Here is a 44861-nt window from a genome sequence, read left to right as displayed (position 1 = left end):
GTCCTCGAAGGCGGGCTGCTGCTCGGGCTCGGCGCCGCCGGTGGCGCCTTCGGCCTGCGGGCGGAAGCGGCCCCGGCCCCGACGGCCCAGCAGCAGCCCGCCTTCGAGGACGATGGGACGCAGCAGGTGCAGCCCTTCTTCGGGCCTCACCAGCCCGGGATCCTGACGCCGCAGCCGGCCGCCGCGCTATTCGTCGCCTTCGACGTGCTGGCCGACACCAAGGACGACCTCACCCGCCTGATGACGCTGCTGACCGAGCGCATCGCCTTTCTGATGAAAGGCGGCCCGGTGGAGCGGCTCGACCGCAAGCTGCCGCCCGCCGATTCCGGCCTGATGGGCCCTGCGGTGTTCCCGGACAATCTGACGATCACGGTCAGCCTCGGCGCCTCGCTGTTCGACGAGCGCTTCGGGCTCGCGGGCGAGAAGCCGGCCCATCTCGTGCCGATGGCCCAGTTTCCCAACGACGCCCTCGACGAAGCGGCCTGCCACGGCGACCTGCTGGTGCAGATCTGCTCGAACACCGCCGAAACCAACATCCATGCGCTGCGGGACATCGTGAAGCACACGCCCGACCTGCTCGGCCTGCGCTGGCAGATGCCGGGCTTCCTGCCGCCCCACACCTTGCGCAAGCTCGGCCGCGACACGGTGCGCAACCTGCTCGGCTTCAAGGACGGCACGGCCAACCTCGATGCGCGCGACGAAAGCCTGATGGAGCGGGTCGTCTGGACGGGCGGCCGCGGGACGGAGCCGGGCTGGACCGCCGGTGGGACCTATCAGGTCGTCCGCATCATCCGCATGTTGGTCGAGCGCTGGGACCGGACGCCGCTCGGCGAGCAGGAATCCATCATCGGCCGCGACAAGATGGAGGGCGCTCCGCTCGGACAAGCGCGGGAACGCGACACCCCCGATTATGCCGCCGACCCGCACGGGCTCAATGTGCGGCTCGACGCCCATATCCGGCTCGCCAACCCGCGTCGCCCCGACACCGATGCGTCCTTGATCCTGCGCCGGCCCTTCAACTTCTCGAACGGCCTCACCAAGGCCGGGCAGCTCGACATGGGCCTGTTGTTCGTGTCGTTCCAGGCCGATCTCACGGCCGGCTTCATCGCGGTGCAGAACCGGCTGAACGGCGAGCCGCTCGAGGAATATATCAAGCCGGTCGGTGGCGGCTATTTCTTCACGCTGCCGGGCGTTCCGGCCCCGGGCCGCTACCTCGCCCAGCCGCTGCTCGAGCGCACCACCTGAGCGGTCGGCCTCACGCGTCGTCGCGCCGCGAGGAGGCCCAGGCCAAGGCTGCGTAGCCGGCCAGCAGGACGGAATCGACGCCGAGCAGCAGCACGGGATCGGCGAAGAAGCCCGGCGCCAACACGAGCGCAAGGCCGTGCCCGAGCAGTGTCGCCCCCCACACGGCGAGGCCCCAGCGGGTCACGAGCCACAGCCCGATGGCGGCGACGAAATCCAGGATGCAGAAGAAGAACAGGCCGGCGATATGCAGCGGCGAGGCGGCCGGAAGATAGGAGATGGCCGCGCCGGTCAACACGCCGAGCCAGTGCTGGGCGCCCTCGAACAGCCACACCACGGCAATGCCGCGCGCCAGGACGACCCGAAGCGTGTCGAGCCGGCTGCGCGTTCCGGCGACCTGGCTGCCGAGCCGGATCGGCGGCGCCGGCCCGCGGATCTGCAACGGCCGGTCGGAGCTTCGCTTCGCCATCATGGCCGGCGGCATGCGTCCGCCAGGCCCTGGACGCCGAGCCCGGAGCTTCTCGCACGGCAGCCCCGCCGCTCGCCCGTTGCGCCAAGCCGCCCCATCCCGCCTCCCTGATCCAGGCGGCGCGCCGATCGGCGCCGCACGGGTCGACAGGCTCTAGAACAGCTGGCCCTCGCTTGATAGCCCACCGGAACGCACGGCCGCGCGCGTTCGCTCTCGCAAAGCCGGCATCCCATGCTAGGGAACAAGCGGCGCGGACAAGCCTTTCGCGACCTGGGGGCGCACGCAGCAGCTGGCTATCGGCGGCGTCCCGTGACTCGAACCGGAGCCCCGCGATGAGTGTCCGAACCCCGTTCCCGTCGGCCCCATCCCGCGACCATGCGGCTTCCGGCCTCGACCTGATCCATCGCCCGCGACGCAACCGCAAGTCCGACTGGGCGCGACGCCTCGTCCGCGAAGCCACGCTGACGGCCGACGATCTGATCTGGCCGCTGTTCGTCATCCCCGGCACGCGCAAGCGCGAGCCCGTGTCCTCGATGCCGGGCGTCGAGCGATTGTCGGTCGACGAGGTGGTGCGGGAAGCCGAACGTGCCTTTAACCTCGGCATCCCGGCCCTGGCGCTGTTTCCCTTCACAGATCCCGACCTGCGCGATCCGACCGGATCGGAAGCCTTGAACGACCAGAACCTCGTTTGCCAGGCCTGCCGCGCCATTCGCGAAGCCGTGCCGGGCATCGGGCTCGTCACCGACGTGGCGCTCGACCCCTATACAAGCCATGGCCACGACGGCCTGCTGCGCGACGACGTGATCCTCAACGACGAAACGGTGGCGGTGCTGGTCCAGCAGGCCCTGACCCAGGCCCGGGCCGGGGCCGACATCATCGCGCCGTCCGACATGATGGACGGGCGCGTCGGCGCGATCCGCCGCGGGCTCGACCAGGACGGGTTCCAGCACGTGCAGATCATGAGCTACGCGGCCAAATACGCGTCTGCCTTTTATGGCCCGTTCCGCGACGCGATCGGCACCAAAGCGGCCCTGAAGGGCGACAAGCGGACCTATCAGATGGACCCCGGCAACGGCGCCGAAGCCCTGCACGAGGTGGCGCTCGACCTCGCCGAGGGCGCCGACATGATCATGGTGAAGCCCGGCATGCCCTATCTCGACATCATCCACCGGGTGGCCCACACCTTCGAGGTGCCGACCTTCGCCTATCAGGTGTCTGGCGAATACGCGATGCTGGCCGGGGCCGCCCGAAACGGCTGGATCGACGGCGAGCGCGCCATGATGGAAAGCTTGACGGCCTTCAAGCGCGCCGGGGCCCGTGGCGTGCTGACCTATTTCGCCCCGGCCCTCGCCACCTTGCTGCGGGCTGGCTGAACCCCGCAACGCCCCGGCCTTGCGGGCTCCCAAGGCTGCATCCACATAGGGGAGATCGCCGCCAACCGGGACCTCCCGATGACCGACACCTTCTCGCGCTGGGCCCAGTCCACCCCGACCTACAGCATGACCGATCGTGCCGGGCTGCCAGCCGGGGCGCTAACCGGCGTGCGCCGGCGCCGGCTGCTGGCCCTTGCCCTCGACCTCACGGCGGTGTCGATCCTGTCGTTCGGCCTGTGGCTCGTGTTGTTGATCGTCACCTTCGGCCTGTCGCTGGTGCTGTTGCCGCCACTGTTCCCTTTCGTGGCCTTCTTCTACAACGGCCTCAACGTTTCGGGCCGCAATATGGCGACGCCCGGCATGCGGCTGATGGATCTCGAGATGCGGACCAGCCGCGCCGGCCAGCCGGTGACGTTTCTGGCGGCGGCGCTGCATGCGGTGTTGTTTTACTTCAGCTGGATGTTTCCGCCGGTGTTCCTGTGGACGCTGTTTTCCGAAGACAAGCGCTGCCTCCACGACGTGATGGCGGACGTCATCGTGGTGCGTCGAATTTGACGAAGGCGACCACTGACGCGCCTCGGCAGAGGTGCTAGCCTCCGTATGACCCGCAACAGGAACCTCCCGCGTGACGCGTGAACCCCGCGATGCGCCGCAATTCTACCTTACGGCGCCCTCGCCCTGCCCCTACCTGCCGGGGCGGGAGGAGCGGAAGGTCTTCACCCATCTGATCGGCCGACGTGCCACGGGGCTGAACGACACGCTGACCCAATCCGGGTTCCGCCGTTCGCAGACGATCGCCTACCGGCCCGCCTGCGAGGGCTGCCGGGCCTGCGTCTCGGTCCGTGTCTGTGTAGACGATTTCACACCGGGCAAAAGCTTCCGCCGGGTGCTCGATCGCAACGCCGACCTGATCGGCCATCCCGTCGAACCGCGTCCCACCTCGGAGCAATACAGCCTGTTCCGCGATTATCTCGGGACCCGCCATGCCGAGGGCGGCATGGCCGACATGAGCATCCTCGACTACGCCATGATGATCGAGGACAGCCACGTCGAGACGCGGCTGATCGAATACCGCCGCCGCGGTCCGGATTCGGGCTTTACCGGACGCGGCATCGGCGCTCTGGTGGCGCTCTGCGTGACCGACGTCCTGGCCGATGGCCTGTCGATGGTCTACTCGTTCTACGATCCGGAGCAGGCCGACCGCTCGCTCGGGACCTTCATGATCCTGGATCACATTGCCCGTGCGCGCGCCCGGCGGCTTCCGCACCTTTACCTCGGTTATTGGGTCGAGGGCTCGCGCAAGATGGGCTACAAGGCGCGCTTCCTGCCTCAGGAGCGGCTTGGATCGAACGGCTGGAATCGCGCCGGCTGACGCGGTCGGACCTGGGCACCGATACCCTCCCACGGTAATCGCAAATACAAGCGCCCAGGCTCTTGGCCCTAACCCTCGATTTTGCGAATTGTTAGGAACCGACCGTCACGATCCTCCACAACGAGAACGAACATACGTTCTCGTCCAAGTTGTTGGGGCGCGGTTTCAATGCTGGCATTTGGCTCATCTCGTGGGATCGATGCAGCTTCGGTGCTCCAGGCGCTCGACCGGTCGCTGGCCACGATCGAGTTCGACGCCACCGGGATCGTGCTCCGGGCCAATGCCAACTTCTGCGCCGCCCTCGGCTATCGGCTCGATGACATCAAGGGGCGCCACCACCGCATCTTCATGGACGAGGCCGAGGCACAGGGCGCGGCCTATGCCGTCTTCTGGCAGCAGCTCGGCGCCGGCAATTATGCGGCGGGCGAATACAAGCGCATGGCCAAATCCGGCGCGCCGGTCTGGATCCAGGCGAGTTACAACCCGGTGCTCGACCGCCACGGCAAGGTGCGCCGGATCGTCAAGGTCGCGAGCGTCATCACGGACGCGAAGCTGAAGGCCGTCGAGGCCGAGGCCAAACTCGAAGCCCTGTCGCGCGTCCAGGCCGTCATCGAGTTCAAGCCGAACGGCGAGATCATCACGGCCAACCCGATCCTGCTCGACCTTCTGGGGTACCGGCTCGAGGAGGTGGTCGGCCAGCACCATAGCCTGTTCATCGAGCCCGCCCTCCGCAATACCCCCGATTATCACGCGTTCTGGGACACGTTGCGGCGGGGCACCGCGGTCGCGACCTCGTTCCGACGGCTGCGATGCGACGGCAAGCCGGTGTGGATCAGCGCCTCCTATAATCCGGTTCTGGACCTCGACGGTCGCGTCATGAAGGTGGTTAAGTTCGCCACCGACATTACCGACCTCACCAAGATCGGCGCTGGCCTGGCAAACCTCGCCGGCAAGAAGCTCGACGCGCCCATCGAGGAACCGTTCGGCGCCGCCTTCGAGACGCTCCGCAGCGACTTCAACGTCGCCCGCGGCACGCTGCACGCCACCCTGACCGATATCGACGGCGGCATGCGCAGCATGCACGCCAGTGCCAGCGAGATCGCGACCGCATCGAACGACCTCGCCCGACGCACGGAGCGACAGGCCGCGACTCTCGAGGAAACCGTCGCGGCGCTGGACGAGATCACCGGCACCATCAAGCGCACGGCCGAGACCGCCGCCGGCACCCGGCGCATCGCGGCCAGCGCCGATGCCGAAGCCAAGCAGGGTGCCGCCGTGGTGCACGCCACGGTCGAAGCCATGAGCCACATCGAGGGTTCGGCTCGGCAGATCGGCACCATCATCGGCGTCATCGACGAGATCGCTTTCCAGACCAACCTGCTGGCGCTGAATGCCGGCGTCGAAGCGGCCCGGGCCGGGGAAGCCGGTCGCGGCTTCGCCGTGGTGGCGTCGGAGGTGAGGGCCCTGGCGCAGCGCTCCGCCCAGGCCGCCAAGGAGATCAAGGACCTGATCTCGCAATCGAGTGCCCACGTGGCCAAGGGCGTTGCTCTGGTGGCCCAGACCGGCGACTCGCTCGGCGTGATCCTGCACCGGGTGGGAGAGATCAACGGGGCCGTCGCCACCATCGCGAGCGAATCCGAAGAACAAGCGCGGGCCTTGCACGACATCAACGACGCCATGGGCCAGATGGACAAGCTGACCCAGCAGAATGCCGCCATGGTGGAGGAAACCAGCGCCGCGGCGCAATCGCTCGTCACCGTGACCGAACAAGTGTCCGGGCAGGTGATGCAGTTCCACCTCGGCCCGACCAAAGCGGCGCCTACCGGGGCTGCAACAGGTGGCCGGCGCAGCCATGCCCCTGTTCTGCGCCGCGTCGCCAACGGGGCCCCGCGAGCACCCGAGCCTGACGCCTGGGAAGAGTTCTGACCAGACGGCGCCCGGTTAGCCGCTGAACATGTTGTTCCGCGGAAACCCCTTCGGCGGCAACCGGCCGGCTTCGCCGCGATTGCCGATCCAGGGCAACAAATCATCGCCCTTGACGGTCCAGATGCGCCCGGATGTGTCCTTCCAGGTCAACCCGTCCCCGAGCGCGAAAACCTTGGCGTCCGACAGGCCCCCGTCCTTGAAGCGCTGCAGCCGCATGCCCTTGCCGCGCGTCATCTGGGCCACCTGGGACAAGGGCAGCACCAGCAGCTTGCGGTTGTCGCCGATCGTGGCGACATGGTCGGCGCCCCCCGGCACCGCAGTGACGAGTTTCAAGCGCCCCGGTTTGTCGACGCCCATGACGCCCCTGCCCTTGCGGGTGCCCGACATCAGATCGTCCTGCGACACCACGAAGCCACGACCGTCGCTTGCGGCGATCAGCAGGGAGGTGCCGGGCCCGTAGGGTAGCACCGCCACCACGTCCTCGGCCTCATCGAGGTCGGCCATCAGGCGGATCGGTTCACCGGCGCCGCGGCCACCCGGCAGCTTCGCGGCCTCGATCGTAAAAGCCTTGCCGTCGGTGGCCAACACGATCAGCCGCGCCGTCGACTCGGTGAAGAACGAGGTACGCAGCGTGTCGTCGCCCTTGAAGCTGACGCCCGCCAGATCGGCCACATGGCCCTTCATGGCGCGAATCCAGCCCTTGGCCGACACCAGCACCGTGATGGGCTCGCGTTCGGTCAGCGCCTCGCTCAACGCCACCGCGTGGATCTCGGGCGCATCCTCGAACGAGGTGCGACGCCGGCCGATCGCCGTATCGGGCCCATAGGCCTTGCGGATGTCCCTGATTTGCTTGGTGATGCTCTTCCATTGCGCGGCCTCGCTGTCGAGCAGCGCGTCGATGGCGTCGCGCTCTCGCACGAGCTTGTCGTGTTCGGCCCGCAACTGCATTTCCTCGAGCCGACGCAGGCTACGCAGCCGCGTGTCGAGGATGTAGTCGGCCTGCAGATCCGTCAGCCCGAAGCGCGCGATCAGGGCCGGCTTCGGTTGATCCTCCTCGCGGATGATGCGGATCACCTCATCGAGGTTGAGGAACACCACGATCATGCCGGCCAGCACCTCGAGCCGGTGCTCGATCTGCTGACGGCGGTGGCGCGAGCGGCGCAACAGCACCGTACGGCGGTGGTCGATCCATTGCTTCAGCGCCTCGGGCAGCCCGACGACGCGCGGCACGATGCCGTCGACCAGCACGTTCATGTTGAGCGGCACCCGGGTTTCGAGCTCGCTCAGCCGGAACAGGCTTTCCATCATCATGGCGGGCGACACGCTGCGGGTGCGCGGCTCGATGACGACCCGCACGTCCTCGGTCGATTCGTCCCGCAAGTCGGCCACCAGCGGCAGCTTCTTGTCGTTCAGCAGTTCGGCCAGCTTCTCGATCAGCCGCGATTTCTGCACCCCATAGGGGATCTCGGTGATGACCACGACCCAGGCCCCCTTGGGCCCATCCTCCTGGGTCCAGCGCGCCCGCACCCGGAAGCCGCCGCGGCCGGTGCGGTAGCTGTCGAGGATCGACGCCTTGGAATCGACCACGATGCCGCCGGTCGGGAAGTCCGGTCCCTGGACATGCTCGAGCAGGTCGGCCGCCGTGGCGTCCGGCTTGTCGATCAACAACAACGCGGCGCTGCACAGTTCCGCCAGATTGTGGGGCGGGATCGAGGTCGCCATGCCGACCGCGATGCCCTGCGAGCCGTTGGCCAGCAGGTTCGGGAAGGCGGCCGGCAGCACGATGGGCTCCTGCTTGTCGCCGGAATAATTCTCGCGAAAATCGATCGCATCGTCGTCGATGCCTTCGAGCAGCAGCTTGGCCGTGGTGGTGAGGCGGGCCTCGGTGTAGCGGTAGGCGGCGGCCGGGTCGCCGTCGATATTGCCGAAATTGCCCTGGCCATCGACCAGCGGATAGCGCGACGAGAAATCCTGCGCGAGACGCACCAGCGCATCGTAGATGGCCTGGTCGCCATGCGGGTGGAAGTCACCCATCACGTCGCCGACGATCTTGGCGCATTTCTTGAACGCCGTGGCGGGATCGAGCCGCAACACCTGCATGCCATACAGGATGCGGCGGTGCACCGGCTTCAGCCCGTCGCGGGCATCCGGCAGAGCGCGCCCCATGATGGTCGACAGCGCATAAGCGAGGTAGCGCTCCTCCAACGCGTCCCGCAGCCCGACCTCGATCGGTTCGGGCGGTGTCAGCGGTGTGGAGGGCGGCGCGGGCGTCTTGGCCATGCGGTGGCCTTAGAGGATCGGGCCCGCGGCGGCAAGTTCCCTGTTTGTTCCGTCCCGTCGAAGCATTTCAGCAATAGATCACGGCGCCGTGAGCGTCGCGGCCCATCCTGTGTTGCAGCCGGGCACTAGCCCGATGCCGGGCAAAATTCCTAAGTGGCGGCACAATCCGCGGCCGTGTGCATCCGGTCGCCTCCGTAACCGAGTGCGTCCCTATCCATGGCGAAATCCGCAATCTACGGCTTGGCGTCCGGCTTGGCCGTCGTGGTCCTGACCATGATCGTCGTGGCGGTGGTGAACCTGCCGCAAGCCTCCGATGCCGCAACCTCCGGGACGACCTGCACGGAGATGGCGCAGGACCAGGGCTACGGCCTCGTGCGTCCCGCCCGCCACGAAGGCTGCCAGGCTACCGCCGACCGCGGCTGACCTCAGGCCGGCGGCAGCTGCAGGGCCCGCAGGTAGGCCCGGCGACAATCCGGCACCACAAGGCCGCGCGGCGCGAAAACGTTGCGGGTCAGGAAATGCCCTGTCAGCCGAAATCCGGCCGCGAGATCGGCAGGCGTCGCGGGGATCAGCGCCTCGGCCAGCATGAACCCCGGCAGCGGCAGGATGCGGTCGCGATAAGGCATGCCGGCGACCCGGCTCACGGCGCGGCCGGTCTTCGGCGACACGAAGGCGAGATCCTCCGCCGTCCCGGTGAGGGCGCAGCGCGCAAGGTCGAGGCCGAAGCCGAGCTCCCCCAACAGCGCCAGCTCGAAGCGCGCCAGGGCGGCCGGCGTGCTGTCGCGTTCCCCGCTGGCGTCGCGTTCTGCGAAACTGTCCAGCAGCGCCGTCACGACGGCATGCAGCACGGGCTGGGGCTCGCGCTCGGGCAGCAGCCGTGCCAGGGCGCAGATCAGGTTGGTGCCGTGCAGCGCCAGCGCGCTTTCCATGATGCGGGCCGCCCGCAACTCCAGCCCTTCCACCACCAGGGTGCCGAGCTGATCCTCCTGCCGCGCTTTCCAGCTGGCCCGCACGTCGTTGCCGGGCTGCAGCACCGGGCGTTGCCGGCGCGATCGGCCGCCATGCACGAAGCCACTATGACGGCCATGCCGGCGGGTCAGCAATTCAACCACGACGCCGGTCTCGCCATGCAGGCGCAGGCCGATCACGACACCGTCATCAACCCATTCCACCGCAGCCCACCCCCCGTTGCAACCTGCGGCCCGACCACCGCATTAGCCGTGAGAACACCGTGAGCTTGGCCGTGGGGCACGTCCGGGCACAATACCGAAGCGAGGTCCCATGCTGATCGACAGGCGTTGCCTTCTGGGCGGAGTGGCTTCCATGGCGGCCGCCAGCGCCCTGCCCGGAGGAGCCCGGGCGGCGCAATCCGACGACGAGGCCTGGGCGGCCGCGGACGCGCGCTACTTTACCGGCAGTGTCGCCGACCATGGCTTCAAGTTCCGCCGCACCAACCTCGACGCGATCGACGACACATGGCGGCGTCAGTTGGTGCAGTACAGCCACCAGCAGCGGCCGGGCACCATCATCGTCGATTCCAAGAACCATTTCCTTTACGTGGCCTATGAGAACAACGTGGCGCTGCGCTATGGGGTGGGTGTCGGGGTCGAAGGCTTCAAGTGGTACGGCACCGCCCAGGTGGCCCGCAAGCAGATCTGGCCGGGCTGGACGCCGCCGCCCGAAATGCTGAAGCGCCGTCCCGACCTGCCGCACCACATGGCCGGCGGCCCCGACAATCCTCTGGGTCCGAGGGCCATGTACCTTTACCGTAACGGGCAGGACCTCGGCTATCGCCTGCATGGCACGCTGGAGCCCTGGACGATCGGACAGGATGCGTCGAGCGGCTGCGTGCGGCTGTTGCCCGAGGACGTGGTCGACCTTTACCAGCGCACCCCGATCGGCACCAAGGTGGTGGTTCTCGAACGTCTCGCCTGAGACGGACGTTCGCGCAGGCCAGCTGCGGGAGGCCGGCCCGCGCCGTTGTCAGGACAGGCCGGCGCGGCGCCCGAAGCCGCCGCTCTGCACGGCATTGAAGGGGCGCGACCGGAAGGCGCCGAGCTCCTGCTTGATGTTCAGCGTAGTGCGGAAGCGCAGGCCGATCTCCGCCCCGCGCCGCCACACGATGCGGCTCGGCACCGCCTCGGCGAACAGCGCCGTGGTGAGCACGCACTGGCTGGCCAGGAAGGCCCCCGAGGCAAGGCGGATGCGAGCGCCCGTGGCCGAAACGTCCAGCACCACGCCACCGACGGCAGTCTGGCCGCTCTCGATCGTGGCCGGCACCGAAACGGGATGGCGGGTTGTTTGACGGTTGTTCTGCATGGTGGGATCAGGCCTCTCGTCGGTGACGATATCCTGGTGGGATGAAGCAAAGCTTCGCCCTTCCCCTCACATCTGATGCAAATGCCTGATGTGGACCGGTTGCCCACACGTCTTCGATCGTGCCGTCTCGTGCTTCGGACCGAACCGGCACGCGCCACATCGCCCGCCGGCCATGGGGCCGAGCGACGTGGAGCTCATCGTGCTCAGGTCGTTTCAGCGGTCGCGTGGAAACTCGAGGCCAATCTCCCGATAGCGCTCCGGGTCATCGACCCAGTTCTCTCGCACCTTGACGAACAGAAACAGGTGAACGGTGGTTTCGGCCGCCTCCGCAATGTCGCGCCGGGCTGCCGAGCCGATCGCCTTGACGGTCTTGCCGCCCTCTCCCAGCACGATCTTCTTGTGGCCGTCGCGGGTCACGTAGATGGTCTGTTCGATCCGCACCGTGCCGTCGGGCAGGTCCTTCCATTGCTCCGTCTCGACGGTGGTCTGGTAGGGCAGCTCATCGTGCAGCCGCTCGAACATCTTTTCGCGGGTGATCTCGGCCGCAAAGGCCCGGAGCGGCGCATCAGTGACCTGATCCTCGGGGTAGAGCCAGGGCCCGGGCGGCATCAAGGCCGCAAAAGCCTCGCGCAGCCGATCGAGGCCATGCTTCCGCAGCGCCGAGATCATAAAGGTCTGGTCGAAGCCCAGCGCCTCGTTGAGGCGTTGCGACAAGCCCAGCAGCACCTCGACCTCGACGGTGTCGATCTTGTTGAGGATCAGCAGCTTCGGGCCCCTCAGCCCCTTCAGCCGCTCCAGGATGGCCTCGACCTCCTCGTTGATGCCCTTGCGGGCATCCACCAGCAGCGCCACGGCATCCGCATCCCCGGCCCCGCTCCAGGCCGCCGTCACCATGGCACGGTCGAGCCGGCGCTTCGGCGCGAAGATGCCGGGCGTATCGACGAAGATGATCTGCGCCGCGCCTTCCATGGTGATGCCGCGCACCAGGGCGCGGGTCGTCTGCACCTTGCGGGACACGATCGTCACCTTCGAGCCGACGAGCGCGTTCAGCAGCGTCGACTTCCCTGCGTTGGGGGCGCCGATCAGCGCCACGATACCGCAATGGGAAATGGGGTCGTCGGTCATCGCTCGGCCTTGGCGGCGACGGGCGCAAGCAGGCCCTCGCGTTGGAGGAAGGTTTGCGCCGCCACCTGCTCGGCAACGCGCTTCGAGGTGCCGGACCCGGACGCCGGCGCGCAGCCGTCAACCGTGACGCTCAAGGTGAACACGGGAGCATGGGCCGGCCCGGTGCGGCCGGTTTCGCGATACAGCGGCGTCGGCCGGCCACGCCCCTGCGCCCATTCCTGCAGGGCGGTCTTCGGGTCCTGCAGGGGACGGCTCGGCTGACGCATGCGCTCGGTCCAGGCGGCCCGCACGATGGCAGCGGCCCGCTCGAAGCCGGCCTCGATGAACACGGCGCCGATCAACGCCTCGCAGATGTCCGACAAGATCGCGGGCTTCTCGCGCCCACCGGCCCCGGCCTCGTTGTCGCCGAGGAACACGGCCTGGCCGACCTGCCATTCGCGCGCGATCTCGGCGCATGTCTCGCGCCGCACCAGAGCCGCGAGACGCCGCGACATCTCGCCTTCCTCGGCATTGGGGAAGGCCTCGTACAGCATGGCCGATACCACCAGCCCGAGGACCCGGTCGCCGAGGAATTCGAGCCGCTGGTAACTGCCGATCCGGGCGCGGTCGGCCGGCAGGGCGCTGATGTGGGTCAGCGCATGCGCCAACAGCCCGCGATCCGCGAAGGTGTGGCCGAGATGCGCCTCGACGACCGCCAGCGCCGCGGTGCGGCTCATCGGACCGGCTTGAAGATGCGATCCCAGCGGATTTCGGAGGGCCACTTCCAGAACTGCCAGACAGGCGTGTCTTCATCGATCGAGAAGAATATGATCTCGGCGCGCCCGATGAAGTTCTCGAGCGGCACATAGCCGACGCCGCCCTGCTCGGGCGACACGCGCGAGTCGGTCGAATTATCGCGGTTGTCGCCCATCATGAAATATTCGCCGGGCGGCACCTCGTAGACGGGGGTGTTGGAATAAAAGCCGTTGTCGCCGTCGCGCTGGATGATGAGGTGGCTCACGCCGCCCGGCAGCGTTTCGGTGTAGGTCGGCACCTTCACGTCATGGTCGAACTGGTCCTTCGTCTCGACCGGCGTGGTCGCCTCGCGCTGCACCTCGACGCCGTTTATGTAGAGCCGCGCATCCTTCAGCTGGATCTTGTCGCCCGGCAGGCCGATGACGCGCTTGATGTAATCGGTCTGTCCGTCGCGCGGCAGCTTGAACACCGCCACGTCGCCCCGCTTGGGCGAAGACGACAACAGACGACCGGAGAACAGATCCGGGCTCAACGGAAAGGAGAAGTGCGAATAACCATAGGAATATTTCGAAACAAACAGGTAATCGCCGATCAACAGCGTCGGAATGAGCGATCCCGACGGAATGTTGAAGGGCTGGAACAGGAAGGTGCGGACCACAAGCGCGATCACAAGCGCCTGCACCACCACCTTGACCGTCTCCCAAACACCGCCCTCGTCCTTCCTGACGCGTCGGTCGATGCTTTGGCCTTTCAGCCGTACCGGGTCTGCCATCCGTTCAACTTTCGTCTCAAGCCGGCGCGTGGCGCCGTTCGCGCGGGGCTGGGCCCGGCTTTGGCCGGATATAGCTGGACCTTGCAGCCACGCCAAGTTGCAGGCCGCTCACCCGTGCCGACGGATCGGCCCGCGCGGTCGCGACCTCGCGGATGCGGCGGCACTGTTAAACGCGGCGCGGTCGTGCCTCGATCATCACATAGGCCGAAGCCAGCGGATGCTCATCCGTGATGGTGACGTGAATATGGGCCTCATGGCCAGCCGGCAGCAGCGCCGCCAGCCGCAGGGCTGCCCCATTGGTCAGCGCCATGGTGGGCTGGCCGCTCGGCAGGTTCACGACACCCATGTCACGCCAGAAGACACCCTGGCTCAGCCCGGTGCCGAGCGCCTTGGCGCAGGCCTCCTTGGCGGCAAAGCGCTTGGCATAGGAGGCGGCCCGCTGCTGCCGCCGGTCCGACTTTTCGCGCTCGACCGGCGTGAAGCAGCGCTCCACGAAGCGGTCGCCATAGCGTTCCAGTGTTTCGGCGACGCGGCGGATGTCGCAAAGATCGTGGCCGAGGCCGATGATCATGCCGGAGCACCGCCGAGACTGCGGCTGCCGGGCTTGACGGCCGGGATCGCGGCGAGCTCCGGCGGCAGGGCATCGGCCGGATAGTTCGGAATATCGAGCGTCGCGAGCGCCACGCGGTCCACGCCGATGTCGGCCCGGCCACCCGACCGATCGATCAGGCAGGCGGCCCCGACCAGGCGGCCGCCCTCGTGGCGGATGGCCTCAAGGCATTCGCGCGACGACAGCCCCGTGGTGATGACGTCCTCGACCATCACCACCCGGGCGTCGGCTGGGATCTTGAACATGCGGCGCAGCGCGAAGACGCCGTTCTCGCGCTCCACGAACATGCTGCGCGCCCCGAGTTGCCGCGCCGTCTCATAGCCCGGCACGATGGCGCCGACCGCCGGCGACACCACAACATCGACAGGGCCGAAGCGAGCCACGATCTTGGCCGCCAGGGCGGCGCACAGGCGTTCGGTGCGCACCGGGTCCTGGAACACCGCCATCTTCTGCAGGAACACGGAGCTGCGCAGCCCGGACGACAGGATGAAATGACCTTCGAGCAGCGCTCCCGCTGCCCGGAACTCGTCCAAAACCTCGTCTTGCGTCATCTCATCCTCGTTTTGGCCGGCGTCAATCTGGCTGGGCGACCTGGTTTCACGCCGCCCGGGCGCCGCTCAGCCGTTGACGCGCTCGACCCCCGACACGGTCGAGAGCGCGCGCAACTGGCTCAAGATGGCGTTCAGCTGCTTCAGATCCCACACCCCGAGATCGATGACCAGATCGCGGAAATCGCGGGACCGCGAGGTCATGCGGATATCCTCGATGTTGCCGCCGAGATCGCCGATCGCGGTCGCGACCGCCGCAAGCGAGCCGGGCTCGTTGACGGCCTGCACGGCGATCTGGGCCGGAAACAATTCCTTGCGGTCGGCATCGATGTCCCAGCGCACGTCGAGCCAGCGCTCCGGCTGTTCGTCAAAGGCCGTCAGGGCCGGCGACTGGATCGGATAGATGGTGATGCCCTCACCGGGCGCCAGGATGCCGATGATCCGATCGCCCGGCACGGCGCCACCGTTCGGCGCGAAGCGCACCGGCAGGCTGCCGCCGAGGCCGCGGATCGGAATGGTGGAGGTCGGGCCCGTGCCTTCCGGCACCTTGAATTGCAGGTTCTCGGCCTGACGAAGGCCGAACCAGCCGCCATCCGCCTTGTCGGGTGAGGCGCCGGCGCGGCGCTCGTCGGTGAAGTCCGGATAAACGGCCTTGACGACGTCGCCCGAAAACATTTCACCGCGGCCGACGGCCGCCATCACGTCGTCCACCGCCAAACGGGCGAGGCGCGGCAGAGCGGCCTTCAGCTTGTCGTCGCCAAACGGCTTGCCGGCCCGCTCAAAGGCCCGCACCACGATCTGCCGCCCGAGGCCGGCATATTGGGACCGCACGGCGTTGCGCGTGGCACGGCGAATGGAGGCCCGCGCCTTGCCGGTCATCACCAGGTTCTCCCAGGCGGCGGGCGGCACCTGGCCCTCGGCGCGGGCGATCTCCACCTCGTCGCCGTTCTTCAGCCGCGACACCAGCGGCACCGCGAGGCCGTTCACCTTGGCGCCCACCGCCGTGTTGCCGAGATTGGTGTGCACCGCATAAGCGAAGTCGATCGGCGTGGCGCCCTGCGGCAGGGCAATCAGCCGGCCCTTGGGGGTGAAGCAGAACACCTGGTCATGGAACAGCTCGAGCTTGGTGTGCTCGAGGAACTCTTCCGGGCTCTCGTTTTCGGCCAGCATGGCGACGGTCCGGCGCAGCCAGCGATAGGCGTGGCTTTCGGACGCCACCTCGTCCATGTCGAGCGTCCGGCCATCCTTGTAGAGCGCATGGGCCGCAATGCCGTTCTCGGCGACGCTATGCATGGTGCGGGTGCGGATCTGCAATTCCACCCGCTGCTTACCCGGCCCCACCACGGTGGTGTGGATCGATCGGTAATCGTTGGGCTTCGGGGTGGAAACGTAATCCTTGAAGCGGCCCGGCACGGTCGGCCATTCGGTGTGGATCATGCCGAGCACGCGATAACAATCGGCCGTGGTCTCGACAATCACCCGGAACGCGAAGATGTCGGACAATTGCTCGAAGGCGAGCGACTTCTGCTCCATCTTGCGCCAGATCGAATAAGCCTGCTTTTCGCGGCCTTTCACATCGGCCGTGAGGCCGGCCTCGCCGAGGCGCGCCTGCAGTTCCGCCTCGATGGTGCTGATCAGCGGGCCGAGCCGCTCCCGCATGGCATGCAGGCGGTTGAGGATGGCGGTGCGGGCGTCCGGCATCAGATAGCCGAAGGCGAGGTCTTCGAGCTCCTCGCGCATGCCATGCATGCCCATGCGACCGGCCAACGGCGCATAAATATCGAGCGTTTCCTCGGCGATGCGCTCGCCCTTGTTGAAGGGCATGAACTTCAGCGTGCGCATGTTGTGCAGGCGGTCGGCCAACTTGACCAGCAACACCCTGACGTCGTCCGCAATGGCCAACAGCAGCTTGCGGAAATTCTCGGCCTGCTTGGCCCGCTTCGACACGAGGTCGAGCTTCTTGATCTTGGTCAGCCCGTCGACCAGAGCTCCGATATCGGCGCCGAACAGGCGATCGATATCCTCGCGAGTGGAGGCCGTGTCCTCGATCGTGTCATGCAGCACGGCCGCCACGATGGTGGCATCGTCGAGCTTGAGGTCGGTCAGGATGGCCGCGACCGCCAGCGGATGGGTGAAGAACGGGTCGCCGGATGCCCGTTTCTGCTGCCCATGCGCCTGCATGGCATACACATAGGCACGGTTGAGAAGGTCTTCGTCGGCCTGCGGATTGTAGCTCCGCACCCGGTCAACCAATTCGTATTGCCGCATGATCTTCAACGGCGGCGCCACGGGCCGTGATGGTGCCTCAGCCAAGGTCATGCGGGCATCATCGGGAGCGGTGGGTTCGGCGGCAAGCTGCGCCGAACCCACGCTCGGCGTTTTCGTGCTTGTGTGGCCTCACTCGCCTTCTTCGTCGGTCGCGGCCGGCGGCACCAGCCCTTCCAGGCCGCGCAACAGGTCTTCCTCCGTCATGCGGTCGAACTGCACGTCGCCGGCAGCATCGCTCGGGGCACCGAAGCCAGCGGCATGCAGCGGCGGCGTCGGATCGGCCTCGGGCTCGTCCACCTCGACATGCTTCTGCAGCGAGTGGATCAGGTCCTCGCGCATGTCGTCCGGGGTCAGCTTGCTGTCAGCGATCTCCCGCAGGGCGACGACCGGGTTCTTGTCGTTGTCCCGGTCGACCGTCATCGGGGCGCCGGACGACAGCATGCGCGCCCTGTGGCTTGCCAGCAGGATTAACTCGAAGCGGCTTTCGACCTTATCGACGCAATCTTCAACGGTGACGCGGGCCATGGCAACAGGCTCCCCAAAACGCGTGGTTCTATGGATTTCAAGCACGGGTAGCACTTGTGAGTCGCTTTCCGCAACCGCTGCGGCAATACGAATCACGCAGGCTTTCACGGAATGTGGGAAGTTTTCCCAAATTTAGGTTGTCGCATGCGAGGCATGCCTTAAGGTGGGTTTCGGTTCATCCGGTGGGACCCATCTCTTGACATCAGGTCAAGGACACGCTTCAGCCTTTCGAAAGTACTCACCCCTAGTATGCATTTTGTGCATTGCGGGATTGCCTTTCGCTTGTTGTATCCGGAGCGGCGCATGGCCTGTGCGACCCCTGACGCAACGGTGGGTCGGCATCATCAATCGGTTTGGCTGACATCCCTGGCGCTGCCCCGGCCAGGCGACTTGTAGATTTAGGCATAAACGAAATGTCCGACAAAGAACGCATTGCATTGTTTATCGATGGTGCAAACCTCTACGCGACGGCAAAGTCGGTCGGCTTTGATATCGACTATCGCAAGCTCCTCAAGGAATACCAGAGCAGAGGCCGCCTTATCCGCGCCTTCTACTATACCGCCCTGGTGGAGGATCAGGAATACTCCTCCATCCGCCCCTTGATCGACTGGCTCGACTACAACGGCTTCGCGGTCGTCACCAAGCCGGCCAAGGAATTCATCGACGCCCTCGGTCGCCGCAAGATCAAGGGCAACATGGACATCGAACTGGCCATCGACGCCATGGAAATGGCCGACAAGATCGACCACATGATCCTGTTCTCCGGCGACGGCGACTTCCGCTCGCTGGTCGAGGCGGTGCAGCGCAAGGGCGTTCGGGTGTCCGTGGTCTCGACCATCACGACCCAGCCCCCGATGGTGGCCGACGAACTGCGCCGCCAGGCGGATGAGTTCGTCGACCTGGCCCACCTGATCGCCAAAATCGGCCGTGACGGCGAGCGGCCGGAGCCGCGTCCCCGCACGATCGAGCGCCGCAGCCTTCACACGACCCAAGCCGCGACACCGGCCGCGGGGACCGACGACTACACGAACTGATCCCGATGACGGCCACCGCCGCCGAGCCGGATCGCGATTGCCCGCTTTGCCCGCGGTTGTCGGCGTTCCGCGCCGGGCAGCGGGAGGCCCATCCCACCTGGCATAATGCACCCGTGCCGAGTTTCGGCGCGGACGCGCGCCTGCTGATCGTGGGATTGGCCCCGGGGCTGCAGGGCGCCAACCGGACCGGCCGCTGCTTCACGGGAGACTGGGCCGGGGACCTGCTCTACGAAACACTCGACGCCTTCGGGTTCTCGCAAGGCCATTATGCCGAAGACCCCGACGACGGGCTCACCCTGGTGGACACCGTCATCACCAATGCGGTGCGGTGCGTGCCACCCGCCAACAAGCCGACCGGCCCCGAAATCGCCACCTGCCGCCCCTTCCTGATCGGCACGATGGGGCAACAGCCGCGCTTGACCGTGCTGGTGGCGCTCGGCCGCATCGCGCATGAATCGGTGCTGCGGGCGCTCGGTCAGCGGCTCGCGGCCTACCCGTTCGGGCATGGGCGTGAACATGCCGTCAGCCGGATCGACGGCCACGCCCTGACGATGATCGACAGCTATCATTGCTCCCGATACAACACCAACACCGGCGTGCTGACGCCGCCGATGTTCAGGGCCGTCTTCGCGCGCGCCCGCGCGATCCTGGATGGTTCAGCCCCGGTCGCGCAGCAGGCGTGACTTTTCGCGGTTCCAGTCGCGCAATTTCTCGGTTTCGCGCTTGTCGTGCAGCTTCTTGCCCCGCGCCATCGCGACCTCGATCTTGGCGAAGCCGCGATCATTGAAATAAATCCGCAGCGGCACGATCGTCATGCCTTCGCGCTCGATCCCCTGCGCCATCTTGGCGATCTCGCGCGCCTTCAGCAGCAGCTTGCGGGGGCGCTTCGGCTCGTGGTTGAAGCGGTTGCCCTGCGCAAATTCCGGAATCGTGGCGTTGATCAGGAAGATCTCGCCCTTCTCGGCCGAGGCATAACTTTCCGCGATGGTGGCCTTGCCGGTGCGAAGCGACTTCACCTCCGTGCCGGTCAGCATCAGGCCGGCCTCGAAGACCTCGCCGATCTCGTAATGGTAGCGGGCGCGGCGGTTGTCCGCCACGACCTTGCGCTTCTGCTCGACTGCTGCCACCTCGGCCTCACCTCATCAGCGGTCGAGGAGCCCGGCATGGCGCAGCGCCACGCGGATCGCCTCCTGCGTCGGACCGCTTACCGGCACCATGGGCAGACGCACCTCCGCCGTCATGCGACCGAGAACCGAGAGCGCATATTTGGGGCCGGTCGGGTTGGGTTCAAGGAACAACGTGCCGTGCAGCGGCACCAGCCGGTCCTGCAGCTCCAGCGCCGTGGCGTAGTCGCCCTTCAGGCAAGCCTCCTGCAGGGCGGCGCAGAGCTTCGGCGCCACGTTGGAGGTTACCGAGATGCAGCCGTGCGATCCGGCCGCCATGGCGGCGAGAGCCGTCATGTCCTCGCCCGACAGCTGGATGAAGTCCGGGCCGAGCGTCGCACGCTGGGTCGACACGCGGGCCACATTGCCGGTCGCGTCCTTCACGCCGACGATGTTCTTCAGCGCATAAAGCCGCGCCATCGTGTCGATCGTCATATCCACCACCGAGCGCGGCGGGATGTTGTAGATGATGATCGGAATGCCGACCGCGTCGTTGACGGCCTTGAAGTGCTGGAACAGCCCCTCCTGGCTCGGCTTGTTGTAATAGGGCGTCACCACCAGCACCGCGTCGGCGCCGCTTTTTTCGGCATGGCGGGCGAGGTCGACCGCCTCGTGGGTGTTGTTGGAGCCGGCGCCCGCGATCACCGGCACGCGACCGGCCGCCTCGGCGATGCAGATCTCGACCACCCGCTTGTGCTCGGTGTGTGACAAGGTCGGGCTTTCGCCCGTGGTGCCGGTCGGCACCAGGCCATGCGTGCCCTGCTCGATCTGCCAGGCCACATGGCCCCGGAAGGCATCCTCGTCCACGACGCCGTTCTTGAACGGCGTCACGAGGGCTGTGATCGAACCCCGGAAGGTGGCAGTCGACATCAGTGATCCAGCTCCGATCGCTTCGGAGCCCGCCCGGCAAGGGCGCCGTATCGCCGCCGCATTGCCGTGGCTTCTCGCCCGAAGTGCGTGGTCTAGCCTCTGCCGGACGACCTGAAAAGGGCCAAAGGTCGCATCGAGAGGTGGTTAAGTCTTCGTATACGGGGATGGGGCACTCTCGGGTGACGATCGAGCGACGAGGTTTGTCTTGAAGCTTTCCCCACGCAACATGACGCTGGCCATGACCCTCGGCGTCGCGGGGCTGGCGGGGCTGTCGCTGCCGGCGCGGCACTGGCTCAACGGCAAGCTTCCGCATAGCCGGGTCGCCCACGACCTGAACACGCCCGCGGGCCACGGCGCCACGATCGCGGTGGCGCCGCAGCCGATCGCCCCGGCGCCCACCGCTGGGCCTGACGGGCGCTTCGCCCTTGCCCCCGCGGCCCAGGTGGCGGCGCCATGGGCCAGTGTGGCGCTCGACGGGTTCGTCGCACTGGCGCCGCAGGCAGCCGAGCACGCCGAGGGCTTCGAGCGCGCCAGCCTGGCGGTGCCGCCCCGCGGCGGCGCAAGCGCGGCGCCGGCGGATTTCGCCAGCGCCCACCAGGCGATCGCGCTGTATCGCAAGGGCAATGTCGCGGCCGGCGACGAATTCGCCAAGCCGATCGCCGACCCGCAGTTGCGCACGGCCGTCGAGTGGGTGGCGCTGAAGTTCGATCCCCGCGAGGCCGGCCTCACGCGCCTCAAAGCCTTTGCGGCCAGTCACGCCGATTGGGCCACCCTGCCCTGGATCCGGCGGCGCATCGAGGAAATGTCGGTTTCGACCCTGCACGACCCGAATGCCGTGGTGGATTGGTTCGGCACCGCGAAGCCGACGACGCTGTTCGGCCGCCTGGCGCTGGCGCGCGCCGAGATCGCGCAAGGCGATTTCCTCACGGGCGTGGCGGCTGTGCGGGCCATCTGGCGGGTCGAGGACATCTCGACCAGCGAGGAAGCCGATATTCTGCGCGAGTTCGGCCCCGTGCTGGGATCGGCCGACCACAAGCGCCGGGCCGACCGCCTCCTCTACAAGGAGCAGGTGCAGCCGGCCCTGCGGGCGGCCGCACTGGCCGGACCCGACGTCAAGCTTCTGGCCATGGCCCGCGCGGCCGTCATCGCCCAAGGGGCGCCCGGCCCCATGCAGGCCGCCATCGCGGCCGTTCCCAAAACCCTGGCCGACGACCCCGGCCTCCTGTTCAACCGCATCCAGAAGGCCCGCCGTGCCGGCGACGTCGCGGCCGCCGCGAGCCTGATGGCCAAGGCTCCCACCGATCCGTCCGTGCTGGTCAATGGCGACGAATGGTGGGTGGAGCGTCGCCTCGTGGCCCGCAAGCTGCTCGACAACGGCGACCCCCGTGCCGCCTTCCAGCTTTGCGCCGACCACGCCGCCTCCTCCGACACCTCGACCATCGAGGCCGAATTCCATGCCGGCTGGATCGCGCTGCGGTTCCTCGACGATCCCGCGACCGCAGCCACGCATTTCGCCAAGGCGGCCAATGTCGCCGAAACGCCGATCTCGGCGGCGCGCGCAGCCTATTGGCAGGGCCGCGCCGCCGAACAGGCGGGCGACGCCACGGCAGCCAACCGGTTCTATGCGGCAGCCGCCAACCAATCGATCTCGTTCTACGGGCAGCTGGCCTCGAGCCGCCTCGGCCGCGACACGCTGGCGTTACGCCAGCCCGCCGACGTGGCCGTGGCCGACGACCGCCGCGAAGCGATCCGCGCCGTCGAACACCTGTATGCCCTCGGCGAGCGCGACATCGCGCTGTCGCTCGCGTTCGATGTAGCCCGCAGCGAGCCGCTCGACTCCCAGGTGGCGGCGCTGGCGGCCATCCTGGTCAAGGCCGGCGACGCACGGGGCACGCTTCTGGTCGGCAAATACGCCACCCAGCGCGGCTTGGCGCTCGACGAGAGCGCTTTTCCGACCTTCGGCATCCCGGGCTACCAGCCTTTGACCAACTCGGCCGACCGGGCCGTGGTCTATGCGATTGCGCGCCAGGAAAGCGAATTCGACCAGCGCTCGGCCTCGGCGGCCGGCGCCAAGGGCCTGATGCAGTTGATCGGCTCGACGGCCCGGATGACCGCAACCAAGCTCGGCGTCAGCTACGACGACGCGCGTCTCGTCAACGACGCCGCCTTCAATGCGCAGATCGGCGCCGCCCATCTGGGACAGCTGCTGGCCGAGCAGCGCGGCTCCTATATCCTGACCTTTGCGGCCTATAACGCCGGCTCCGGCCGGGTGAAGGAATGGATCGACGCTTATGGCGACCCGCGCCGGCCGGGCGTCGACCCCGTCGACTGGATCGAGCGCATCCCCTTCACGGAAACCCGCAACTACGTGCAGCGGGTGTTCGAGAACATGCAGGTCTATCGCCGCCTGTTCGGCGAAACCGACAAGCTGACGGCGGAAGCCGACCTGGCGCAGCGCAAGAGCTGATGGGCACCGACCCGGTCAGTCATTTCATTCAGGTCCGCGACGGACTGCGGCTGCACGCCCGCCTGCACGGCGAGCCCGACGATCGGCGGCTGCCCGTCGTGTGCCTGCCGGGATTGTCACGCACCGCGGAGGATTTCGACCGCCTGGCCCGGCACCTCGCGGCGGAAGGGCGGCGCGTGCTGGCGCTCGATTATCGCGGGCGCGGACTGTCGGCCTGGGACCCCGAGCCGCGGAACTACGACCTGCAGGTCGAGTCGAACGACATCGCCGACGTGCTGACGGCGCTCGGGATCACCCGCGCGACCTTTGTCGGCACCTCGCGCGGTGGCCTGCACATCATGCTGCTCGGCGCGCTACGGCCGGCCTTCCTGGCCGCGGCCGTGCTGAACGACATCGGCCCGGTAATCGATCCGGCAGGGCTGACGCGCATCAAGGGCTATATCGGCAAGGCGCCGCCCCTCCCCGACTGGGATGCCACCCTGGCGGCGCTCAAACGCATCGGCGCCGGTCATTTCACCGACCTCGACGAGGCCGAATGGCGGGCCTATGCGGAGCTGACCTTCCAGGAAAAGGACGGCCGCATCGTCGGGCGCTACGACCCCGGGCTGATGGTCAATCTCGCCGCGATGGACCTCGACAAAGTGCCCGAGCTTTGGCCGCAGTTCGACGGCCTCGCGGCCTTGCCGCTGCTCGTGGTCCGCGGCGCCAACTCCGACCTGTTATCGCCCGCTACCGCCGCCATCATGCTGGCACGCCATCCCGGCGCCGCGCTCGTCACCGTGGCGGGCCAGGGCCACGCGCCGCTGCTGCGCGATGCCCCGACGATCGACCGCATCGCCGCCTTCGTGGCCCGCCAGGACGGCCAAGCCGGCCAAGTGGGTTAGGCTTCACCCCAAATCGTCATGACGCGCCGCACTGCCGGCCTCGCCTTCATGCGGGCCAGATGACCCGCCAGGGCCGGAGGCAGCGCGATATCGACCTGCGGCGCCCAACGCTCGACATAAAACAGCGCCGCATCTGCAATGCCCATTGGGTCGCCCTCGGCCCCGGATGCCACCTGCCGGTCGAGGATCTTGAACCCCGCCTCGACCATCTCGCGGCCCTTGGCCTTGGTGCCGGACTGTCCGAGCCCCAACGACTGATGCACCACATCCGGCGGCTCGAAATCGGCCGGCTTGAAGATGCGGCCGAACCCTTGGCCATGCACGGTGCCGACCGCGTATTCCAGGATCTCGAGCGCGCGTGCCTCCCCATCAGGGTCGGACGGCAGCAGCCCTTTGTTCGGGTTGGTACGGGCAAGCCAGAGCGCGATGGCGCTGAATTCCGTCAGCACGGATCCGTCGTCGCGTACGATGATCGGCACCTTGCCCTTGGGGTTGATGGTCGTGAAGGGCGGCTTATGAGTGTCGCCGCCCTCCACGTCGAGCTTCTCGCTCTCGTAGGGCGTGCCGATCTCCTCGAGCAGGACGTGGATGCCGATCGCGCAAGTGTGCGGACCCCAGTAGAACTTCATGGCACGATAAACCCTGCTGTATGGCCTCAGGCCACATGTCCACGGTGAACGCCCATTGGGGACCGTTGGTGCCGGCCCATGGACGTCACCGCGCAAAATCCATTGCGGCCCGCCCCGAACCTCCCTATACAGCCCCCACGTCGGAGTGTAGCGCAGCCCGGTTAGCGCACTAGTCTGGGGGACTAGGGGTCGTAGGTTCGAATCCTATCACTCCGACCATCATCGTCGGTGCCGGCCGACACGATCCATAACCTGTCGTTCATCATGGGGTCCGTTTTGCGGGAGCTCCGCCATGGCTTTACGCGTTGCGGATTGACCCGAACGACGGTGAGGTCATGCGGATTTTTCTGGTGTCAGCTTTGGCGGTCTTGGCCGCCTCGGGGGCTTCGGCCCAGTCCGTGATCGAGCTCGATGGGTCCCATCGGGCGGGATCGTCGGTCGCGCCGCCTTCGGTCGACGACGGCCGTGCCAACGGCATCCGCAAGGCGGCTGGCGCCCCCTCGGTGGGTGACGGGCGTGCCAATGGTGTGGTCAAGCCGGCGGGCGCGCCCTCGGTCGGCGACGGGGTGGCGAACGGCGTCGTGAAATCCACCACCGCCAACCAGTAGGCCCGGAGGCCACCTGATCGAACGGCCGGACGCGCGCCTATTTGGCCTCGAGGCTCGGCTTGTTTTCGCGCACGTCCATGGCGTTGCCACGCCACACGAACTCGTCGGCTCCCCAGCCCACCACGTGCAGCACCGGCAGCGACAGGTCGCGCAGCAACCAGATCAGCGGCGACGTCCAGGTGACGCGCCAGCCCGCCGCCACCGCGAGCTGCACTTCGGCCGCCATCCAGATGGCCGCCACCAACAGGCCGGCCAGCACCCCGCTGTAATCATAGGCCCAGGCCGCATAAGCGGTCGCCAGCACCGGCAGGGCGCAGCCGGTGAGGATCTCGAGCGCGAAGAAGGGTGGAAACGTCTTGCGGCGCAGCCGCGCCCAACGCATCTGCCGGGCCCACACCTCGTTGGCCGTGCGGCGCCCGAGCGGCTGTTCGAACGGCGAATCGACGAGGTGCACGTGCAGCCCATGCTGGCGCACCAGCTTGGTCGACGCCGCATCCTCGGCGATCTCGGCGCCGAGCGCCGCGATGCCGCCATGGGCGTTGAGGAAGTCGCGCCGCCACAACATCGTCTTGCCCTGGGCAAAGCCGAGCCCGAGCGCCTCGCCCACATATTGCCAGCGTGCCTGCAGAGTGTTGAGGAAGCCGCATTCCATCTCGGCCCAGAAATTGCCGGGTTGCGAGCCGATCGGCGTCGAGCACACGAGCCCCGTATCGGGCTTCCAGGCCGCAAGGCAGCGCTGGAGGTAGTCGCGCGGCATCAGCACGTTGGAATCGGCCATCACCACCCAGTCGTGCCGGGCGGCGTTCCACCCCTTGACGCAATTGTTGAGCTTGGGATTGGCGCTGATGCGGTCGTCGCCGAACAGGATCTGGCTCGGAACCGTCGGATAAGCCGCCATCAGGCGATGAACCAGCGGCACCACGGGATCATCCGCATCCGACACGCAGAAGATCACCTCATAGGCCGGGTAATCGAGCTCATAGGCCGAGCGCAGCGTATCTTCGGCGAAATTGTCGACCCCGCAGACCGGTCGGATCAGGCTGATGGCCGGCGCTGCGGCCGGGGGCGGCAGCGGCACGCGGCGTGCCGGACACCGGAACCGGGCAATGAGGGTGCTGCCGAGCTGCACGCCCGTCATCACGAAAGCGAAGATCGCGGCCGCGAGCCCGAAAGTCATTCCATCCCAGTCCTGTGCCATCCGCCAAGCGGTTGCGCCCCGCCGGCGGAGCCGGCCGTTCCTTCGCAGCCTTGGCGGCAACATGCAATCGCCGCCCAACCACGGCCTCGGGGCGGACGTCCGTGAACCTCTCCACACCACGCGCAACCGTCATTGCGAGCGCAGCGAAGCAATCCAGGGACCTCAGCGTAGGGCTGGATTGCTTCGCTGCGCTCGCAATGACGGGAGAGGACCCGCGTCATCGTCATTCTGCTTCGGCGATGCGAGGCTTGCCGCGACCAGCCGCAACGCCCAAGGGCACAGAGCTCGGTCCACACCATGTTCACCGAACATTAACCCTGGCGCACCCGAACCATCCACAGCCCAGCCGAGAACAAAACAAGAATTGCGGGGACAATCGGGATCCTGCTAGAACAAACGCAGAACGTTGATCTGCGGGAGTTCACCCATGCGCTTGCTGCTAAGCCTCGTCGAGGACACCCTGGAACTGGCCATGCTGGGCGCGCTTCTGTGCGCCATCGCCTGCGTGGCGCACGGCTGGCCGGGCCTGTGAAACATGGGGACGGCGTCGCGTCCCGCGGCACCAAGACCTCACCGAAGCCCGACGAAGGGCGTATCGTGCGGCCATGACGCTCGCGCTCAACGATCCCGGCTTCGTGCACCTGCACACCCACACGTCCTTCTCGTTGCGGGAAGGCGCGCTGACGATCGCCAAGCTGACCAAGCTGGCGGCGGCCGACCGCATGCCGGCGCTGGCCATCACGGACACCAACAACCTGTTCGGCGCGCTCGAATTTTCCGAAAAGCTCGCCAAGGAAGGCATTCAGCCCATCGTCGGCCTGCATGTGTCGGTCGATTTCGCCGATGCGGCGGCGCTGGGCGCCCGCAACGATTTCGGCCGCGCGGGCCGGGCGTCGGTGGTGCTGCTGTCGCAGAGCGAGGCCGGCTACACCAACCTGATGCGCCTCGCGAGCCAGGCCTTTCTGGACCCGGAGCCCGGCGAACCGGCCGGCTTGTCGCTCGCGCGGCTGGCGCATGACTCGGCCGGGCTGATCGCGCTGACGGGCGGCCCCACCGGGCCGCTCGACGGTGCGCTCCGGCTCGACCGGGCCGAGGCCGCGGCCGCGCGGCTGGAACGCCTGCTTGCCATTTTCGGCCCGGATCACCTTTACATCGAGCTGCAACGCCATGGCCTCGAGTCCGAGCGCCAGGTCGAGCCGCAACTGATCGACCTCGCCTACCGTCGCGACATCCGCCTCGTGGCCACCAACGAGCCCTTCTTCGCCGGCCTCGGCGACCATGAGGCCCATGACGCGCTGATCTGCATCGCCGAGGGCGCCGCCGTCGGCACGCCCGACCGCCGCCGCCTGACGCCCGAACACCGGTTCAAGCCGCGCGCCGAGATGGTGACCCTGTTCAAGGACCTGCCCGAGGCCACCGCCAACACGGTGGAGATCGCGCGGCGCTGCCATCACCGGCCCCGCACCCGCAAACCGATCCTGCCGCCCTTCACGACGCTCGACGGCACCCCGCTCGACGCCGATCTTTCGTTGCGCCAGCAGGCCGAAGCCGGGCTCGCGGTCCGCATCGAGGCGCACGGCATGGCGCCGGGCTTTACGACCGACGACTATCAGCGGCGGCTCGCCTTCGAGCTCGACGTCATCGTCAAGATGCAGTTCCCCGGTTACTTCCTGATCGTGTCGGACTTCATCAAATGGGCCAAGGGTCAGGACATCCCGGTCGGGCCTGGGCGCGGTTCCGGCGCCGGATCGCTGGTGGCCTATGCGCTGACCATCACCGACCTCGACCCGATGCGCTTTGCGCTGTTGTTCGAGCGCTTCCTCAACCCCGAGCGCGTGTCGATGCCGGATTTCGACATCGACTTCTGCCAGGACCGGCGCGAGGAGGTGATCGCCTATGTGCGGGAGCGCTACGGGCGTGACCGCGTGGCCCAGATCATCACCTTCGGGTCGTTTCTGGCGCGCGGCGTGCTGCGCAACGTCGGCCGCGTGCTGGAGATGAGCTTCGGCCAGGTCGACAAACTCGCCAAGCTGGTGCCGCAGAACCCGGCCAATCCGGTGACGCTGGCACAGGCGATCGAGGGCGAGCCGAAGCTGCGCGAGGCCGCCGACGAGGACCCCAAGGTCCGCAATCTGCTGCAGATCGCCGGCTCGCTCGAGGGGCTGTATTCCAACGCCTCGACCCATGCGGCCGGCATCGTGATCGGCGACCGGCCGCTGCACGAGATCGTGCCGCTCTACCGCGACCCGAAATCCGACATGCCGGCCACCCAGTTCAACATGAAATGGGTCGAGCCGGCAGGCCTGGTGAAGTTCGACTTTCTCGGCCTGAAGACGCTGACGGTGCTGAACGTCTGCATCAAGCTGATCGCCCTCAGGGGCATCGCGCTCGACCTGTCGGCGCTGCCGCTCGACGATGCCAAGACCTATGCGATGCTGGGCCGGGGCGAAACGGTCGGCGTGTTCCAGGTGGAATCCGCCGGCATGCGCAAGGCTCTGGTCGAGATGAAGGCCGACCGGTTCGAGGACATCATCGCACTGGTGGCGCTCTACCGGCCCGGCCCGATGGCCAACATTCCGGTTTATTGCGCCCGCAAGCTTGGCGAGGAGGAGCCGGTCTACATCCACGAGAAGCTCGAGCCGGTGCTCAAGGAGACCTTCGGGGTCATCATCTACCAGGAACAGGTGATGCAGGCCGCCCAGGTGCTGTCGGGCTATTCGCTCGGCGAAGCCGACATGCTGCGTCGCGCCATGGGGAAGAAGATCAAGGCCGAGATGGACGCCCAGCGGGAGCGCTTCGTCGATGGCTGCATCCGGAACGAGATTCCCAAGGCCAAGGCCGACGAAATCTTCGACATGCTGGCCAAATTCGCGGATTACGGCTTCAACAAGAGCCACGCCGCTGCCTATGCGCTGATCTCCTACCAGACGGCCTATCTGAAGGCGAACTTCCCGGTCGAGTTCCTGGCCGCCTCGATGACGCTCGACAAGAACAACACCGACAAGCTGTCGGAATTCCGCAACGAGGCGCAGCGGCTCGGCATCAAGGTGGAGGCGCCGTCGGTCAACCAGTCGGGTGTCGATTTCGAGGTGCCGCTCGGCGGTGCGCCTGCCATCCGTTACGCGCTGTCGGCCCTGAAGGGCGCCGGCGAAGGCCAGATGAAGGCGATCGTCAAGGCGCGTGGCGGCACGCCCTTCGCGGGCCTCGACGATTTCGCCCGGCGGGTCAGCCCGCGCGACGTCAACAAGAAGGCGCTCGAGACCCTGGTGGCGGCCGGCGCCTTCGACACCATTGAGGCCGACCGCGCCAAGGTCTTCGCGGCGACGGAAGCGATGCTGGCCCTCGCCAACCGGACCGCCGACGAGCTGCTGGCCGGCCAGAGCGCGCTGTTCGGCAACGAGGGCGCCAGCGCCCTCAGGCTGCCCAAGGTGGCGCCCTGGTCGCAGGCCGAGCGGCTGCGGCGCGAGTTCGACGCCATCGGGTTCTTCCTGTCGGGTCATCCGTTGGATGAATACAAGGATGTGCTGGTGCGGATGCGGGCGAAGCCCTGGGCCCAGGTGGCGCGCAGCGTCAAGGTGAGCGGCGCCGCCAGCGAGCGCGTCGCCGCCACGGTGCTGGACCGGCAGGAGCGGCGCACCAAATCCGGCAACAAGATCGGCATCGTCGAGATGTCCGACCCGACCGGGCAGTTCGAGGCGATCCTGTTCTCGGAAGCCTTGAACGACTACCGCGACCTGCTCGAGAAGGGCACGGCCGTGCTGGTGACCCTCCAGGCGACCGCCGACGGCGACGAGATCCGGGCCCGCATCCTGACGGTCGAGCGGCTCGACGAGGCGGCGGCTAGGGTGCAGAAGGGCCTGCGCATCCATGTCGGCGACGCCGAGGCGCTGCCCATCATCGCGAAGTCGCTGCAAACGCGCGGCGATCGCGAGATCTCGATCGTGATCGACCTCGCGAACCAGCGCCGCGCCGAAGTGCGGTTGCGCGATCGCTTCCAGGTTTCGGCCGAGGTGACGAGCCAGTTGAAGGCGACGGCCGGCATCCTCGCGGTCGACAGGCTGTGACCGAGGACGAACTCATCGCCACCTTGTTCGCGCCGCTCGCCGGACCGGGCGGCTTGGGACTGAAGGATGATGCGGCCGTCCTCAGTCCGGGCCCGGACGAGGACGTCGTCACCACGGTCGACGCCCTGGTGGCGGGCGTTCACTTCTTCCCCGACGACCCGCCCGAGGCCATCGCCGCCAAGGTGTTGGGGGTCAACCTGTCCGATCTCGCCGCCAAGGCGGCGGCGCCGGCCGGCTTCCTGCTGGCCCTGGCGCTGCCGGCGGGCTCGACCGAGGCCTGGCTCGAGGTTTTCGCGCGGGGGCTCGGCGTTGCGGCGGCCCGGCATGGCTGCCCGCTGCTGGGCGGCGACACGGTGCGGACGCCCGGTCCGCTCACCCTGTCGGTGACGGTCTTCGGCACGGTGCCGCGCGGTCGCATGCTGCCCCGCACCGGGCTGCGGCCGGGCGACGTCCTGTATGTGTCGGGCACGATCGGCGATGCCGCGCTCGGCCTGGCGCTGCGCACCGAAACCATGCCGGGCCTGTCGGCCGCGTTGAACGCCGGCCTGAGTGTCGAGGCGCAGGCGGTGCTCAGCGACCGCTACCTGTATCCCCGCCCTCGCCTCGCGCTCCGGCCTGCCCTACGGGCGCATGCGAGCGCCGGAATGGATGTGTCGGACGGGCTCGTCGGTGATCTGCGCAAGATGTTGGCGGCTTCCGGCGCCGGCGGCGTTATCCGTCTCGGCGCGGTGCCGTTATCGGACGCCGCCAGGAATGCCGTCGCCTGCGATCCGCGCGCCTGGGCGGAGGCCCTGACCGGAGGCGACGATTACGAGCTGCTGGTCGGAGTTCCGCCCGACGCGACGGCGGCCTTCGAGGCCGATGCCGCGCAGGCCGGCGTCGCCGTGACGGCAATCGGCACGGTGGGCGATCTTGTCGATGGCATCGCGTTGCTCGATGCCGCCGGACAACCGGCGCGGTTCGTGCGCGGGTCGTTCCAGCACTTTTGAGGGCTGCCTACTTGCCGGCCGCCGTCACAGTCGCGGCCGCCTTGGCGCCTGCCGCATAAAGGTTCAGCCGCGAATAAAGCCCAAAGGCCGAGCCGTCATCCAGAAATCCGCCGCCCGGGCCGAGCGTGTCGGTCAGGATCGCGTCGGCCTGGTCGGGCGTCAGGTTCGGAAAGGCCGTGGTCAGCAAATACCCGGCCTCCGGCGCCAGCTTGGCGACGTCCGGCCGCGTTGCGGCGGCCTTCGGGTACACCACCGGCAGGCCATAGGTCTGGGTGGCGGCGTAAAATGCTTCGGTGGCGGCGGGGTCACTGAAGCGGCCAGTGTCCTCGCGGGCGCAATCCGCCATCGTCTTGCCGCATGCGGCCTCGAGCGCCTTCGTGACATCGGCCCGCGCGGCCCTGACGGCGGCCTGGAAATCCGCCACGGCGGGGGCGTTCTTGTAGCTGCGGCCGAGATAGGCCGGGTCGTTGGCCAGGAGGTGTGCAAGATCGTAGGTCGCGAGGGTGCGGCCGCCGAGCACGTCCATGGCGTAATGGGCGCCCATCAGGATGCGGTCGTTGCCGTATTCGGCGCCGCGGGCGATCATCGCCGCGTACCGCTCCGGCACCAGCATCGCCAGCACCAGCGAGCCCATATACCCATAGGTGGTGTGGCCGCTCGGGTAGGATGGGCTGTTCTGCAGGTCCGAGATGGGCCCTTTATTATAGACGGTGTTGTCGGCCGGCACGCCGAAATAATCGCGGCTGACGATGGACGCCACGGACGGCTCGGTCTGGAACGGCCGGGAATCGCCGAAGGCATCCGCACCGGGCGTTCCGGCGATCTTGTTATAGGCCTTGCCGAACACGTCCGTGGTGCCGGTGTTGTCTTTGAGGATCTGCAGCGCCTCGTCGGTGACGGCCTTCTTGCCGTCCGTGGTGCCGTTGGCGAAGAAATACTTGCCGGCGTTGGAATCCGTGCCCGTGACCGCATTCGCATAGGCAATCAGATCGGCCACCGCCGGCGACAGGTTCGTAAAGCTGGAGCGGTCGCGGTAATGCGCCCGCGCCACATAGGCTGAGCCGAGCGTGGTGCCGAGCCCGTCGGCCAACTGCGCCAGGTTGCCATCGGTGATGAAGGCGTCCCTTAGGGCCTGCCCCTGCTGCTCCGCAAAAGGCAGAAGCGTCGCCTGCCGGACGGTGCCGGTCTGGATGCCGCCGGTGACGATGTAATTGGCCCCGAGGGCCGCCTTGCCGTCGTAGCTGTTGAGCAGCACCGACACCGACGCGAGCCCCTTCAGGACCGGCAGGCTGTAGCCTTGCGCGGTGTGCGGGGTGGCCGCGATGAAGGGCGTCTGCGAGCCCGTGACGGGTGGGGCCGGTGGCGGCTCGGCCGGCGTCATCTGGGCGTTGGCCGCGAGCGGCGCGGCGATCAGGAGAGCGGCCAAGCTCGTTGCCGTCGTCATACGCATGCGGGGGTCCTCATCAAGGCCGGGGTTGACGCAGCCATAAAGAGGGCGCGCGACCGGTCTGTGACAGGGGCCCCCACTGAGTAATCGTCCCGACGGGCCGGCTTCCAGCCGACCCGTGGGTCAGATTTCCAAGTCCGCCGCGAGGCTCAGCCCCAGCGGTGATACCCATAGGGGCTGTGCCAGCCATAGCCATGATGCCAGGCGCGATGCCAACCGTAGCCATAGCCCTGCGGGCGATGCCATCCATAGCCGGCACCGTTGGGTCGGCAGGCGCCGTAATAACCACGGTGGCCGAACGGCCCGCAGCCGCCCTGGGCCTGAGCCGGCGCCGCGGCCGCGAGCGTCAGCGCCGAAACCGCGAGACCGGCCAGAAGAAGCTTTTGCATGCAACACCTCCTACTTCGATGGGAAGACGATGGGCGCTTTGAACTGAACGCCCCTTGAACGGCGCCGTTCATCGCGGTTCATCGACCGCCCAGCCGGGCGGCCACCAAGCCCGGATCCAGGGCGCCGCACCGCCTCCCTGACGCCTGCGGAACACCGCGTTCCGCCAGCAGGAACATGCGTTGCGCACCCAAAGCCTTTCTGCCACCCTCGGGTTGCGGGATCACAAAACCCGAACGAAGGAACACGGTCTCGCGCGAGGAAACCTCCAACCAGGCGAGACGAAAGCGTGTCCTTATCCTTCATCATCCTGGCCGGCCTGTTGGCCTTGGCCTATGGCGGCGTCACGGTCCGGCAGGTGCTGGCCGCGGACGCCGGCACGCCGCGCATGCAGGAGATCGCCGCCGCCATTGCGGAAGGCGCCCAGGCCTATCTGCGCCGGCAATATCTGACGATCGCCGTCGTCGGAGTCGCGATCTTCGTCATCCTGGGCCTGTTGCTGTCGTGGCCTGTGGCGGCGGGATTTGCGATCGGGGCCGTGCTGTCGGGCGCGGCCGGCTTCATCGGCATGAACGTGTCGGTGCGAGCGAACGTCCGCACCGCCCAGGCGGCCACGCGGTCGCTCGCGGGCGGGCTCGACATCGCCTTCAAGGCAGGCGCCGTCACGGGCATGCTGGTGGCCGGTCTGGCGCTGCTCGGCGTCGCCGGCACCTATGCGGTCCTGACCGGCCCCATGGGGCTGCCGGGCGATAGCCGCGCGGTGATCGACGCCCTCGTGGCGCTCGGCTTCGGCGCCTCGCTGATCTCCATCTTTGCCCGCCTCGGCGGCGGCATCTTCACCAAGGGTGCCGATGTCGGTGCCGACCTCGTCGGCAAGGTCGAGGCCGGCATCCCGGAAGACGACCCGCGCAACCCCGCCACCATCGCGGACAATGTGGGCGACAATGTCGGCGATTGCGCCGGCATGGCGGCCGACCTGTTCGAAACCTATGCGGTCACGGTCGTGGCCACCATGGTGCTGGCCTCGATCTTCTTCGCCGGCTCGGCAGTTCTGGGCTCGGTGCTGCTCTACCCGCTGGCCATCTGCGCCACCTGCATCGTCACCTCGATCGTCGGCACCTATTTCGTGCGTCTCGGGCCGAACGGCTCGATCATGGGGGCGCTCTACAAGGGGCTGATCGCAACCGGCGGCCTGTCGGTGCTCGGCCTCGCGATCGCGACCCATTTCATGGTCGGCTGGGGCAGCATCGGCGTCGTCGGCGGCCGCACCATCACAGGCCTCGCTCTGTTCTGGTGCGGTATCGCGGGCCTCGTGGTCACCGGCCTCATCGTGGTCATCACCGAATATTACACCGGCACCGGCAAGCGGCCGGTGGTGTCGATCGCCCAGGCGTCCGTGGCGGGCCACGGCACCAATGTGATCCAGGGCCTCGCGGTGTCGCTGGAATCGACTGCGCTACCGGCGCTCGTCATCGTCGGCGGCATCATCGGCACTTACCAACTGGCGGGGCTGTTCGGCACCGCGATCGCGGTCACCACCATGCTGGGCCTCGCCGGGATGATCGTGGCGCTCGACGCCTTCGGGCCGGTCACCGACAATGCCGGCGGCATCGCCGAAATGTCGGGGCTGCCCAAGGAGGTCCGCCATGCCACCGACGCGCTCGACGCCGTCGGCAACACCACCAAGGCCGTCACCAAGGGCTATGCGATCGGCTCGGCCGGGCTCGGCGCCCTGGTGCTGTTCGCGGCCTATTCGAACGACCTCGGCTACTTCACCAGCCATGCCGAGGCCCTGCCGTATTTCCGCGACGTCGGCCCGGTCACCTTCGACCTGTCGAACCCTTATGTGGTGGCGGGCCTCATCTTCGGCGGACTGATCCCCTACCTGTTCAGCGGCATCGCCATGACGGCGGTGGGTCGGGCCGCGGGCGCCGTGGTGATCGAGGTGCGGCGGCAGTTCAAGGAAAAGCCCGGCATCATGTCCGGAACCGAGCGGCCGGACTACAGCCGCGCCGTCGACATGCTGACCAGGGCCGCCATCCGCGAGATGATCGTGCCCTCGCTGCTGCCGGTTCTGGCGCCCTTCGTGGTGTATTTCGGCGTGCTGTTCTTGTCGGGCTCGAAAGCGAGCGGTTTTGCGGCGCTCGGCGCCTCGCTTCTCGGCGTCATCGTCAACGGTCTGTTCGTGGCCATCTCGATGACCTCGGGCGGCGGCGCCTGGGACAATGCCAAGAAGTCGTTCGAGGATGGCTTCGTCGATCGCGACGGCGTGTGCCACCTGAAGGGTTCCGAGGCTCACAAGGCCTCTGTCACGGGCGACACCGTCGGCGACCCCTACAAGGACACCGCCGGCCCGGCCGTCAACCCGGCCATCAAGATCACCAACATCGTGGCGCTGTTGTTATTGGCGATCCTGGCCCATTGAGCGGCGCCACGATCGCCTGATCGCCTCACCCGCGTTGCCGGAAGCGACGCGGGTGATCCGACGTTACGAGCTGAAGCGCAGCAGCGAGCGGAACAGGTTCTTCAGGAAGCCCTGCTCGGCGCCGCCGGTCGGCGTCGTGCGGCTGACGAAGTCGATCACCTTGCCGTCTTCAAGGCCGTAATTGGCGACGCGCGTCACCTTCTTGGTCTTGTCGAAATACACCGCCACGATGTGCTGGTCGGTGACTTGCGGCGGCGAGAAAGCGAGCGGGCGATCGACCTTCTGGCTGATGTAATACCAGGCATCGCCACCGACCGTCGACGTGGTCGACGGCGTCCCGAGATTGGTCAACACCGTTTGGGCCGGGGTGCCGGGCTTGATCTGCCCAAGCTCGTAGGCATCCATCACGTAGCCGCGCTGGACCTCGCCATCGTAAGCGAGGCAGCCGCCGAGGCTTGCCGCAAGACCCGCCACCGCCACAAGGCGGCCCACCCGACCCATTGCCATCGTCGACCGTACCCCAGGTGGATCCAAACGCTTCGGCAGGCTCCTGCCGGTCCGGTGCCGATTTTTCTTGCATCCGGGCGGGGCGATGCCTAACCCCAGGATGGTGGAAAATCAAGCTTGCGCCGAGCCAACCCTGCGGTTCGCCCGACGCGGACCCTTCATGCGCCTTCCGTTCGCACGCTCCCGCCCGATCCGGGCCGCATCGGCCGCTGAGCCCTTGCATGACGCGCTGGTGGCGCAGATCCGCCAGCCGGTCTTCTACACCGATTTCGGTGTCCCCGACACCTTCGAGGGGCGCTTCGACCTCCTGGTGCTGCATGCGGCGCTGGCGCTGCGGCGGCTTCGGGATCTCGGCGACGACGGACGCGACCTCGCGCAGCGGACGGTCGACCTGATGTTTGCCCGGTTCGAGATCGCCCTTCGCGAGTCGGGCGTCAGCGACATCGGCATTCCCAAGCGCATGACGCGACTGGCCGAGGCCTTCAAGGGCCGCGCCGCCGCCTATGACGCCGCCCTGGCGGGCCATCGCCCCGAGGCGCTGGCCGAGGCCGTGAACCGCAATGTGCTGGGCGGCGCCGGGGATGGCCGTCCCCTCGCGGCCTATGCGGCCACGCTGGCGGCCGCTTTCGAGGGCGGCACGCTCGAAGACTTCCAGCAGGGCCGCCCGGCCTTCACCGCTCCCGATCGCTTCGCGAGGCCAGCATGACCCCGCCCGCCCCGTTGTTGTCGCGCCTCGTTCCCGTCGCGGTCCTGCCGCCGGGCGGCAAGGACGTGACCGTGGAGGCCGATGCGGCCGAGCGCGCCGCCCTGGCCAAGGCCTATGGGCTCGTCGAACTCAAGTCATTGGTGGGTCGCTTCACGCTGCGGCCCGCGGGCGCCTCCGTCAACGTTTCGGGCCGGGTCGCGGCGGCCGTGATCCAGACATGCACGGTCAGCCTCGACCCGTTCGACGCCATGGTGGAGGAAACGGTCGAGCTGCAGTTCATGCCACAGGGCGGCATCGAAGCTTGGCTCGCCCGCCATCGACCCGATCCCTCGCTCGATCTCGCCTATGATATCGATCCGCCGGACGCCATCGTGGACGGCAAGGTCGACCTCGGTGCCGTGACGGCCGAGTTCCTGGCGATCGGCCTCGACCCCTACCCGCGCAAGCCGGGTATCGGTTTCGAAGACCCCGAGGCCGCGGCCGCCGGCAAGGACCCTTCTCCCTTCGCGGTCCTGGCTCAGCTCAAGAAGGGGACGGAGGGCTGAGCGGCACGTCCGTCCGGCTCGAGGATGCGGCATCGACGACACACCCTGCCGCCTCCGGCCTTTGGAAGGCGTCGAGGTGGTATCTGCCGGGTGTACGGAGCGTTAAGACGCCGTAACCGCCGATGCCCGTGCTTTCGTCTTCGCTGAACCGTCCCGCCCTGCCGAGGCTCAAAACCCAACCGGCCCGCACCCCCGCGCGCGGCACCGGGAGACCCCGTCCTTGACACCAATCACCTCACAGCCGGGGCGCGCCGCCGGGGCGCCTGTGCGCATCGCGCTCGATGCCATGGGGGGCGATCACGGGCCGGCCGTGGTGCTCGATGGCGCCGCACGGGTGGCGGCGGCACGGGCGGACGTCACCTTCCTGGCCTTCGGCGACGAGGCCATCATCACGCCGCTGCTGCCCAAATGGCCGGGACTTGCCGGCCGCATGACGCTGCACCATAGCGACGTCGCGATCCGGATGGACGACAAGCCGAGCCAGGCTCTGCGCACCGGCCGGCGCGTGTCCTCCATGTGGATGGCCATCGAGGCGATCAAGCGCGGCGAAGCCGACGTGGCGGTTTCGGCCGGCAACACCGGCGCCCTGATGGCCATGTCGAAGGTCTGCCTGCGGACCATGCCGCAGATCGACCGACCCGCGATAGCGGCCCTGTGGCCGACGCTGCGTGGCCGCTCGATCGTGCTCGACGTCGGCGCCACCATCGGGGCGGATGCCCAGCACCTGGTCGACATGGCCATCATGGGAGCCGCCATGGCGTCGATCGTGCTCGACCTGCCGCGCCCGACCATCGGGTTGCTGAACGTCGGCGCCGAAGAAATCAAAGGCCTCGAGGAGGTCAAGGCCGCCGGCCGCCTGTTGCGCGAAGCGTCGCTGCCGCAGCTCGCCTACCATGGCTTCGTCGAGGGCGACGACCTCGGCCAGGGCACCGTCGACGTGGTGGTGACCGAAGGATTCACCGGCAACATCGCCCTGAAGACCGCCGAAGGCACCGCAAAGCAGATCGGCCAATATCTGCGCGAGGCCATGGGCAGCAGCCTGATGTCGAAGCTCGGCTACGTCCTGGCCCGCAAGGCCTTTGCGATCCTGCGCCAGAAGCTCGATCCGCGCCGCGTCAACGGTGGGGTGTTCCTCGGCCTCGACGGGCTTGTCATCAAGAGCCACGGCGGAACCGACGGGCTGGGCTTTGCCGGTGCGATCGAGATGGGCTATGAGATGGCCCATCACGACCTCCTCAGCAAGATCAGGACGTCGTTGAGCCTCGCTCAGGAGATCCGGGCGCCCGGCATGGCAGCAGGCGCCGAACCGTCGTGATCGACCGGACGGCCTCGGCCCCTTGATCGAGCCGGATGCCGTGGGCGGGCGCACCCTGAACGTCGCGCGCTTGGAATGGATAATCTTGTGACCCCGGATCGATCGACGCCCTATTCCGTGGTCCTCGGCATCGGGGGCCATCTCCCTGCCGAATGCGTCACCAATGCCGAGCTGGCAACCCGGGTCGACACCTCGGACGAGTGGATCCAGCAGCGCACCGGCATCACCCGCCGCTATATCGCCGGGCCCGACGAAACCACCTCGGTGCTGGCCACCGCAGCCGCCCGCAAGGCGCTCGCGGCCGCCGACCGGTCCCCAAGCGACATCGACCTCGTGATCGTTGCGACCTCGACGCCCGACTATACGTTTCCGGCCGTCGCAACGCAGGTTCAGGCGGCGCTCGGCATCACGGCCGGCGCGGCCTTCGATCTCCAGGCCGTCTGCTCCGGATTCGTCTTCGCGGTGGCGACGGCCGACAAGTTTCTTCGCTCGGGCTCGCATCGCTGTGCCCTGGTGATCGGCGCCGAAACATTCTCGCGCCTCGTCGACTGGGAAGACCGCACCACCTGCGTGCTGTTCGGCGACGGAGCCGGCGCCATGGTGCTGGAAGCCCGGGTCCAGCCGGAGGATGCCCGGCCGCGCGGGGTGCTCACCTCGCATTTGCGGTCCGACGGGCGCCACCGCGACAAGCTTCACACCACAGGCGGCCCGTCGAGCACGCAAAGCATCGGCCACGTCCACATGGAAGGCAAGGACGTGTTCCGCCACGCCGTCGGCATGGTGGAGGACGTGGTGCGGGCCGCCTTCGAGGCCACCGGCACCGGGCCGGCGGACCTCGACTGGTTCGTGCCCCACCAGGCCAACCGCCGCATCATCGATGCTTCGGCCACCAAGCTCGGCATTCCGCCCGAGAAGGTGGTGACCACGGTGCAGCTGCACGCCAACACCTCGGCCGCTTCCATCCCGCTGGCACTCGCCGAAGCGGTCGGCGACGGACGGATCGCGGCCGGGCATCTCGTGATGATCGAGGCCATGGGCGGCGGCTTCACCTGGGGCAGCGCCCTGATCCGCTGGTAAGCCGCCGCTTCCGCCGCGTGGCCGATCACAAAATTGCGCGCGATCGTTTTCGGCTTGCGGCGCTGCCTTAATCTTTGCCTTATGACTCGATGCGGCATGGCCGCTTGGCAGGACAGCCAACCCGAGCTAGATCGCACCGGGTACTCTAGGGGAGTACCTTGCGGCATCGAGCACGGGCGATGGTGGCCGGAGGTTTTGGGGTGAGGACGAGTTGGTGGCCAATGTGATGACGAAAAGCGGACGCTCAGCGGTGGGTCGCACCGTGACGCGGGCCGATCTGGCGGAGGCGGTCTACCAACGCGTCGGGCTGTCACGCAGTGAATCCGCCCAGCTGGTCGAGATGGTGCTGTCCGAGATGGCGGACGCGCTCAGCCGGGGCGAAGTCGTGAAGCTGTCGTCCTTCGGCTCGTTCGTGGTGCGTTCGAAGGGCGAACGCGTCGGGCGCAATCCCAAGACGGGCGTCGAGGTGCCGATCACGCCGCGGCGGGTCATGGTGTTCAAGCCCTCGAATATCTTGAAGGGCCGGGTCAACGGGCAGGTCGTCGAGGACGAGGACGACTGATCGATGGAGAAGGATGCCGACGCCTACAGGACGATCAGCGAAGTCGCCGAAGCGCTCGACATCCCACCGCACGTGCTGCGGTTCTGGGAAACCAAGTTCCTGCAGATCAAGCCGTTGAAGCGAGGCGGCGGTCGTCGTTATTACCGCCGCGCCGATGTCGACCTGCTGCGCGCCATACGGCGCCTGCTCTACGAGGACGGCTACACGATCCGCGGCGTGCAGCGCCTGCTGAAGGCCCAGGGCGCCGGCGCGGTTGCGGCCCTGCCGCCCGGACTGGCGCCTCCTCCGGACGCCGATCCGCCCGGCTTCGAGGATGCGACGACCGACACCCTTTCGACGGCCGACCTCATCGCCCAGCTCGCGGCCGACGTCGCCGCCTGCCGGTCCTTGCTGGCCGCGGCCCGGACGACCTCGCAGCCGCTATTGAGCACGCAATAATGTCTTGGTCGGCTGCTGCGGGACCGATCACCGCTTGGGCGGGAAGCCGGGCTCGCGCCCGGCCCCGTCCTATTCCGCCGCGACCTGCTGCGGCACGTCCCGCCGTTCCTTCTTCAACAGTTCCGCCACCATGAACGCCACCTCGATCGCCTGTTCGGCATTGAGGCGCGGGTCGCAATAGGTGTGATAGCGGTCCTGCAGGTCGGCATCCGAGATCGCCCGGGCGCCGCCCGTGCATTCGGTCACGTTCTTGCCGGTCATTTCCAGGTGAATGCCCCCGGCGTAGGTGCCTTCCGCCGCGTGAACCTGGAAGAACGAGCGGATCTCACCCATGATGCGCTCGAACGGTCGCGTCTTATAGCCGGTCGAGGCCTTGACGGTGTTGCCGTGCATGGGGTCGCAGGACCACACCACTGTGCGGCCCTCGCGCTCCACCGCCCGCACCAGGGCCGGCAGGTGATTCCCCACCTGGTCGGCACCGAAGCGGCAGATCAGCGTCAGTCGGCCGGCCTCGTTCTCCGGGTTGAGCAGGTCGACGAGCCGCAGCAGGCCGTCGGGCGTCAACGACGGACCACATTTGAGGCCGATCGGATTCTTGATGCCGCGGAAATATTCCACGTGCCCGTGGTCGGGCTGGCGTGTGCGATCGCCGATCCACAACATGTGACCCGAAGTGGCATAGGGGTCGCCGCTGGTCGAGTCGACGCGCGTCAGGGCCTGCTCGTAGCCGAGCAACAGCGCCTCGTGCGAGGTGTAGAAGTCGGTCTGCCGCAGCTCCTGATGCGATTCCGCATCGAGCCCGATGGCCTTCATGAAGCCAAGCGTTTCCGTGATGCGGCCCGCCAGCTCCTCGTAGCGGCTCGATTGCGGGCTATCCTCGACGAAGCCCAGCATCCAGCGATGCGCGTTCTCGAGGTTGGCATAGCCGCCGGTCGCGAAGGCGCGGAGCAGGTTCAGGGTCGCGGCCGACTGCCGGTAGGCATCGAGCTGACGCTGCGGGTCGGGAATGCGCGACGCCGCATCGAAGTCGATGCCATTGACGATGTCGCCCCGGTAGCTCGGCAGCTCCACGCCGCCGACCGTCTCGTTCGGGGCCGAGCGCGGCTTGGCGAACTGGCCGGCGATGCGACCCACCTTCACGACCGGCGATGCGGCCGCAAAGGTCATCACCACGGCCATCTGCAGGAACACGCGGAAGAAATCGCGGATGTTGTCGGCCGCGTGCTCGGCAAAGGCTTCGGCGCAATCACCGCCCTGCAGCAGGAAGGCGCGCCCCTGCGCGACGTCGCCGAGGGCGCGCTTCAGCTTGCGGGCTTCGCCGGCGAAGACCAGCGGCGGGAATTTGGCGATCTGACCTTCGACGGCAGCGAGTGCCGCCGCATCCGGATAATGAGGCACCTGCTCGACCGGAAACCCGCGCCAGCTCGCCGGCGACCAGGCCGAAGCCTGGGACGGGTTTGCGGCGGAACGTGACATGGTGCCGCGCCCATGCGTCTGGCGCTCGTCGGTCATCGGATGAACCTTTCACGGACCTGCGGAATAGCGGTCCGTCCCCTCCGGGGACGCGGCCTTATACACCACTGGCCCGCCCCCGCCACGCTCGTCATGGTTTGTTTGCCACAGCGTAAGGTTTCGGCAAGGTGGCGCCTTCATATCCATGCTTACGCCGCGATTGGCTGGCGAAACATCACCATTCCTTTCCGGCTCAGCTTGCGCTTCATGCCGGGCTGCTTCTTTCGAGCGATTTGCCGACATGCCCGCCGCCTCCTCTCTGGCCGCCCTGTTGATTTCGGTGTTCGTACTGATCACCGGCAATGGGGTGCTGAATACCCTGGTGCCGCTGCGCACCAAGCTCGACGGCTTCCCGGAACTGGCGATCGGCCTCGTCGGCTCGGCCTATTTCGGAGGCATGCTGCTCGGCAGCTTCCTGTCGGCGGCGGTACTGCGGCGGCTTGGGGCGAAGTTCGCCTTCGTGGTCTTCGCCGGCATGACGATCGTCTCGGCCATCCTGTTCCCGCTGGCCGAAAGCCCGCTCAGCTGGATGGCGCTGCGCGCCTTGCTGGGCTTTGCCTTCGCGGGGCTCTACGCCGTGCTCGAGGCCTGGCTGAACGCGCGCTCGAACAATTCCAACCGGGGCGGCGTCTACGCTTTGTATCAGATGGTCACCTTCGGGGGCAGCGCCGCCGGCCAGGAAATCATCGCCACCATGAAGCCGCAGGCCGACGTGCTGTTCGCCATCGCGGCGCTCTGCCTCGCGGCCGCCATCGTGCCGATCCTGCTGACGCGGGGCAGCGTGCCGCGCGTGTCGCGTTCGGTGTCGCTGCAGCTGCGTTGGATGGCGCGGTTGTCGCCGATCGGCACGGTCTCGGCCGCCTGCATCGGTGCCGCCAACGGCAACTTCTATGCGCTGGCCCCCGTCTATGGCCTCGGCCTCGGCCTGTCGTCCGCCCATGTGGCGACCTTCATGACGGCCACCATCATGGGCACCGCGCTCGCGGTCTATCCCGTGGCGCGGTTGTCGGACGGGCATGACCGCCGCCTGGTTCTGACGGTGTTCTCCGCCATCGGTATTCTGGCCGAATCCATGCTGGCCATGACCAGCCACGGCTCGATGCTGTTGATCTCCTGCCTCGGCTTGTCGATCGGCGCCTCGACGATGGTGCTTTATACGGTAGCGATCAGCCACGTGAATGATCGCGCCGGCCCGGACAACGGCGTCGAGGTGTCCTCGACCATGTTGTTCTTATATTGCGTCGGCGCCATCGTGGGCCCGGCCGTCGGCTCGGTCGGCATGGCATGGTTCGGGCCCGCGGCCCTGTTCGTGCAGAACGCCGCCGTCCATGCGGCGCTGGTGGGCTTCACGGTGTGGCACCTCGTGTGCCGCGACGGATGGATGCCGGTCCTGCCGCGGCTGCGGCGGCCCCTGGGTCGTTTGCGGGCCTGATCGCAGTCTCTCGACAGCCCCGCCTTGCACGGGCGAAATGATTTCCATTTGGCCCTGACAGCCTTCAGGCGGCCTCCGCCACACCGCGCGTGTGGCGGGCCGTCCTGGTCCGCATCGTCACCAGTTCCTCGGCCGCCGTCGGATGTACCGCCATCGTGGCATCGAACTGCGCCTTGGTGGCCCCCATGTGGACCGCGATCGCGACGGCCTGGATCACCTCGCCCGCCTCGTGGCCCAGGATGTGGACGCCCAGCACGCGGTCGGTGATCCCGTCGACCAGGATCTTCATCACGGTCTTCTCGGCCCGTCCCGACAAGGTCGCCTTCATGGGCCGGAACGCAGCCTTGTAGACATCCACGACGTCGAACCGCTCCCGGGCGTCGGCCTCGGTCAGGCCGACGGTGCCGACCTCCGGCGTGGTGAACACCGCCGAGGCCACATTGGCATGGTCGGTGGCGCGGTCGCGACCGCCGAACAGGGTGTCGGCCAGGAGATGACCCTCGCGGATCGCCACGGGCGTCAGGTTGATGCGATCGGTAACGTCGCCGACCGCATGGATCGAGGGCACGCTGGTTGTCGAAAAGCGATCGACCCGGATGGCGCCGCTTGCGTCGAGCTGAACGCCCGCTGCCTCGAGGCCGAGGCCGGCAGTCAACGGAACGCGCCCCGTGGCGGCTAGCACCTGATCAACCTCCACGGTCGTGCCGTCATCGAGATGCACACGCAGGCCGCCATCGACCCGTTCGATCCGCGTCGGACTTGTGCGCGGCCGCAGGTCGATGCCCGCATGGCCGAGGGCCTCGCTCAGCCCCGCCTGCATGTCGTGGTCGAAGCCGCGCAGGACCGCGTCGCCGCGGTACACCACCGTCACGGCGCTGCCGAGCCGCACGAAGGCGGATGCGAATTCCAACGCGATATAGCCGCTGCCGATCGCCAACAGGCGCTTCGGAAAGGCAGGCAGATCGAAGATCTCGTTCGACGAGATCGCGAGATCGATGCCGGGAATGTCGGGATGGAAGACGGGATGCGATCCCGTCG

General features: G+C 67.6%; 42 protein-coding genes and 1 tRNA gene (1 of these 43 cut by a window edge). 23 read left to right on the top strand and 20 right to left on the bottom strand.

The window, feature by feature from the left end; all coding sequences use genetic code 11:
• Positions 1–15 precede the first annotated feature (15 nt).
• The gene (gene efeB / locus P7D22_RS06260) at positions 16–1245 is read left to right on the top strand and encodes an iron uptake transporter deferrochelatase/peroxidase subunit (protein WP_319933364.1); all 1230 of its coding nucleotides are present in this window, start codon (positions 16–18) and stop codon (positions 1243–1245) included.
• Between the two features lie 10 nt (positions 1246–1255).
• Here efeB and P7D22_RS06255 read toward each other — a convergent pair whose 3' ends face one another.
• Positions 1256–1726, bottom strand: a complete 471-nt coding sequence (locus P7D22_RS06255; protein ID WP_319933355.1) for a hypothetical protein — start codon at positions 1724–1726, stop codon at positions 1256–1258.
• Positions 1727–2043: 317 nt separating this feature from the next.
• Between P7D22_RS06255 and hemB the strand changes: the two genes are divergently transcribed.
• The 4 genes from hemB (at position 2044) to P7D22_RS06235 (ending at position 6382) form a co-directional block, all read left to right on the top strand.
• Positions 2044–3084, top strand: a complete 1041-nt coding sequence (hemB, locus tag P7D22_RS06250) for a porphobilinogen synthase (RefSeq protein ID WP_319933354.1) — start codon at positions 2044–2046, stop codon at positions 3082–3084.
• A 78-nt stretch (positions 3085–3162) separates the two neighbouring features.
• Positions 3163–3639 (top strand): RDD family protein, encoded by a 477-nt coding sequence (locus P7D22_RS06245; RefSeq protein WP_319933353.1) that lies wholly within the window; start codon positions 3163–3165, stop codon positions 3637–3639.
• Between the two features lie 70 nt (positions 3640–3709).
• On the top strand, positions 3710–4456 hold the full coding sequence (locus P7D22_RS06240) for an arginyltransferase (protein WP_319933352.1): 747 nt from the start codon (positions 3710–3712) through the stop codon (positions 4454–4456).
• A 210-nt stretch (positions 4457–4666) separates the two neighbouring features.
• The gene (locus P7D22_RS06235; protein WP_319933351.1) at positions 4667–6382 is read left to right on the top strand and encodes a methyl-accepting chemotaxis protein; all 1716 of its coding nucleotides are present in this window, start codon (positions 4667–4669) and stop codon (positions 6380–6382) included.
• A 15-nt stretch (positions 6383–6397) separates the two neighbouring features.
• Here the strand turns inward: P7D22_RS06235 and parC are convergent, their stop codons facing one another.
• The gene (parC, locus tag P7D22_RS06230) at positions 6398–8662 is read right to left on the bottom strand and encodes a DNA topoisomerase IV subunit A (protein WP_319933350.1); all 2265 of its coding nucleotides are present in this window, start codon (positions 8660–8662) and stop codon (positions 6398–6400) included.
• Positions 8663–8878: 216 nt separating this feature from the next.
• Here parC and P7D22_RS06225 point away from each other — a divergent pair, with 216 nt between their 5' ends.
• Positions 8879–9085, top strand: coding sequence for a hypothetical protein (locus tag P7D22_RS06225; protein WP_319933349.1), 207 nt, complete (start codon positions 8879–8881; stop codon positions 9083–9085).
• A gap of 2 nt (positions 9086–9087) precedes the next feature.
• Here the strand turns inward: P7D22_RS06225 and recO are convergent, their stop codons facing one another.
• Positions 9088–9834, bottom strand: a complete 747-nt coding sequence (gene recO, locus P7D22_RS06220; RefSeq protein ID WP_319933348.1) for a DNA repair protein RecO — start codon at positions 9832–9834, stop codon at positions 9088–9090.
• Between the two features lie 109 nt (positions 9835–9943).
• Here recO and P7D22_RS06215 point away from each other — a divergent pair, with 109 nt between their 5' ends.
• Complete coding sequence (locus P7D22_RS06215) at positions 9944–10597, top strand: L,D-transpeptidase (protein ID WP_442916036.1); 654 nt, start codon at positions 9944–9946, stop codon at positions 10595–10597.
• Positions 10598–10645: 48 nt separating this feature from the next.
• On the opposite strand, the gene P7D22_RS06210 is transcribed toward P7D22_RS06215, so the two are convergent.
• The 8 genes from P7D22_RS06210 to rpoZ all read right to left on the bottom strand — a co-directional run bounded on the left by P7D22_RS06210 (position 10646) and on the right by rpoZ (position 17564).
• Positions 10646–10981: a PilZ domain-containing protein gene (locus tag P7D22_RS06210; protein WP_319933346.1), complete on the bottom strand. Its 336-nt coding sequence runs from the start codon at positions 10979–10981 to the stop codon at positions 10646–10648.
• A gap of 213 nt (positions 10982–11194) precedes the next feature.
• Entirely contained in the window at positions 11195–12106 is a 912-nt protein-coding gene (era, locus tag P7D22_RS06205; protein WP_319933345.1) for a GTPase Era, read from the bottom strand.
• Positions 12103–12822, bottom strand: coding sequence for a ribonuclease III (gene rnc / locus P7D22_RS06200; protein WP_319933344.1), 720 nt, complete (start codon positions 12820–12822; stop codon positions 12103–12105). The genes era and rnc overlap by 4 nt, the downstream gene beginning before the upstream one ends.
• Entirely contained in the window at positions 12819–13613 is a 795-nt protein-coding gene (lepB, locus tag P7D22_RS06195; protein ID WP_319933343.1) for a signal peptidase I, read from the bottom strand. The genes rnc and lepB overlap by 4 nt, the downstream gene beginning before the upstream one ends.
• Positions 13614–13779: 166 nt before the next feature.
• Positions 13780–14184, bottom strand: a complete 405-nt coding sequence (gene acpS / locus P7D22_RS06190; protein ID WP_319933342.1) for a holo-ACP synthase — start codon at positions 14182–14184, stop codon at positions 13780–13782.
• Positions 14181–14774 carry an orotate phosphoribosyltransferase gene (gene pyrE / locus P7D22_RS06185; protein ID WP_319933341.1) on the bottom strand — a complete coding sequence of 198 codons (594 nt, stop codon included), beginning with the start codon at positions 14772–14774 and terminating at the stop codon, positions 14181–14183. The genes acpS and pyrE overlap by 4 nt, the downstream gene beginning before the upstream one ends.
• A gap of 66 nt (positions 14775–14840) precedes the next feature.
• The gene (locus P7D22_RS06180) at positions 14841–17090 is read right to left on the bottom strand and encodes a RelA/SpoT family protein (protein ID WP_319933340.1); all 2250 of its coding nucleotides are present in this window, start codon (positions 17088–17090) and stop codon (positions 14841–14843) included.
• A 78-nt stretch (positions 17091–17168) separates the two neighbouring features.
• Positions 17169–17564 (bottom strand): DNA-directed RNA polymerase subunit omega, encoded by a 396-nt coding sequence (gene rpoZ / locus P7D22_RS06175; RefSeq protein ID WP_319933363.1) that lies wholly within the window; start codon positions 17562–17564, stop codon positions 17169–17171.
• Between the two features lie 413 nt (positions 17565–17977).
• Here rpoZ and P7D22_RS06170 point away from each other — a divergent pair, with 413 nt between their 5' ends.
• Complete coding sequence (locus P7D22_RS06170) at positions 17978–18598, top strand: LabA-like NYN domain-containing protein (RefSeq protein WP_319933339.1); 621 nt, start codon at positions 17978–17980, stop codon at positions 18596–18598.
• 5 nt (positions 18599–18603) lie between these two features.
• Positions 18604–19281 carry a uracil-DNA glycosylase gene (locus tag P7D22_RS06165; RefSeq protein WP_319933338.1) on the top strand — a complete coding sequence of 226 codons (678 nt, stop codon included), beginning with the start codon at positions 18604–18606 and terminating at the stop codon, positions 19279–19281.
• Here P7D22_RS06165 and smpB read toward each other — a convergent pair.
• Positions 19255–19725 (bottom strand): SsrA-binding protein SmpB, encoded by a 471-nt coding sequence (gene smpB, locus P7D22_RS06160; protein WP_319933337.1) that lies wholly within the window; start codon positions 19723–19725, stop codon positions 19255–19257. The genes P7D22_RS06165 and smpB overlap by 27 nt on opposite strands.
• 15 nt (positions 19726–19740) lie before the next feature.
• Complete coding sequence (gene dapA, locus P7D22_RS06155) at positions 19741–20631, bottom strand: 4-hydroxy-tetrahydrodipicolinate synthase (protein WP_319933336.1); 891 nt, start codon at positions 20629–20631, stop codon at positions 19741–19743.
• A 205-nt stretch (positions 20632–20836) separates the two neighbouring features.
• Between dapA and P7D22_RS06150 the strand changes: the two genes are divergently transcribed.
• Positions 20837–23098: a lytic transglycosylase domain-containing protein gene (locus P7D22_RS06150; RefSeq protein WP_319933335.1), complete on the top strand. Its 2262-nt coding sequence runs from the start codon at positions 20837–20839 to the stop codon at positions 23096–23098.
• Complete coding sequence (locus P7D22_RS06145) at positions 23098–23982, top strand: alpha/beta fold hydrolase (RefSeq protein ID WP_319933334.1); 885 nt, start codon at positions 23098–23100, stop codon at positions 23980–23982. The genes P7D22_RS06150 and P7D22_RS06145 overlap by 1 nt, the downstream gene beginning before the upstream one ends.
• Here the strand turns inward: P7D22_RS06145 and P7D22_RS06140 are convergent.
• Positions 23979–24611: a glutathione S-transferase family protein gene (locus P7D22_RS06140; protein WP_319933333.1), complete on the bottom strand. Its 633-nt coding sequence runs from the start codon at positions 24609–24611 to the stop codon at positions 23979–23981. The genes P7D22_RS06145 and P7D22_RS06140 overlap by 4 nt on opposite strands.
• A 141-nt stretch (positions 24612–24752) precedes the next feature.
• Here P7D22_RS06140 and P7D22_RS06135 point away from each other — a divergent pair.
• Positions 24753–24830: transfer RNA gene (locus P7D22_RS06135), tRNA-Pro, on the top strand.
• 116 nt (positions 24831–24946) lie between these two features.
• The gene (locus tag P7D22_RS06130) at positions 24947–25219 is read left to right on the top strand and encodes a hypothetical protein (protein ID WP_319933332.1); all 273 of its coding nucleotides are present in this window, start codon (positions 24947–24949) and stop codon (positions 25217–25219) included.
• A gap of 37 nt (positions 25220–25256) precedes the next feature.
• On the opposite strand, the gene P7D22_RS06125 is transcribed toward P7D22_RS06130, so the two are convergent.
• Positions 25257–26396: a ceramide glucosyltransferase gene (locus P7D22_RS06125; RefSeq protein WP_319933331.1), complete on the bottom strand. Its 1140-nt coding sequence runs from the start codon at positions 26394–26396 to the stop codon at positions 25257–25259.
• A gap of 626 nt (positions 26397–27022) precedes the next feature.
• On the opposite strand from P7D22_RS06125, the gene dnaE reads away from it, so the two are divergent.
• Together dnaE and thiL are read left to right on the top strand one after the other, a co-directional pair.
• Positions 27023–30481 (top strand): DNA polymerase III subunit alpha, encoded by a 3459-nt coding sequence (gene dnaE / locus P7D22_RS06120; protein WP_319933330.1) that lies wholly within the window; start codon positions 27023–27025, stop codon positions 30479–30481.
• On the top strand, positions 30478–31470 hold the full coding sequence (thiL, locus tag P7D22_RS06115; RefSeq protein ID WP_319933329.1) for a thiamine-phosphate kinase: 993 nt from the start codon (positions 30478–30480) through the stop codon (positions 31468–31470). Before dnaE ends, thiL begins: the two co-directional genes overlap by 4 nt.
• A 7-nt stretch (positions 31471–31477) precedes the next feature.
• Here the strand turns inward: thiL and P7D22_RS06110 are convergent, their stop codons facing one another.
• Both P7D22_RS06110 and P7D22_RS06105 read right to left on the bottom strand, forming a co-directional pair.
• Complete coding sequence (locus P7D22_RS06110) at positions 31478–32920, bottom strand: phosphatase PAP2 family protein (protein WP_319933328.1); 1443 nt, start codon at positions 32918–32920, stop codon at positions 31478–31480.
• Between the two features lie 146 nt (positions 32921–33066).
• Positions 33067–33306, bottom strand: a complete 240-nt coding sequence (locus P7D22_RS06105) for a GCG_CRPN prefix-to-repeats domain-containing protein (RefSeq protein ID WP_319933327.1) — start codon at positions 33304–33306, stop codon at positions 33067–33069.
• 287 nt (positions 33307–33593) lie between these two features.
• On the opposite strand from P7D22_RS06105, the gene P7D22_RS06100 reads away from it, so the two are divergent.
• On the top strand, positions 33594–35729 hold the full coding sequence (locus tag P7D22_RS06100) for a sodium-translocating pyrophosphatase (protein WP_319933326.1): 2136 nt from the start codon (positions 33594–33596) through the stop codon (positions 35727–35729).
• Between the two features lie 63 nt (positions 35730–35792).
• On the opposite strand, the gene P7D22_RS06095 is transcribed toward P7D22_RS06100, so the two are convergent.
• On the bottom strand, positions 35793–36230 hold the full coding sequence (locus P7D22_RS06095) for an outer membrane protein assembly factor BamE (protein WP_319933325.1): 438 nt from the start codon (positions 36228–36230) through the stop codon (positions 35793–35795).
• A 166-nt stretch (positions 36231–36396) separates the two neighbouring features.
• Between P7D22_RS06095 and P7D22_RS06090 the strand changes: the two genes are divergently transcribed.
• The 6 genes from P7D22_RS06090 (at position 36397) to P7D22_RS06065 (ending at position 40879) form a co-directional block, all read left to right on the top strand.
• The gene (locus P7D22_RS06090; protein ID WP_319933324.1) at positions 36397–36942 is read left to right on the top strand and encodes a ubiquinol-cytochrome C chaperone family protein; all 546 of its coding nucleotides are present in this window, start codon (positions 36397–36399) and stop codon (positions 36940–36942) included.
• Positions 36939–37487 (top strand): YceD family protein, encoded by a 549-nt coding sequence (locus tag P7D22_RS06085; protein ID WP_319933323.1) that lies wholly within the window; start codon positions 36939–36941, stop codon positions 37485–37487. Before P7D22_RS06090 ends, P7D22_RS06085 begins: the two co-directional genes overlap by 4 nt.
• A gap of 229 nt (positions 37488–37716) precedes the next feature.
• A complete protein-coding gene (gene plsX, locus P7D22_RS06080) occupies positions 37717–38802 on the top strand; it encodes a phosphate acyltransferase PlsX (RefSeq protein ID WP_319933362.1) in 1086 nt (361 codons plus the stop codon).
• A gap of 87 nt (positions 38803–38889) precedes the next feature.
• Positions 38890–39879, top strand: a complete 990-nt coding sequence (locus P7D22_RS06075; RefSeq protein WP_319933322.1) for a beta-ketoacyl-ACP synthase III — start codon at positions 38890–38892, stop codon at positions 39877–39879.
• 226 nt (positions 39880–40105) lie between these two features.
• Positions 40106–40441, top strand: coding sequence for an integration host factor subunit alpha (locus P7D22_RS06070; RefSeq protein ID WP_319933321.1), 336 nt, complete (start codon positions 40106–40108; stop codon positions 40439–40441).
• A 3-nt stretch (positions 40442–40444) separates the two neighbouring features.
• Positions 40445–40879, top strand: coding sequence for a MerR family transcriptional regulator (locus tag P7D22_RS06065; protein ID WP_319933320.1), 435 nt, complete (start codon positions 40445–40447; stop codon positions 40877–40879).
• Positions 40880–40948: 69 nt separating this feature from the next.
• Here the strand turns inward: P7D22_RS06065 and P7D22_RS06060 are convergent, their stop codons facing one another.
• Positions 40949–42355, bottom strand: coding sequence for a class II 3-deoxy-7-phosphoheptulonate synthase (locus tag P7D22_RS06060; RefSeq protein WP_319933361.1), 1407 nt, complete (start codon positions 42353–42355; stop codon positions 40949–40951).
• Between the two features lie 277 nt (positions 42356–42632).
• Between P7D22_RS06060 and P7D22_RS06055 the strand changes: the two genes are divergently transcribed.
• Positions 42633–43823: an MFS transporter gene (locus P7D22_RS06055; protein WP_319933319.1), complete on the top strand. Its 1191-nt coding sequence runs from the start codon at positions 42633–42635 to the stop codon at positions 43821–43823.
• A gap of 64 nt (positions 43824–43887) precedes the next feature.
• Here the strand turns inward: P7D22_RS06055 and gor are convergent, their stop codons facing one another.
• Positions 43888–44861: the 3' portion of a glutathione-disulfide reductase gene (gene gor / locus P7D22_RS06050; RefSeq protein WP_319933318.1), read on the bottom strand. The gene runs 415 nt beyond the window's last position; the window shows 974 of its 1389 coding nt (coding positions 416–1389); the start codon falls outside the window, past its right edge — the gene reads right to left on this strand; it ends in the stop codon at positions 43888–43890.

Origin of the sequence: Lichenihabitans sp. Uapishka_5 (genome assembly GCF_033947565.1) — a bacterium.
Lineage (GTDB): Bacteria > Pseudomonadota > Alphaproteobacteria > Rhizobiales > Beijerinckiaceae > Lichenihabitans.
The sequence above is the reverse complement of the archived record's forward strand: the minus strand, read 5'-3'. Positions and strand labels throughout refer to the sequence as shown.

What these genes read in the sequence shown, in the direction of transcription:
- dapA (WP_319933336.1), bottom strand. Translation starts at nt 20,631, where the DNA reads ATGTCGACTGCCACCTTCCGGGGTTCGATCACAGCCCTCGTGACGCCG.
- P7D22_RS06255 (WP_319933355.1), bottom strand. Translation starts at nt 1,726, where the DNA reads ATGCCGCCGGCCATGATGGCGAAGCGAAGCTCCGACCGGCCGTTGCAG.
- hemB (WP_319933354.1), top strand. Translation starts at nt 2,044, where the DNA reads ATGAGTGTCCGAACCCCGTTCCCGTCGGCCCCATCCCGCGACCATGCG.
- P7D22_RS06125 (WP_319933331.1), bottom strand. Translation starts at nt 26,396, where the DNA reads ATGACTTTCGGGCTCGCGGCCGCGATCTTCGCTTTCGTGATGACGGGC.
- rpoZ (WP_319933363.1), bottom strand. Translation starts at nt 17,564, where the DNA reads ATGGCCCGCGTCACCGTTGAAGATTGCGTCGATAAGGTCGAAAGCCGC.
- P7D22_RS06165 (WP_319933338.1), top strand. Translation starts at nt 18,604, where the DNA reads ATGACGGCCACCGCCGCCGAGCCGGATCGCGATTGCCCGCTTTGCCCG.
- acpS (WP_319933342.1), bottom strand. Translation starts at nt 14,184, where the DNA reads ATGATCATCGGCCTCGGCCACGATCTTTGCGACATCCGCCGCGTCGCC.
- P7D22_RS06225 (WP_319933349.1), top strand. Translation starts at nt 8,879, where the DNA reads ATGGCGAAATCCGCAATCTACGGCTTGGCGTCCGGCTTGGCCGTCGTG.
- era (WP_319933345.1), bottom strand. Translation starts at nt 12,106, where the DNA reads ATGACCGACGACCCCATTTCCCATTGCGGTATCGTGGCGCTGATCGGC.
- P7D22_RS06110 (WP_319933328.1), bottom strand. Translation starts at nt 32,920, where the DNA reads ATGCGTATGACGACGGCAACGAGCTTGGCCGCTCTCCTGATCGCCGCG.
- parC (WP_319933350.1), bottom strand. Translation starts at nt 8,662, where the DNA reads ATGGCCAAGACGCCCGCGCCGCCCTCCACACCGCTGACACCGCCCGAA.
- P7D22_RS06085 (WP_319933323.1), top strand. Translation starts at nt 36,939, where the DNA reads ATGACCCCGCCCGCCCCGTTGTTGTCGCGCCTCGTTCCCGTCGCGGTC.
- dnaE (WP_319933330.1), top strand. Translation starts at nt 27,023, where the DNA reads ATGACGCTCGCGCTCAACGATCCCGGCTTCGTGCACCTGCACACCCAC.
- rnc (WP_319933344.1), bottom strand. Translation starts at nt 12,822, where the DNA reads ATGAGCCGCACCGCGGCGCTGGCGGTCGTCGAGGCGCATCTCGGCCAC.
- P7D22_RS06180 (WP_319933340.1), bottom strand. Translation starts at nt 17,090, where the DNA reads ATGACCTTGGCTGAGGCACCATCACGGCCCGTGGCGCCGCCGTTGAAG.
- P7D22_RS06095 (WP_319933325.1), bottom strand. Translation starts at nt 36,230, where the DNA reads ATGGGTCGGGTGGGCCGCCTTGTGGCGGTGGCGGGTCTTGCGGCAAGC.
- lepB (WP_319933343.1), bottom strand. Translation starts at nt 13,613, where the DNA reads ATGGCAGACCCGGTACGGCTGAAAGGCCAAAGCATCGACCGACGCGTC.
- P7D22_RS06055 (WP_319933319.1), top strand. Translation starts at nt 42,633, where the DNA reads ATGCCCGCCGCCTCCTCTCTGGCCGCCCTGTTGATTTCGGTGTTCGTA.
- P7D22_RS06210 (WP_319933346.1), bottom strand. Translation starts at nt 10,981, where the DNA reads ATGCAGAACAACCGTCAAACAACCCGCCATCCCGTTTCGGTGCCGGCC.
- pyrE (WP_319933341.1), bottom strand. Translation starts at nt 14,774, where the DNA reads ATGACGCAAGACGAGGTTTTGGACGAGTTCCGGGCAGCGGGAGCGCTG.
- P7D22_RS06170 (WP_319933339.1), top strand. Translation starts at nt 17,978, where the DNA reads ATGTCCGACAAAGAACGCATTGCATTGTTTATCGATGGTGCAAACCTC.
- P7D22_RS06215 (WP_442916036.1), top strand. Translation starts at nt 9,944, where the DNA reads ATGCTGATCGACAGGCGTTGCCTTCTGGGCGGAGTGGCTTCCATGGCG.
- P7D22_RS06140 (WP_319933333.1), bottom strand. Translation starts at nt 24,611, where the DNA reads ATGAAGTTCTACTGGGGTCCGCACACTTGCGCGATCGGCATCCACGTC.
- P7D22_RS06245 (WP_319933353.1), top strand. Translation starts at nt 3,163, where the DNA reads ATGACCGACACCTTCTCGCGCTGGGCCCAGTCCACCCCGACCTACAGC.
- P7D22_RS06065 (WP_319933320.1), top strand. Translation starts at nt 40,445, where the DNA reads ATGGAGAAGGATGCCGACGCCTACAGGACGATCAGCGAAGTCGCCGAA.
- P7D22_RS06060 (WP_319933361.1), bottom strand. Translation starts at nt 42,355, where the DNA reads ATGTCACGTTCCGCCGCAAACCCGTCCCAGGCTTCGGCCTGGTCGCCG.
- P7D22_RS06105 (WP_319933327.1), bottom strand. Translation starts at nt 33,306, where the DNA reads ATGCAAAAGCTTCTTCTGGCCGGTCTCGCGGTTTCGGCGCTGACGCTC.
- P7D22_RS06070 (WP_319933321.1), top strand. Translation starts at nt 40,106, where the DNA reads ATGACGAAAAGCGGACGCTCAGCGGTGGGTCGCACCGTGACGCGGGCC.
- P7D22_RS06130 (WP_319933332.1), top strand. Translation starts at nt 24,947, where the DNA reads ATGCGGATTTTTCTGGTGTCAGCTTTGGCGGTCTTGGCCGCCTCGGGG.
- P7D22_RS06145 (WP_319933334.1), top strand. Translation starts at nt 23,098, where the DNA reads ATGGGCACCGACCCGGTCAGTCATTTCATTCAGGTCCGCGACGGACTG.
- P7D22_RS06090 (WP_319933324.1), top strand. Translation starts at nt 36,397, where the DNA reads ATGCGCCTTCCGTTCGCACGCTCCCGCCCGATCCGGGCCGCATCGGCC.